At 67.1% G+C, this 57671-nt stretch carries 45 protein-coding genes (1 of these 45 running past the window's edge); 27 read left to right on the plus strand and 18 right to left on the minus strand.

The annotated features are described in order from the left end of the window. Positions 1-616: 616 nt before the first annotated feature. Positions 617-1585 (plus strand): integron integrase, encoded by a 969-nt coding sequence (locus BM125_RS16110; RefSeq protein ID WP_425429638.1) that lies wholly within the window; start codon positions 617-619, stop codon positions 1583-1585. 9 nt (positions 1586-1594) lie between these two features. Here BM125_RS16110 and BM125_RS16115 read toward each other — a convergent pair whose 3' ends face one another. After that, positions 1595-2599: a GlxA family transcriptional regulator gene (locus tag BM125_RS16115; protein WP_092409852.1), complete on the minus strand. Its 1005-nt coding sequence runs from the start codon at positions 2597-2599 to the stop codon at positions 1595-1597. Then, a complete protein-coding gene (locus BM125_RS16120) occupies positions 2596-3162 on the minus strand; it encodes an isochorismatase family protein (protein ID WP_092409854.1) in 567 nt (188 codons plus the stop codon). The genes BM125_RS16115 and BM125_RS16120 overlap by 4 nt, the downstream gene beginning before the upstream one ends. 460 nt (positions 3163-3622) lie before the next feature. Here BM125_RS16120 and BM125_RS16125 point away from each other — a divergent pair, with 460 nt between their 5' ends. The 4 genes from BM125_RS16125 (at position 3623) to BM125_RS16145 (ending at position 8414) form a co-directional block, all read left to right on the plus strand. Then, positions 3623-4819, plus strand: a complete 1197-nt coding sequence (locus tag BM125_RS16125) for a beta-ketoacyl-[acyl-carrier-protein] synthase family protein (protein WP_175498141.1) — start codon at positions 3623-3625, stop codon at positions 4817-4819. Continuing rightward, on the plus strand, positions 4816-5619 hold the full coding sequence (locus BM125_RS16130) for a beta-ketoacyl synthase chain length factor (protein ID WP_092409856.1): 804 nt from the start codon (positions 4816-4818) through the stop codon (positions 5617-5619). The genes BM125_RS16125 and BM125_RS16130 overlap by 4 nt, the downstream gene beginning before the upstream one ends. Then, positions 5616-6395, plus strand: a complete 780-nt coding sequence (locus BM125_RS16135) for a glycosyltransferase family 2 protein (protein WP_092409858.1) — start codon at positions 5616-5618, stop codon at positions 6393-6395. Before BM125_RS16130 ends, BM125_RS16135 begins: the two co-directional genes overlap by 4 nt. A gap of 426 nt (positions 6396-6821) precedes the next feature. Beyond that, a complete protein-coding gene (locus BM125_RS16145) occupies positions 6822-8414 on the plus strand; it encodes an NAD(P)/FAD-dependent oxidoreductase (protein WP_092409862.1) in 1593 nt (530 codons plus the stop codon). A 437-nt stretch (positions 8415-8851) separates the two neighbouring features. Here BM125_RS16145 and BM125_RS16150 read toward each other — a convergent pair whose 3' ends face one another. Both BM125_RS16150 and BM125_RS19965 read right to left on the minus strand, forming a co-directional pair. Beyond that, positions 8852-9334 carry a DUF1203 domain-containing protein gene (locus tag BM125_RS16150; protein ID WP_217647898.1) on the minus strand — a complete coding sequence of 161 codons (483 nt, stop codon included), beginning with the start codon at positions 9332-9334 and terminating at the stop codon, positions 8852-8854. 146 nt (positions 9335-9480) lie between these two features. Then, a complete protein-coding gene (locus tag BM125_RS19965) occupies positions 9481-10308 on the minus strand; it encodes a hypothetical protein (protein ID WP_139225076.1) in 828 nt (275 codons plus the stop codon). Between BM125_RS19965 and BM125_RS16160 the strand changes: the two genes are divergently transcribed. Further along, a complete protein-coding gene (locus BM125_RS16160; protein WP_139225077.1) occupies positions 10277-10780 on the plus strand; it encodes a hypothetical protein in 504 nt (167 codons plus the stop codon). The genes BM125_RS19965 and BM125_RS16160 overlap by 32 nt on opposite strands. A gap of 199 nt (positions 10781-10979) precedes the next feature. Here the strand turns inward: BM125_RS16160 and fabG are convergent, their stop codons facing one another. The 5 genes from fabG to msrA form a co-directional block, all read right to left on the minus strand. Continuing rightward, positions 10980-11711, minus strand: a complete 732-nt coding sequence (gene fabG / locus BM125_RS16165; RefSeq protein ID WP_092409870.1) for a 3-oxoacyl-ACP reductase FabG — start codon at positions 11709-11711, stop codon at positions 10980-10982. Positions 11712-11796: 85 nt separating this feature from the next. Next, positions 11797-13890 carry a TonB-dependent receptor family protein gene (locus BM125_RS16170; RefSeq protein WP_092409940.1) on the minus strand — a complete coding sequence of 698 codons (2094 nt, stop codon included), beginning with the start codon at positions 13888-13890 and terminating at the stop codon, positions 11797-11799. A 56-nt stretch (positions 13891-13946) separates the two neighbouring features. Next, positions 13947-15809 carry a cation:proton antiporter gene (locus tag BM125_RS16175; RefSeq protein ID WP_175498142.1) on the minus strand — a complete coding sequence of 621 codons (1863 nt, stop codon included), beginning with the start codon at positions 15807-15809 and terminating at the stop codon, positions 13947-13949. Positions 15810-16037: 228 nt separating this feature from the next. After that, complete coding sequence (gene msrB, locus BM125_RS16180; protein WP_092409874.1) at positions 16038-16472, minus strand: peptide-methionine (R)-S-oxide reductase MsrB; 435 nt, start codon at positions 16470-16472, stop codon at positions 16038-16040. Then, positions 16472-17110, minus strand: coding sequence for a peptide-methionine (S)-S-oxide reductase MsrA (msrA, locus tag BM125_RS16185; protein WP_092409876.1), 639 nt, complete (start codon positions 17108-17110; stop codon positions 16472-16474). Before msrA ends, msrB begins: the two co-directional genes overlap by 1 nt. A gap of 241 nt (positions 17111-17351) precedes the next feature. Here msrA and BM125_RS16190 point away from each other — a divergent pair, with 241 nt between their 5' ends. Then, positions 17352-18464 (plus strand): S-(hydroxymethyl)glutathione dehydrogenase/class III alcohol dehydrogenase, encoded by a 1113-nt coding sequence (locus BM125_RS16190; RefSeq protein ID WP_092409878.1) that lies wholly within the window; start codon positions 17352-17354, stop codon positions 18462-18464. 13 nt (positions 18465-18477) lie between these two features. Here the strand turns inward: BM125_RS16190 and BM125_RS16195 are convergent, their stop codons facing one another. Then, positions 18478-18807: an antibiotic biosynthesis monooxygenase family protein gene (locus BM125_RS16195; protein ID WP_092409880.1), complete on the minus strand. Its 330-nt coding sequence runs from the start codon at positions 18805-18807 to the stop codon at positions 18478-18480. A 204-nt stretch (positions 18808-19011) separates the two neighbouring features. Between BM125_RS16195 and BM125_RS16200 the strand changes: the two genes are divergently transcribed. From BM125_RS16200 to BM125_RS16235, 8 genes are all read left to right on the plus strand, one after another. Further along, on the plus strand, positions 19012-19962 hold the full coding sequence (locus BM125_RS16200) for a sodium:calcium antiporter (protein WP_092409882.1): 951 nt from the start codon (positions 19012-19014) through the stop codon (positions 19960-19962). 99 nt (positions 19963-20061) lie between these two features. Continuing rightward, complete coding sequence (locus tag BM125_RS16205; protein WP_175498143.1) at positions 20062-21096, plus strand: sensor histidine kinase; 1035 nt, start codon at positions 20062-20064, stop codon at positions 21094-21096. Positions 21097-21125: 29 nt separating this feature from the next. Further along, complete coding sequence (locus tag BM125_RS16210) at positions 21126-21998, plus strand: SDR family oxidoreductase (protein ID WP_092409886.1); 873 nt, start codon at positions 21126-21128, stop codon at positions 21996-21998. 146 nt (positions 21999-22144) lie between these two features. After that, on the plus strand, positions 22145-24310 hold the full coding sequence (locus BM125_RS16215; protein WP_092409888.1) for an Ig-like domain-containing protein: 2166 nt from the start codon (positions 22145-22147) through the stop codon (positions 24308-24310). A 23-nt stretch (positions 24311-24333) separates the two neighbouring features. Continuing rightward, positions 24334-26226 (plus strand): DUF1302 domain-containing protein, encoded by a 1893-nt coding sequence (locus BM125_RS16220; protein WP_092409890.1) that lies wholly within the window; start codon positions 24334-24336, stop codon positions 26224-26226. Positions 26227-26237: 11 nt separating this feature from the next. Continuing rightward, positions 26238-27623, plus strand: coding sequence for a DUF1329 domain-containing protein (locus BM125_RS16225; RefSeq protein WP_217647899.1), 1386 nt, complete (start codon positions 26238-26240; stop codon positions 27621-27623). 107 nt (positions 27624-27730) lie between these two features. Continuing rightward, positions 27731-28876, plus strand: a complete 1146-nt coding sequence (locus BM125_RS16230; RefSeq protein ID WP_092409894.1) for a WD40/YVTN/BNR-like repeat-containing protein — start codon at positions 27731-27733, stop codon at positions 28874-28876. Positions 28877-28886: 10 nt separating this feature from the next. Further along, positions 28887-31388: an efflux RND transporter permease subunit gene (locus BM125_RS16235; RefSeq protein WP_092409896.1), complete on the plus strand. Its 2502-nt coding sequence runs from the start codon at positions 28887-28889 to the stop codon at positions 31386-31388. A gap of 165 nt (positions 31389-31553) precedes the next feature. Here BM125_RS16235 and BM125_RS16240 read toward each other — a convergent pair whose 3' ends face one another. The 4 genes from BM125_RS16240 to BM125_RS16255 form a co-directional block, all read right to left on the minus strand. Further along, positions 31554-32252, minus strand: a complete 699-nt coding sequence (locus BM125_RS16240) for a VIT1/CCC1 transporter family protein (RefSeq protein ID WP_092409898.1) — start codon at positions 32250-32252, stop codon at positions 31554-31556. Positions 32253-32315: 63 nt separating this feature from the next. Beyond that, positions 32316-32780: an Mpo1 family 2-hydroxy fatty acid dioxygenase gene (locus tag BM125_RS16245; RefSeq protein WP_092409900.1), complete on the minus strand. Its 465-nt coding sequence runs from the start codon at positions 32778-32780 to the stop codon at positions 32316-32318. A gap of 32 nt (positions 32781-32812) precedes the next feature. After that, positions 32813-33520: a J domain-containing protein gene (locus BM125_RS16250; RefSeq protein WP_092409902.1), complete on the minus strand. Its 708-nt coding sequence runs from the start codon at positions 33518-33520 to the stop codon at positions 32813-32815. Positions 33521-33623: 103 nt separating this feature from the next. Then, a complete protein-coding gene (locus tag BM125_RS16255; RefSeq protein WP_092409904.1) occupies positions 33624-34520 on the minus strand; it encodes a phosphoribosylaminoimidazolesuccinocarboxamide synthase in 897 nt (298 codons plus the stop codon). Between the two features lie 223 nt (positions 34521-34743). Between BM125_RS16255 and djlA the strand changes: the two genes are divergently transcribed. From djlA to ubiE, 11 genes are all read left to right on the plus strand, one after another. Next, complete coding sequence (djlA, locus tag BM125_RS16260; protein WP_092409906.1) at positions 34744-35529, plus strand: co-chaperone DjlA; 786 nt, start codon at positions 34744-34746, stop codon at positions 35527-35529. An 85-nt stretch (positions 35530-35614) separates the two neighbouring features. Next, complete coding sequence (locus BM125_RS16265) at positions 35615-37045, plus strand: hypothetical protein (RefSeq protein ID WP_092409908.1); 1431 nt, start codon at positions 35615-35617, stop codon at positions 37043-37045. An 88-nt stretch (positions 37046-37133) separates the two neighbouring features. Further along, positions 37134-37697, plus strand: a complete 564-nt coding sequence (locus tag BM125_RS16270) for an ECF-type sigma factor (RefSeq protein ID WP_092409910.1) — start codon at positions 37134-37136, stop codon at positions 37695-37697. Next, positions 37694-40024, plus strand: coding sequence for a serine/threonine-protein kinase (locus BM125_RS16275; protein ID WP_092409912.1), 2331 nt, complete (start codon positions 37694-37696; stop codon positions 40022-40024). Before BM125_RS16270 ends, BM125_RS16275 begins: the two co-directional genes overlap by 4 nt. Positions 40025-40148: 124 nt before the next feature. Next, positions 40149-40592 carry a potassium channel family protein gene (locus BM125_RS16280; RefSeq protein WP_092409914.1) on the plus strand — a complete coding sequence of 148 codons (444 nt, stop codon included), beginning with the start codon at positions 40149-40151 and terminating at the stop codon, positions 40590-40592. 67 nt (positions 40593-40659) lie between these two features. Beyond that, on the plus strand, positions 40660-41244 hold the full coding sequence (locus BM125_RS16285) for a hypothetical protein (protein WP_139225078.1): 585 nt from the start codon (positions 40660-40662) through the stop codon (positions 41242-41244). Positions 41245-41344: 100 nt separating this feature from the next. Continuing rightward, positions 41345-42019 carry a ribulose-phosphate 3-epimerase gene (gene rpe / locus BM125_RS16290; protein WP_092409918.1) on the plus strand — a complete coding sequence of 225 codons (675 nt, stop codon included), beginning with the start codon at positions 41345-41347 and terminating at the stop codon, positions 42017-42019. 115 nt (positions 42020-42134) lie between these two features. Next, positions 42135-45377, plus strand: coding sequence for a S41 family peptidase (locus tag BM125_RS16295; RefSeq protein ID WP_092409920.1), 3243 nt, complete (start codon positions 42135-42137; stop codon positions 45375-45377). A 57-nt stretch (positions 45378-45434) separates the two neighbouring features. After that, a complete protein-coding gene (locus tag BM125_RS16300) occupies positions 45435-45686 on the plus strand; it encodes a YcgL domain-containing protein (RefSeq protein WP_092409922.1) in 252 nt (83 codons plus the stop codon). Between the two features lie 219 nt (positions 45687-45905). Then, positions 45906-49322 carry an ankyrin repeat domain-containing protein gene (locus tag BM125_RS16305; RefSeq protein WP_245778958.1) on the plus strand — a complete coding sequence of 1139 codons (3417 nt, stop codon included), beginning with the start codon at positions 45906-45908 and terminating at the stop codon, positions 49320-49322. 172 nt (positions 49323-49494) lie between these two features. After that, positions 49495-50244: a bifunctional demethylmenaquinone methyltransferase/2-methoxy-6-polyprenyl-1,4-benzoquinol methylase UbiE gene (gene ubiE / locus BM125_RS16310; protein WP_092409924.1), complete on the plus strand. Its 750-nt coding sequence runs from the start codon at positions 49495-49497 to the stop codon at positions 50242-50244. A 263-nt stretch (positions 50245-50507) separates the two neighbouring features. Here ubiE and BM125_RS16315 read toward each other — a convergent pair whose 3' ends face one another. After that, on the minus strand, positions 50508-51215 hold the full coding sequence (locus BM125_RS16315; RefSeq protein ID WP_175498144.1) for a LuxR family transcriptional regulator: 708 nt from the start codon (positions 51213-51215) through the stop codon (positions 50508-50510). 142 nt (positions 51216-51357) lie between these two features. On the opposite strand from BM125_RS16315, the gene BM125_RS16320 reads away from it, so the two are divergent. Continuing rightward, positions 51358-53202, plus strand: a complete 1845-nt coding sequence (locus BM125_RS16320; RefSeq protein WP_092409928.1) for a M1 family metallopeptidase — start codon at positions 51358-51360, stop codon at positions 53200-53202. Between the two features lie 111 nt (positions 53203-53313). Here BM125_RS16320 and BM125_RS16325 read toward each other — a convergent pair whose 3' ends face one another. The 3 genes from BM125_RS16325 to BM125_RS16335 form a co-directional block, all read right to left on the minus strand. Then, a complete protein-coding gene (locus BM125_RS16325) occupies positions 53314-53757 on the minus strand; it encodes a hypothetical protein (protein WP_092409930.1) in 444 nt (147 codons plus the stop codon). Between the two features lie 68 nt (positions 53758-53825). After that, positions 53826-54212 carry a YybH family protein gene (locus BM125_RS20325; protein ID WP_175498145.1) on the minus strand — a complete coding sequence of 129 codons (387 nt, stop codon included), beginning with the start codon at positions 54210-54212 and terminating at the stop codon, positions 53826-53828. Between the two features lie 290 nt (positions 54213-54502). Beyond that, a protein-coding gene (locus tag BM125_RS16335) for a S41 family peptidase (RefSeq protein WP_092409934.1) crosses the window boundary here: on the minus strand, positions 54503-57671 show its 3' portion. Its footprint extends 149 nt past the window's final position; 3169 of the gene's 3318 nt are visible here — the last part of the coding sequence; its start codon lies beyond the right edge, outside the window — the gene reads right to left on this strand; it ends in the stop codon at positions 54503-54505.

A 57671-nucleotide genomic window follows, 5' to 3' on the forward strand; every position in this document is an offset into this window, starting at 1 on the left:
TCAGAACTACGTAACGCTTGATGACCCCGGTTCTCATGCGGCCCAACACCCGAATTGAGCCGCGTGCGTTAGCACGTCGGCTCGAATGAATAGTTGGGCTGCATGCTACTCACGATGCACTGCCAAAGCTACAAAGTATTGGAAATTGGATGGCCAATATACACAACGCAGCCAAGACAATTGCCTTTATTGCAAGCTCAGCCCATGGAAATGGAAGCGATCCATCCGGATTGTTCCAACCACCGGGAACATCTTCGTCCGCTGTGACGAGGTGCCCGACGAAAGCCCAGACAGCAAACCCAATGACCGTAAAGATGTATGGGACATGCCAGACATGAGAGAGCACAATGGCCGTTGAAAGAACTAAGACGATCGGAACTACGTAACGCTTGATGACCCCGGTTCTCATGCGGCCCAACTACTATTCGACACCAAAATGGTGTCTATTCCTGGTGTCTAATCCCGGCTTTCGGGTCCGTGTTGTAGGAAATTTCCTACAAAAATCAATCGATTCTGCCGATAGTGGTGTCTAATCCTTGTGTCTAATCTTGGGGTCTTCGAATCCCCTCGACTGGACCTCATGGAATATTCACATTCTCCACCCGGTGGTGCAAGCTTGGATGCGCAATCGCCTCGTCTGCTCGACGCGGTGCGTGCCCGGATTCGGCGATTGGGTCTGTCGATCCGGACCGAGAAGACCTACGTCGACTGGATTCGGCGCTTCATCCTGGCCAATGGCAAGCGGCACCCGCGCGAAATGGGCGCGCCGGAGGTCGAATGGTTCCTTACCGAGCTGGCAATCAAGGGTCAGGTTGCCGCCGCGACCCAGAACCAGGCGCTCTCGGCGCTTCTGTTCCTGTATCGGGAGGTGCTCGGCCTGGAATTGCCATGGATGGATAACATTCGTCGGGCCAAGCGCCCGGAACGTCTGCCGGTGGTCCTCACTGTCGAAGAGGTGACTCGTGTGCTTGACCAGATGAACGGCACACCGCATCTCATGGCCAGCCTGTTGTATGGCGCTGGCCTGCGATTGATGGAATGTGTACGTCTGCGCGTGCAGGACATCGATTTTCGGCGTCGCGAAATCACCGTGCGGCATGGCAAGGGCGGCAAGGATCGTCGGACCGTGATGCCTGCGGCGACTGTCGAGCCGCTGCAGCGACAGTTGGCCGAGGCCAAGGCACTGCATGATCGTGACCTCAAGGCCGGTTTTGGTGCGGTCTGGTTGCCCGGTGCGCTGGAGCGCAAGTATCCGAACGCAGCCACGGAATGGGTTTGGCAGTACGTGTTTCCCGCGCGCACACGCAGCGTGGATCCGCGCTTGGGCATTGAGCGGCGCCATCATGTCGACGAGAAGTCGCTGCAGCGCGCGGTGCGCGTCGCGGTAAAGGCAGCCCGCATTTCCAAACCCGCCACCTGCCACACCCTGCGCCACAGTTTTGCCACGCATCTGCTCGAATCCGGGTCGGATATCCGCACGATCCAGGAATTGCTTGGCCATTCGGATGTGTCGACGACGATGATCTACACGCACGTGCTCAATCGCGGTGGTGCCGGAGTGCTGAGTCCGTTGGACCGTCGCTGAGAGAGCGCCTCAATGAATGCGGTTGGCGCGCAGCGCATGCGGGGGTTCGTCGTACAGGCGTCGCCAGGCGCGGCGCAATTGCCGGGTCGAGGCGAAGCCGCTGCGTTCGGCAATGTGTTCCATGTCCAGGCGCGTGCCGGCGACCAGCTCACGGGCGATGCCGATGCGCAGCCGGTTGAGGTAGTCGCTCAGGCTCATGCCGGCGTGCTCGTTGAACAGCCGGGAAAGATGCCGCGTGCTGGTATTCGCGATACGGGCGAGTTGGGCCAGCGTCCAGTCACGGGCCGGGTCGGCGGCGATCGCGTCCTGGGCACGATGCACGGCCGGATGCACATGGTTGCGTCCTTCGAGCCAGGCCGACAGTTGTGGATCACCGCCGGCGCGGCGCAGGTAGATGACGAGCTGGCGGGCGACGGCCTGGGCAACGGCGGCTGTGGTCTCGCGCTCGACAAGATGCAGCATCAGATCGATGCCGGCGGTGACCCCGGCACTGCTCCAGCGATTGCCGTCCTCGACGTGCAGGCGGTTCTCGACGACGCGTGCCTGCGGGGCCAGTTCGGCCAGTTCGGCGCAGCAGGCGAAATGCGTGGTGCAAGCGTGGCCGTCGAGCAGCCCGGCGCGGGCGGCGAGCAGCGCGCCCGAGCAGATCGTGATCAGGCGGTGCTGAGGGCTCACCGTGTTGCGCATCCAATCGACGATGCGCGCCTCGTCGGCGCGCATCGTCGCGGCATCGGTTGTGCTGTCGCTGAAGTCGATTGCATCGACCGCGCCGGAGACGATCAGCGTGGTTTCGGCGCTTAGCAGGTCGGGCAGCGGCTCGAGTGCGGCCAGTTGGAGGCCGATCGAACTGGTCAACTGCGGCCGGACCGCGCTGCAGCGGACCTCGAAGCGCACCGCCGACTGCTCGATGTTGGCCCGGCGCAGGACTTCCAGCGGTCCGGCCACGTCGAGCAGCAGGCAGCGCGGTGGCAGCAGCACGCGGATCGCGATCAGGCGTGGCGCGGCTGCCTTCATGCGGCGCGGCGGACGTCCGCATCGCTGAGTGCTTCATCGACCGTGACGATGCGTGCGAATCGCTCCTCGAGGACCAGCTCGGTGCGGGCCTTGTTCTCGGCACCGCTCCAGGTCCGGCCGGTGCGGTCGGTCATGCCGAAGGTCAGGGTCGCCTCGCTGACGAAGTCGACCGCGTAGCCGAGATCGGAGGCGTGTCGGGTCGTCGTCTCGCAGCACTGCTCGGTGCGGATGCCGGATACGAGCAGACGGCGGATGCCGCGCTCGGTCAGCCACACTCCAAGCGGACTGCCGACGAAGGCGCTGTGGCGATGCTTGTGGATGACCACATCGGGTGAGATCGACAGCGGGGCGAGGGTTTTGACGTGGCCGGAAGCCAGCGAGAACGGGCCGCTCGGATCGACGTGGAAGACCTGGATGACGGCGATGCCAGCCTGCTTCGCGCCATCGACGAGCTGCTGCAGGCGATGGATGAACGGGGTAGCTTCCTGCTCGCTCCAGTAGTCGCGCTGGCGGAAGGATTCCTGGGCGTCGATGACGATGAGGGCTGTATCCTGAAGGGACATGGCGGTTCTCCTGTGCGGTGGTTGGGGAGGCCATGGTGGTCTCTCCGTGCCGCGCCCGCGAGGCCGTAGGCGGACCCATGGCGGACAGATTACGCCAACCGAAGCCGGGGGAGAAAAACGACTCGGGATCAAGGTCGGTGGCCGTTGGCATTGGGCTGCGCTTCGGGCTTTCGGTCGTTGGAGGGCGCCATCCGAGGTCCTTCGACTTCACTGCGCTACGCTCAGGACGAACGGTGGGGGGTGCGCTGCGCTCGGGATGAAGGATGGAGGGCGCTGCGGTCGGGACGAACGGGTGTGGGGTTGAACGGCGGGGGTTCGGTTGGGCGGGGTTGGGGGTGACCGGGCGGGGGCGTCCAACCTGAACGGATTGCGGCGTGGCCGGATCATCCGGGCCAGAGCAATCAGCCGGGCCCGCTGCCGCCTCGCTATACTTCAACGATTCCGCAACCATCGACAGCGCGTGCCAGAACCTATCCGACCGATCGCCATCACCGCCTACACCGCAGTCTCCGCTCTGGGAACCGGCCTCGCCGAACACCTGGCTTCGCTGCGCGAACGCCGCAGCGGCCTGCGCGAAAACGATTTCACCGACGCACCCCTGGCCTGTGCCATCGGCCGCGTGAACGGGCTCGAGGCCCAGCCGTTGCCCGAGCCTTATGGCGCCTACGAGTGCCGCAACAACCGGCTGGCCTGGGCGGGCATCAATGCCGATGGCTTCCTGGACAGGGCGCGCGAGGCGATCGAGCGCTACGGCGCCGACCGCGTGGCCCTGCTGGTGGCCACCTCGACCTCGAGCATCGGGGCCACCGAGGAAGCCTACGCACGCCTCGACGAGGCCGAGATGCCGGCCGACCTGCGCCGCTCCGAAGTGCATACGCCGCATTCGCTCGGCCTGTTCCTCGAGCGCGTGCTCGGCACGCGCGGACCGTGCCTGACCACGGCCACGGCCTGCTCGTCGAGCGCCAAGATTTTCGCCAAGGCCGAACGCCTGATCCGGCTCGGACTCGTCGATGCCGCGGTGCTCGCTGGCGTCGACAGCCTCTGCGGCAGCGTGCTGTTCGGCTTCAATTCGCTCGAGCTGGTCGCGCCGCAAGCCTGCCGGCCGTTCGACGCGCGCCGCTGCGGCATTTCGATCGGCGAGGCCGCCGGCTTCGCCCTGGTCGAGCGCGACGGCCCGGCGCGCGCGCCGCGCCTGATCGGTTGGGGCGAATCGAGCGATGCGCACCACATGTCGACGCCGCATCCGGAAGGTCTCGGTGCGCGACGTGCGCTCGAGGGCGCATTGGCGCGTGCCGGCATCGTGGCCGCCGACGTCGACTACATCAACCTGCACGGCACGGCGACGCCGAAGAACGACGAGGTCGAAGGCGCCGTGGTCGCGTCGGCATTTCCTGAGCGCGTGCGCGCGAGTTCGACCAAGGGTTGGAGCGGACATACGCTCGGTGCCGCCGGCATCCTCGAGGCGGTCATTACCCTGCTCGCGATCGAGCACGGCTTCGTGCCCGGCACGCTCAATTGCGAACAACCCGATGCGCTGGCCGCGCCGCGCCTGGCTCTGGACAACGAGAAGCGCGAGATTCGCATCGCCTTGAGCAATTCGTTCGGTTTCGGCGGCAGCAACTGCACCCTGGCCTTTGCCCGCGGAGCCGAAGCATGAGCGCGCTCGAAATCTGCATCGAGGGCGTCGGCTTCTGGGCGCCGGGCTATCCGGACTGGAACGCCGCGCTGGCCGGCCTGCGCGAGAGCGCGGCGGCCGATCCGGCGACACCGGCCAAGCCGAGCCCTGCGCTGCTGCCGCCAGCCGAGCGTCGGCGCGCACCGCAGCCGGTCCTGCTCGCCTGCGAGGTGGCCGCCCAGGCCTGTGCCGCCTCGGGCCATGCTCCGGACAGCCTGGCCTCGGTATTCGCCTCGACCCACGGCGACCTGATCATCACCGACTACATGTGTTCGACCCTGGTCAGTGCACCGCGCGAGCTGTCGCCGATCCGCTTCCACAATTCCGTGCACAACGCGCCGGCCGGTTACTGGACGATCGCCGCGCACTGCCATCTCGCATCAACCTCGGTCAGCAGCTGGCATGCGAGTTTCGCCACGGCCCTGTTCGAGGCCGCCGTCGAGGCTTGCGCCGAGGACACCCCGGTGCTGCTGGTCGCCTACGACACCGAGTCGACCGGTCCGTTGCTGGCGGTATCGCCGGCGACCTCGATCTTCGGCGTGGCCCTGGTCGTTGCGCCGGCCGGCACGCGCCAGCCGACCCTGCGCCTGGTCCTGCGCGGCGAGGCGAGCGATGCCGCCCTGCCGGACGGGCTACCCGCCGACCTCGCCGCGCTGGCCGCCGGCAACCCGATGGCCGCCGGTGCCCTGCCCCTGCTGGCCGCGCTCGCCGCTGGCGGCAGGAGCCGGCTGTCGCTGGCGGCCGGGCAGCCCGGCACGCTGGACGTGGAAGTCGACGCATGACGGCCGCGCAACCGGGTCGGGTCGCGATCCTGATTCCTGCACTCAACGAGGAGCTGGCGATTCGCAATGTCGTCGAGTCGGCGCTGGCCGTGCTGCCCGACGTGATCGTCGTCGACGACGGCTCGAGCGACCGCACGCCCGAAATCCTCGCCACGCTGCCGGTCACCGTGATCCGCCACGACAGCCCGCAGGGCAAGGGCGAAAGCCTGCGCGATGGCTTTCGCGAAGCATTGCGCCGTGGCTTCGATGCGGTCGTGGCGATGGATGGCGATGGCCAGCACGATGCCGCCGACATTCCACGCATGCTCGCCGCCGCGCGCCAGTATCCGAACCACCTGGTCATCGGTGCGCGCATCCGTACGCGCGACAACCAGCCGAACGCGCGCCGCCGCGCCAACGCGGTCGCCGACTGGGGCATCTCCTGGGGCTGCGGCATCCCGGTCGCCGACACCCAGAGCGGCCAGCGCTACTACCCGCGGGCGGCCATGCAGCTGGTCGACCTGCCGGCGCAGGGCTTCGTGTTCGAAGCGGCGATCCTGATCACGGCCGTGCGCGAGGCCGGGCTCGGGGTGGTCTCGATCCCGATCGAAACGCGCTACGACCGCGAATTCCGGCTCAGCCATTTCCGTCCGGTGCGCGACGTCACCCTGATCACCCTGTACACGATCGGCCGGGTCATCCACTACGGCCGCGTCATCGAGAGCTACCGGCGTTCGCACGCCCACCCGCCGCAGATCGTCGATCCACCAGCGGGCAGCCAGCGCATCCCGGCGTGAAACGGATTCCGCTGCCGCTACGACGCGTCCCTATGCCCGGCAGGGCGCGCCTGCCGGCCAGCGGCGACGAATCCATCGAGTCGGTGGCCGAACGGGTAGCGATGGTCCTGGCCCTGTCCGGCCTGCTTGCGATCCCCGCTGCGGCTGTGCCCGGCAACGGACTCGGCGCCGCCGACGGTATGCCCATCGCCGGGCTGGGCTGGAGGGAGGCTTTCGCGCTAGGCTCGCCGATGGATGCGAGCTCGTTGATGGAACTGTCTTCAAGAAAGCCGGTCTCGACCTTGGCGGGATGGGTAGCGGCCTCTTCACGTGGTTCATGGTCATGGCTAACGTGACCACCCTGACGCCGCCGTTGTGGATCGCCCTCACACGCCGCACGACGGATTCACTCCCGAACACCCACGCCACCAGCAGCGGAAATGCGCCATGAATGCGAATGCCATGCACGATGTAGTGATCCTCGGCGGCGGCCTGGCCGGACTCAGCCTGGCCCTGCAATTGCGCCAGCGCTTCGCCGACCTCGACATCGTCGTGCTCGAGCGCAATACGCATCCGGCGCCGCTGGCCGCGCACAAGGTCGGCGAGTCGAAGGTCGAGATCGGCGCCCACTACCTGGCCGATACGCTGGGCCTGCGTGGGCATCTCGACGATGAGCACATCCGCAAGTTCGGTTTCCGCTTCTTCTGGAGCGATGGTCGCGAAGATCTCGATGGGGTGACCGAGCTCGGCGTCAGCACGGTCATGCCGACGCCGACCTGGCAGATCGACCGCGGCATCCTCGAGAACCACATGGGCCGGCTGGCGCGCGAGCGCGGCATCGATTTCCGCGATGGCTGCACGGTGCGCGGCGTCGATTTCGGCGAAGGCGACGCCGCCCACGACGTGCGCGTGTCGCACAACGGTGAGACGCAGACCCTGGCCGCACGCTGGGTGGTCGACGCCAGCGGCCGGGCCGGGCTGATCAAGCGCAAGCTCGACCTGGCCGAGGACAACGGCCACGATGCCAATGCGATCTGGTTCCGCATCGACGACCGCCTGGCCATCGACCACTGGTGCAACGACCACGACTGGAGCGGTCGCTGCGATCCGCCCGAACGCTGGCGCTCGACCAATCACCTGTGCGGACCCGGCTACTGGGTCTGGCTGATTCCGCTCAGCTCGGGTGCGCATTCGGTCGGCATCGTCTGCGATGCAGCGATGCATCCGATGGAAACGATGAACACGTTCGAGCGCACCCTCGAGTGGCTGCACGAACACCAGCCGCTGGTCGCGCGCGCCTGCGAGGCCAAGCGCGACAAGCTCATGGATTTCCGCTTCCTGCGCGGCTATTCGTATGCGAGCAAGCAGGTGTTCTCGGGCGATCGCTGGGCACTGAGCGGCGAGGCCGGCCTGTTCCTCGATCCGTTCTACTCGCCGGGCACCGACTTCATTGCGATCGGCAATACCTACATCTGCGAACTGATCGCGCTCGACCGCGCCGGCAAGCCGGTCGGCCCGTACGCGCGTCTCTACGAACAGCTGATGCTGTCGTTCTACAACAACACGCTGAGCATGTATCGCGGCCAGTACGGCATCTTCGGCGACGCCGAAGTCATGTCGATCAAAGTGATCTGGGACTACACCTACTACTGGGGCGTGCTCTGCCAGCTGGTCTTCCAGAACCGGCTCACCGATCTCGCCTTGTTCGGCGAGCTGCAGCAGGAGCTCACCGAAGCGGCACGACTCAATCTCGACATGCAGGCTTTCCTCAGGCGCTGGGCCGAACTGAGCCCGCGACCGAACCTGCCCTGCATGTTCGACCAGCAGGATCTCGGCTGGTTCGTCGGCATGAACAGCAGCCTGCACGACGCGCTCGACGATGCCGGCGTGCGCGACCGGCTGCGCAGCAATGTTGCGCTGATGCGCAATCTCGCCGCCACCATCGTCGCCCGCGCCCAGGCCACGTGCCCGAGCCTCGACGCCGGTGGCCTGCCTTCCGCGGCATCACCACAGACACCGTTGTTCGCCTCGGCCGCGTAGCGGCAACACGCCGCCCACCCCAAAGCCCGATCCGCCGCTCGGGGCTCGTCATCCACCCGTAGGAGCGCCTTCAGGCGCGATGCTCTCCGTCACGTTGCGAAAAAGCATCGCGCCTGAAGGCGCTCCTACGAAGAGCGTGGTGGGCGAGGGATGTTGGGCTCGGGAGGTCGAACGGAAGCGCGAATGACCGGCGCGGGCTTCCATGGCGTTTGACGCGTTCCCGCTTCGTTGTAGGAAGCGGCTTTAGCCGCGATGCATTCTTCGCAGCGTGACGAAGAGCATCGCGCGTGAACGCGCTCCTACGAAAACGACTGGAGCGCGAATGGGCCCAAGGGGTTTCGCTGGTGGGCGAGGCGTTGCCGCCTCGTCGTAGGAGCGGCTTTAGCCGCGATGCTCTCCGTCACCTTGCGAAAAAAGCATCGGGCCTGAACGCGCCCCTACGGAGAAATGGCGACACGATCGACGCGACAGAGGTAGCATCCGCGTCTCGCTGCGTGCAGGTGCAGGTAGGCGACATCGGCGTTGTCGAGGATGCGCGTAATGAGTTCGGCGAGGGCGTTGCCATCGACGACATCGGCATCGACCATGCGATCGGCGGCATCGTAGGCGCGCACCGAGACCAGCCGCCGCGTCAGATACGGCGGCAGCCGACCGGCCGCGAGATCCTGCGCGTGCGTGCGTCGGCTGACGAAGATCGGCCCACTGGCGCGATACGGCGAGGCCGCGGACTGATGCTCGAACGGCAGCAACAGCAGCTCGTCACCGACCTCGGCGTCGACCAGGCCGACCCGGCAGGGATAGCCCGGATGTGCCTCTGCAGTGACGCGCTGAATGGCCCTTTCGGCGAGTTGCGCGTCATCAAGCTCGAACAGGGCCGAGAAATTCTGTGCGGGCAGGCCGCTTAGCTGGAATGAATGCACGGGTGTTCTCCTGGGTATCGGGGAACACACTATCGCCGGGCCGGGCGCCGGATACTCGCCGGAAACGGACATCGAACCGGCATGCCGTCGTTGCGCCGATCGACACCATCCGCGAGCGACCCCGCGCTCGTGGATGCCGACCCTTCCTAGCTAAGATCGCCGAGCAACGCGTCCATGCTCGGTGCGGCGAGCCATTTGGCGATGTCCTCGCCGAGCGCGCGCACCGTGCGACCGAGCACCGAACACGAGCCCTTGTAACCGGCGAACATTCCGCCCATCGAATTGCGCCGACCGGTGAAGCTGCCGATCAGTTCGCCATCGCGATAGAGTTTGCCGATCACGGTCGTGCTCTTGCGATGGCCAATGAACGGATTGCCTTCGGAAACCGCATCCTTGATGTGAACATCGAGCACCAATCCGGCCGCCTGTGCCTGAACCGAGTCGGCAAAGCGCACCTCGAGTCGATGATCCTCGCGGGCGTATTCCTCGATGTAATCGGCCAGCTGTTCCTGGATCTGGCACTCTTTCTTGATCTTGCCGGCAATCACGGCGTCGTCCGCATACGGGACCGGTCTCGGGATAACGAGCGGGTCGGCCATTGCCTGCGCGCCGAGCGCCATCAAAAACGCGGTCGCGGCAAGTCTGAATCGATTGTCCATGAGTCTATTTCCCCTGGTCCGGCCTTGCTGGCTGACGCCGAACATGCCAAATCCGGGGGGCAGGATGCAAACCCGACCGATCGCGCCGGCCCTTTGCGAAATCCGAGAAGCAGGCGCAACATGAGGGTCCGAAGCGGCTGCTGCCGTATCACGCAACAAACAATGCTGGGGGTAGAACATGAAACCGGGATCATTGCTTGTGATGGTGGTGCTTGCTGGCGCATTTTCCACAACAGCGCTCGCCGCCGATACGAAGATCGATGTCGCCAGTGCAAATCCGGCGGTGGCGCCGGTCATCCGCGCCAGCACCGACACGGTGATCAATTATCCGGGCGGCACCCCACCCGGCAACGTGATCGGCTCGTTCGATGCCCAGGATTCGACTTTCAACCGGCCGGTCAGCTGCGCCACGTTGTCCGGTGTCGGAACGGCGGTGCCATTCGACACGATCACCCTGACCAACTCCGGCGCGAGCACGGCTACGGTCAACATCCGCGTGGGCCAGCAAGGCGATCCGTCGACCGCCTGCGGCGAGGTGATCGATCCGTTCATGGTCGAATACGACACCAGCTTCAATCCCGCCTCGCCGCTGACCAATTGCCTGCAGGTCAATGACGACACCGGCGGGGCCGCCGATCGGTGCCCGAGCCTGACCGGGGTCAGCATTCCCAGCGGCGCCACGCGCGTCTATGTGCTGACCAGTTTCGACAATGCTGCCGTTTTCAACTATGAAGTGACCTTTGCCGGAACGACCCCGGTCACGCTGCAGTCGTTCGGCATCGAATGACGCAGCGCGGAGTCCGCACCGACAGGGTCAAGTCGACGCGGTACCTGTGGCGCAATCAACACGACGCCTGTCTGTAAGCGGACAGGCGTCGAGGCCACCCGCCACCGCGCCGCCATGCAGCATGCCTGGCGAGTCTTGGGAATGCCATGGCGGTTGCGCGGCTAGAGCCGCTTTGCCTTGGGGCCGGCGTGGCCGGCGCTCAGCCCATGCCGCCGTTGATGCCGATGACCTGGCCATTGATGTAGCCGGCCGAGTCACCGCACAGGAAACAGACCAGGGCAGCGACTTCCTCGGGCGTGCCGATGCGCGCGGCCGGCACCATGGCCTTGACCATTGCCGCATCGAAACTGTCGCCGAGCATGCTGCCGGCGATCATGCCCGGGGCAACGACGTTGACCGTGATGCCGCGCGAGGCCATCTCGCGGGCCAGCGACTTGGAGGCGCCGTGCAGGGCCGCCTTGGCCGCCGCGTAGTTGGTCTGGCCGCGGTTGCCAAGCACCGCGGCGACCGACGACACGCTGACGATGCGGCCATGGCGCAGGCGTGCCATCGGCAGCAACAGCGGCTGGGTGACGTTGAAGAAGCCGTGCAGCGAGACATCGATGACCCGGCGCCACTGCGCTTCGCTCATGCCGGCCATCGGCGCGTCGTCGTGGATGCCGGCATTGTTGACGACGACCGCGATCGGGCCAGCGGCGAGCAGGGTCTCGATCGCCGCACGCGCCGCAGCACCGTCGGCGACGTCGAAGGCGATCGCCGAGGCGGTGCCGCCCGCAGCCTCGATTTCGTCGGCCACGCCGCGGGCGCGATCGATGTGGCTGTTGGCGTGCACGATCACGTTGAAGCCGGCGGCACCGAGCGCGCGCGCGATCGCGCGGCCGATGTCGCCACTGCCGCCGGTGACGAGGGCGCGACGCGGGGATGCATTCATCGAAGGGTTTCCTGGGCCAGGGCCGAATCAGCCGAAGCCGTCGAGGATAGCAAGCCCGCAGCCATTGCCGCGGGCCCGAGCCGCCTCAGTGCCCGCCCCACTGCCACTGCAGACCCACGGTCAGGCTGCGCCCGGCGGCCGGTTCGTAGTAGCGGCCGTTGCCGTCGTTGACGATGACCGAGCCGGCGTAGCGGCGGTCGAACAGGTTGTCGAGATCGGCGAATGCACGCAGCTTTCCGTTGGCCAGGGCGAGGCCGTAGCCGAGATCGAGGCCGAACACGTCGTAGGCGGCGGCGGACTGCGAAGCGATGTCGTTGACCGGCACGTCACCGACATGCTCGAAGCGCGCCCGCCAGCGCCAGCCGGTGTCGTCGCCATGCACGAGTTGCGCGTGCACGCTGAGGCGCGGTACGCCGGGCAGGCGGCTGCCGCTCGCGACCGGCACCGATGGTGTCGTGCACGGGGTGCCAGCGCAGGCCAGGAACGGCGAACGGAAACGCGCGTCGAGCCAGGTCGCGGCCAGTTGCAGGCGCCAGGCCCCGCTCCATTGGGCCTGAACGGATGCCTCGGCGCCCTGGCGCCGGGCACGCGCGACGTTGCGGTAAGTCGAACGACCGCCGGCATTGGTCGCGACCGCGATTTCATCGTCGGTGTCGGCGCGGAACAGGGCCACATTCGCTTCGAGCGCCGGGGCGAGGCGCAGCTTGGCGCCCAGTTCGCTGCTGTGCGAGCGCGCCGGGCGCAACTCGAAGTTGAGGCCTGCGCCGCCATCGCTGCGGTAGCCGAGTTCGGCCAGGGTTGGCGTCTCGAAGCCCTCGCCCCAGTTTGCATACAGACGCAGATCATCGTGCGGACGAACGATCAGGCCGGCCACCGGCGTGGTCGCGGTGTAGTCGCGGCGGCCGCTGTCGTCGGGATTGCCGGTGCCGACATAGCGATCCGCAACCGTAAAGGCGAGCGTGCTGCGGCGCCCGCCGACGAACAGCGACCAGGCCTCGGCCGGTGTCCACTGCAACTGGGCGTATTGGTCGACGCTGCGCACGCGATCGGTTTCATCGCGGCGCATGACACCGCGCACGCCGAGCAGGTCGCCGAAGAAATTCTCGTAGCCGCGGCGCTGCTGGTCGAAATCCTCGATGCTGGTGCCGATCGTGAGTTCGAAAGGCGCGCTGCGCCACGACCAGCGCAGGTCGGCGCCGCGGTAGTCGCCGTCGAGGTCGACCACGCCGCCGCCGCTGCCCGGGCTGGCCTGCGCGCCAACCGGAATGGCGAGGAACTGGGTGACCTCGCGGCGCCCGGCATAGGCGAGCAGGCGCCAGTCCTGGTGCGCGCTGAGGGTCTGCTCCCAGATCGCGCCGCCCTGGGTCTGTCGGACCTCCTTGCGGGTATCGAACAGCCGCGCCACCGCCGTGGCCTGGCGCGGATCCTCGGCGAATTCCTCGCGGCTGAGTCCGAGCGGATCTTCGGCTTCGGGGATCGACAGCGTGTTGGCCAGCACGGTCAGGCGAGCGCCATCGGCGGACTGCCAGGCCAGCTTGGCATTCGCGGAGATGCGCTCGGCCGCGCTGTGATCGCGATACCCGGCGGTGCGGAAACGATCCAGGTCGAGGTTGCTGTCGAGGGCGCCGAAGCGGTCGCGCCAGTTCAGGCTGGTCCGCGCAGCGGCGTCGCTGCCGCCGGCCAGGCCAAGACGCCACTCGGGCGGATCCGCGCCATCCGCCGTGAACAGCTGGATCACGCCGGCCGAGGCATTGCCGTAGAGCGCCGAGAACGGCCCGCGCAGGACCTCGATGCGCTCGGCCGAATCGAGATTGAAATGGGAAACCTGGCCGGCGCCATCTGGCATCGTCGCAGGAATGCCGTCGGTGTAGAGGCGCACACCGCGCACGCCGAAGGTCGCCCGCGAGCCGAATCCGCGGATCGAGATCTGCTCGTCCTGGGCGCGATTCTGGCGGTTGCGCACAAGCACTCCGGGGACCCCACCGAGGACTTCCGAGAGGTCGACAGCGAGGCGATCGGAGCCGGCGGGATCGATACGTACGGCATCGATCGCGGCCGGCACTTCGAAGGCCGGCTCGCTGGCTCGCGTCGCCGTGACCACGACCGCCGGCAGCGGCGCTCCGGCATCGCCCGCGGGTTCCGCGCGCACAGCGGCCGGACGCAGCGCGGCCAGCAGCATGGAGAGAGCCAGCAGGGTCACTTCCCGCTGGTGCCGGGTCTTGCCCGCAAGCGCACTCACGATGCCGGCGCGGCACTGCCGCTTGCTTCAGCCGGCTCGGCAACCGGCGTCCCGGCCTTGCTCGGCGCACCCGTCCCATCCGGCTTCAGATGCAGGGCCATGATTTCCCAGCCGCTCCGGGCCGGCGGCTCGGCATTCGAGGTGAACGGAATCAGGCGCCGCTTCGGATCGATCGCGAACAGCGGGATGGCGAGGCCTTCGCTGCGCTCGATCAGGTCGGCCAGGGTGTAGTTGTCCTTGAGCTTGCTGGTCTTGATCGTGGCGCCGCTCTCGAGGGCCTGCTCGAGGGCGAGATCGTCGATACGGTCGTCGAACAGCCACGGCATCTTGAGGCTTCCGCTCAGGGTCATCTTGGCCTTGTCGTGGTCCTCGCTGGTGCGCAGGGCGTAGACGCCGTCGGTACCGAGTTCGGAACGGTAGTGCAGGCAGGCGAGGGTGTTCTGCCCGGGCCGATCGCTCATCGCCAGCAGGCGGGCGACACCGCTGAAATCGAGATGGTGATCGGCGTGATCGGACACGATGCGGCCGAAATAGGTCTTCAGCCCGCCCATGCGCGCGCGCTTGAGCGCATCCCAGTTGCTGTCGGCCAGGGTCACGTCGAAACCCGACTTCTTCAGGGCCTGGCCGATCGCCACCGGCGCTGGACCCGAGCCGACGATGATCACGCCCATCGGCTGCTCCTCGGCCAGCTTCCAGCGCAGGGCAAGACGCCGCGCGGTGAAGCTCTGGATCAGCACGCTGGCGATGATGATGCTGAAGATGGCCGGCACCAGCAGCTGGCCGCCCGGCACGCCTTCGGCTTCGAGGCGCAGGGCGAACAACGAGGCGACCGCGGCCGCGACGATGCCGCGCGGACCGATCCAGGCGATCAGGCCGCGCTCGCGCATCGTGAGTTTCGATGCGGTCGCGCTGGCGAACACGGCCATCGGCCGGGCCAGCAGGAACACCGCCGCAAGGAACAATGGGAAGCCCCAGCCGAGGCTCTGGAAACTGCCGAGGTCGAGCCGTGCCGCAAGGATGATGAAGAGCAGCGAGACCAGCAGCACGGTCAGGCTCTCCTTGAAGTTGAGCACGTCCTCCATGTCGAGGTCGCGCATGTTCGCCAGAATCACGCCCATCACGGTGACGGCGAGCAGTCCGGCTTCATGGGCCAGCATGTTGCTGGCCGTGAACGCGCTGAACAGGATCGCCAGGGTGACCACATTGCGCAGGTACCACGGCACCAGATGGCGCTTGAGCAGGCCGCCGAGCAGCAGCGCGGCCAGGGCACCGAGCGCGCTGCCGGAAAGGATCAGTTCGCCGAGCACCCACCAGGTGTGGTTGTTGTAGCCCTTGAGCACGAACTCGAGTGCGATCACGGCGAGGATCGCGCCGATCGGATCGATGATGATGCCTTCCCAGCGCAGTACCTTGTCGATGGCCGGGGTCGGCCGGATTGCACGCAGCATCGGTACGACCACGGTCGGTCCGGTCACGCAGGCGATGCTGCCGATCAGCAGGGCAATGCCGAACGGCGCCCTGAGGAAGTAGAGCGCAGCCGCGGTCAGCACGAAGATGTTGATCGCGGCACCGAGCGTGACCAGGTTGAGGATCGGTCCGCGCAGGCCATGGATTTCGCGGAAGCGCAGGGTCAGCGCGCCTTCGAACAGGATGATCGCCACCGACAGCGAGGTCAGCGGGAACAACAGCTCGCCGAACAGCGCGTCCGGATCGAGCACATGCAGGACCGGCCCGATCACGATGCCGACGCCGAGCAGTAGCACGATCGCCGGCAGGCGCACGCGCCAGGCAATCCACTGCGCCAGCACGCCGAGCACGACGATGCCGGTCAGGGCCAGTGGAAGCGGAATGGCGGGCATGATCGGGGCGAGGGCGAGGCAGCAGGGAGCAGGCTCGCGATGATACGCAGTTGACGTGGCACGCGCCCCTGGCATGTCCATCCCACCGCTGCGGGTCAACGATCGCGCTTCGGCAGCCCGCACGAGAATGTCCGAGCGCATCGTCGCCCGACGGTTCGCGGGGATCGCGGCGAGCGGACTGCCTGGCCCTGGCCAGACCGCTCGCCGGTGCGATCAGGTAGCCGCGCCTCAGCCGGCAGCGCTTTCGGCGACGAAATCCATCGATGCGGAATTGAGGCAGAAGCGCAGCCCGGTCGGCTTCGGTCCGTCCGGGAATACGTGGCCGAGGTGGCCATCGCAGCGCGCGCAGCGGATCTCGACGCGGACCATGCCGTGGCTGATGTCGCGCAACTCGCGCACATGCCCGGGATCGTACGGCGCGAAGAAGCTCGGCCAGCCGCTGCCCGATTCGAACTTGTTGTCGGAACGGAACAGCGGAAGCGCGCAGAGCTTGCAGACGTAGGTGCCATCCTCGTGGTTGTCGAGCAGGCCGCCGCAGAACGGATGTTCGGTGCCGTGGTCGAGCAGGATGCGGCGCTCCTCCGCGCTGAGTTTCTGTGCGAGGCGCTCGCGCTCGGCCGGCGCCAGCGGGGTGATGTCGTAACCCGATGCCGAGGTCGTCATCAGCGGCCCCGCTTGAGCTTGTCGCCGAACTTCTGCCGCAACTTGGCGACCTTCGGCGCCGCCACCGCGGCGATGTAGCCCTGCTCGGGATGCAGCTCGGCGTAGTTGTGGTGGTAGGCCTCGGCCTCGTGGAAGGCTTCCAGCGGCACCACCTCGGTGACGATCGGCGCGTTGAACACGCCGGCCGCGTCGAGCTGGCGGATATAGGCTTCGGCCACTTCCTTCTGCGCGGCGTCGGCGTAGAAGATCACCGAGCGGTACTGGCGACCGCGGTCCTCGCCCTGGCGATCCTTCTGGGTCGGGTCGTGGGCGACCGCAAAATATACCTTGAGCAATTGACCGAAGCTCGTGCGCTTCGGATCGAAGCGGATCGAGACGACCTCGGCGTGATTGGTGGTGCCGCTGCAGACGGTCTTGTAGTCGGCATTGTGCGCGCCGTCGCCGCTGTAGCCGGGCGCCACCGCGCTGACTCCGTCAATTTCCTTGTAGACGGCCTCCACGCACCAGAAGCAGCCGCCGCCGAGTACGGCCTGCTGTTCGCCGCCCGCGCTGGCCGGGTCGATGTCGCGCTCGGGGTTCGGGAAGTCGCCACGCGCGATGGCGAGGTTGGCGCCGGGGATCTCGCAGACGAGACTCATGGGGATTCCTGGTGAGGGGGCTGCCCACTCAATGCGATCTTGCCAGCGAAATTCAAGCGTGCGGGCAGCCGGTTGATGGGCCAGAAGACCGCCCTGGCGGGGAAGGGATTTCGCCGGGTCCGGTTGCGGTGCTGGCGCCGGGCACACGGGCAACTGGGAATGTCGCGTTGCGCTCGATACAGTAGGGCTTTGAACAAGCGCTGCAGCCGCCGCCGGGCTGCGATCGAGGAGTCCCCCGAGCATGAAGACACGAGCCGCCGTCGCCTGGGAAGCAGGCAAGCCCCTGGCTATCGAACAGGTGGACCTGGAGGGACCGCAATCGGGCGAGGTGCTGGTGCGCCTGGTCGCGACCGGGGTCTGCCATACCGACGCGTTCACGCTGTCGGGTGCCGACCCCGAGGGCCTGTTCCCGGTCATCCTCGGCCACGAGGGTGGCGGCATCGTCGAGGAAATCGGCCCCGGCGTCACCTCGCTGAAACCGGGCGACCACGTGATTCCGCTGTACACGCCCGAATGCGGCGCCTGCAAGTTCTGCCTGTCCGGCAAGACCAACCTGTGCCAGGCGATCCGCGCGACCCAGGGCAAGGGCCTGATGCCGGACGGCACGAGCCGTTTCTCGATCAACGGCAAGCCGATCCTGCACTACATGGGTTGCAGCACGTTCTCCGAATACACCGTGCTGCCCGAGATCGCGCTGGCGAAGATCAACGCGAAGGCGCCGCTGGAAAAGGTCTGCCTGCTCGGCTGCGGCATCACCACCGGCATCGGTGCGGTGCTCAACACGGCCAAGGTCGAAGCCGGCGCCAGTGTCGCCGTGTTCGGCCTCGGCGGCATCGGCATGTCGGTGATCCAGGGCGCGGTCATGGCCGGGGCCGGGCGCATCATCGCGATCGACACCAATCCGGCCAAGGCCGAGATGGCCAGGGCCCTCGGCGCCACCGATTTCATCAATCCGAAGGACTTCGCCGATACGCCGATCCAGCAGGTCATCGTCGACCTGACCGACGGCGGCGTCGATTACTCGTTCGAGTGCATCGGCAACGTCAAGGTCATGCGTTCGGCCCTCGAGTGCTGCCACAAGGGCTGGGGCGAATCGATCATCATCGGCGTCGCCGGTGCCGGCGAGGAGATCTCGACGCGGCCGTTCCAGCTCGTCACCGGCCGGGTCTGGCGCGGTTCGGCGTTTGGCGGCGTGAAGGGACGCAGCCAGCTGCCCGGCTACGTCGACCGCTACCTGGCTGGCGAGCTGAAGATCGACGAGTTCGTCACCGAGGAGCTGCCGCTCGAGCAGATCAACCGCGCCTTCGACCTGATGCACGAAGGCAAGGTGATCCGCTCGGTGATCCGCTACTGAGCCGCGCGCGCCCTCAGAAGGCGTCGTCGGATCCGGTCGAGAGGCTTGCGACCACGTCGTAGTGGTGGACCAGCGGTTCCATTTCGAGCAGGAACTGGTCGTCCTCGGGGTAGTACACCGAGCGGTCCGGATTCTCGCCGGCGAAGGCGCGCACCGCGTCCATCGAATCCCACAGCGAGACCAGCATGATCTCGCAATGCTCGCCCTGGATGCGCCGCAGCACCTTGACCCCGCGATTGCCGCTGGTCTTCTCGTAGTCGCGCAGACCGGTCTCGCGCAGGTAGTCGAGATAGGCGTCGGCCCTTTCGGCCAGGGTGATGCCACGCCAGATGCGCGCGATCATGGGAGATCTCCGCCACACGGGTGGCTGATGATCGCATATCGGCGGCGCCTTTTCGGTGCGTATCCGAAGCGCCGCAGCGGACCCGGTTCGGGGCCGGCCAGAATCGCGCGATCGCCTGCCGAACCACCATGGTGGCGGGCGGCGCGCGACCGGGCCGGGCATCCGGGCTAGACTTCCGACCCGGTCGAAACGGGAGGGCATGGCATGTGGGCCGATCTGGGAAGCATTCTGCTGGGAACCCTGTTGCTGATGCTTGGCACCGACTTGCTGAGTCATGGTGTGTCGGGGCTGCTGGCCCGTAACCGCGACGAGGCCTATCCGGCCGCGCTCGGCGGCACCGTGGCAGCGGCCGTGCTGGCGCCGCTGGCGATCCTCGTCGCGGCGCTGGCCGGCGCACAACCCGACCTGGCACTCGGTAGCCTGGTCGGCGCGGCGCTCGCGCAGTTGGCCCTGCTGGTCGGCCTGGCCGCGCTGGTGGCGCCGCTGATGGTGCGACCGAAGGCGCTGAACTGGATCAATCCGGCCCTGCCGGTGGCGATCGTGCTGGCCTGGGTCCTCGGTCTCGATCACGTCTACTCGCGCGTCGACGGCGGTGTCCTGGTGATCGCGTTTGTCGCCGTCCTGGTCCTGCTGCTTCGTTTCGCCGTACGCGAGCGCGCCGCCGTGCGCTCGCTGTTCGAGCCGACGCCGACCCGGTTTGGCCTGCCGATGCTGCTGTTGCGCCTGTTCGTCGGCGTAGTCCTGGCCGGGCTCGGGGCCTGGCGTCTGGTCGTTGGCAGCGTGGACATGGCGCAGACCCTCGTGCTCAATCCGCTGATCGCCGGACTGCTCGTGCTCGGTCCGGCCAGCGCCCTCGGCGGCCTGCCGACGGCCCTTTTCGCGGCGCGTCGCGGGCGTGGCGACTTCGCCCTCGGCCAGGGCCTGTTCGGGGCCCTGGCCTGTGTCCTGCTGCTGCTCGGCCTGCTCGCGCTCTGGCAGCCGCTGGCTGTCCCGGCCTCGCTGGTTCGCATCGAATGGCCCGTCGTCTGTGCCCTGGCGGTCGCCATCTACCCGATGATGCGCAGCGACGGCGCGCTGTCCGCACGCGAAGGCGGCGTACTGCTCGGCAGCTACGCCCTGTTCGTGCTGGCCGAGATCTGGCTGACCCGGATCTGAGGCGGCGAACGTCCCGATGCCGGGCCCTGAATGCCGCAAGGCTGCATGCCTGGTGCGCGGGATGGCTATACTGCGCCGCGCAACGAGGAGGACCGGCGGATGCTTTGGACGAGTTGGGTGCTGGCGCTGATCGCGTTCGCCGCGGTTGCCTATCTGTTCATGCGCCTGCACGACGAGCGCGCGAGCACGCAGCGTCTGCGCAACGAGCGCATGCATCTCGCCGACGAGATCGAGCAGCTGCAGGCGACCCGGGCGCGGCTCCTCGAGGCCCAGCCAATGCAGATCGCCGGCCGCATGGCGGCCGTCGTCGCCGGCGAAATCGACTTGCCGCTCGGTGCGACGCGCGATCAGGTCCAGGGCCTCGGCAAGCAGCTCGATGCCTACCGGCAACTGGTCAAGAACTATGACGCCGCCGTGCAGTATTGCCTGCAGCCGGTGGAAATGATCTTCGGCGCCGACAAGGCCGGACTCGATCAGTTGGTGAAACACGTCGAGGAGGCCCGCCGCCAGCTTTTCAGCGCGCGCCGCGAACTCGAAAAGAGCCCCCTGCTCAGCGATTCCAAGTCGGCCCTGGCCGCGGCGGCTCGCGAGCTCGAGCGTTCGACCTTGCTGGTCGGCGGTCTGCGCAGGCTGACCCGCGCCGACAGCACAGGGACCGAATCGGTCGATATCAACGCCAGCCTCGACGCGGCGCTCGCCCTGGTGACGCCGAGCTGGGGCGAGCGCATCACGATCGTGCGCGAGTACACCGACCTGCCCGCGGTGACCTGCCTGTCGGCCCAGATCTGCAGTGCTTTTCTGCACATTCTTGACAATGCGGCAAAAGCCATCGAAGGGCGCGGTACCGTTTCCGTGCAGACCCGGGCCGGCGGCGCGCGCAACGTCGAAATACGCATCGCCGATACCGGTGCAGGCATCGAGGAGCACGTCCTTCCGGAAATCTTCGAGCCGTTCTTCTCGACGCGAAAGGATGCACTCGGACTCGGCTTGAGCAATGCCCAGGCCATCGTCAAGGCACATGGCGGGTCACTCAACGTGCGCACGACGCCGGGCAGTGGAACCACGGTCATCGTCAGTCTGCCGATCGTCGCCTCGACCTCACTCAGCGTTCCTGCGGTCGCCGTCGGTCCCTGATTCGCGGCAGTCCAGGCGACCGCGAAACGATGCCGACCACTCTCGTCCTCGGCGGCAGCGGCCAGATCGGCCGCTTCCTCGTGCCGCGTCTGCTGCGCAGCGGGCAAACCGTCATCGTGCTGAGCCGGCAGGCGCGTGCCGGCGCCGACCCCAACCTGCAATGGCGGCAAGGCGACCTGTTCGGCGCGATGCCGGAGATGCCGCAGCTCGCTACGATCTACAGTCTCGGCCCGCTGGATGGTTTCAGCGCCTGGCTGGAGCGGACCCGACTGGCCGGCCGGCCGCGCATCGTCGCCATAGGTTCGATGAGCGCGATCAGCAAGCAGGATTCGGCCGATGCGGCCGAACGCACGTTGGCCGCGACGTTGCAGCGGGCCGAGCAGCGCCTGATCGCGAGCGCCGAGCACAACGGCCTGGCCTGGACCCTGCTGCGGCCGACCCTGATCTACGGCGCCGGCATCGACCGCAGCCTGAGCCTGATCGCCCGGCACGCCAGTCGCTGGCACCTGTTCCCGCGCCTGCTCGGCGCCACCGGCCTGCGCCAGCCCGTGCATGCCGAGGACCTGGCCGACGCCTGTCTCGCCAGTGCGATCGCGACGTTCACGAATCGCGTGTTCGACCTCGGGGGCGGCGAGCGCCTGAGCGTTTCGGCGATGCTCGCGCGCGTGCATGCCTCGCTGCCGCGATTCGCCCTGACTGTTCCGCTGCCCCTTGCCGCGGCAGGCGTCGCCCTGGCCTGTGCCCGCCTGCATCCACGCTGGCGTGGCATCCACTACGGCGCCCTGGCTCGCCTGCGCGAAGACCTGATTGCCGAGGACGGCGCCGCACGCGAGCAAATTGGCTGGTCGCCACGGCGCTTTGAGCCGAACCCCGCCACCTGGCAAATCCAGCCGCTGCCCTGAGTACTGATCAGTACACCATTCCCTGCCGTATGGTGCGTTGCAACATATTGTTGTGGCACGTGATTTTCTGTTAAGAGGACGTTGCCAACGACCGTTTGAACGGCCTAAGATGAGGTCGCAGAATTACCATCCAGAAGGGGATTCAAATGCAGGCCCGATTGTTTGCGGCAGCGCTACTGCCGTCCCTGTTCCTCGCCGCTTGCGGCGGTGGGAGCAATAGTCCCCGAGCGGTCGACACGCCGGTCGCCACCAACAACGACGGGTCCCCGGTGACCGGCGTCATCACCGCGCGGTTCGACCCGAGCAACGGCGTGGTGCCGAACCCGACCAATCTGCTGCTGTCGGGCACGACCGACCTGACGATCAATATCCCGGTTGCCGATCCGACCGATTTCAGCAATCCGCGCGTCGCCATCAATGCGCTCGACGGCTTCAGCACCGCTTCGCCGATGTCGACCGGATTCTCGGTGCCGATCAAGCCGAGCTCGGTCGTCGCCGGCAGCAGCGTGCGCGTCTTCCAGGTGACCCTGACCGGTCCCGGCGGCGGCGTCACCGGCATCACCAACGAGCTGCAGCCGAACGTCGAATACGTCACCGCCTTGCCGAGTTCGGATACCAGCGGGCGCACCGTGGCGATCGTGCCGACCAAGCCGCTCAAGCAGCTGACCTCGTACATGGTCGTGATGACCAATGGCATCACCGACAACCGCGGCAACGACGCGACCCCCGACCAGACCTACTTCCTGGCCAAGCGCACCTCGCCCCTGTGCGTTGGCGGCGCGTCCACCGATCCGCTGCTCCCCAGCGCCACCGCCTGCGCCCTCGAGCCGCTGCGCCAGCTGACCAACTCGCAGGAATTTGCCGCCAGCCAGGCCGGCATCGACCCGAGCAAGATCGTGCTGTCCTGGGTCATGACCACGCAGAGCATCACGCCGGTGCTCGGCGCGGTGCAGGCGCGTACCGCGCAGACGCCAGCCGCGGCTACGCAGATCGCACCGACCGGACTCAACCTGTCCCAGCTCAACCCGGCGCTGCCGCCGATCGCCGACGTCTACATCGGCACGATCGACCTTCCCTACTACCTCAACGCACCGACCCAGACCGCACCGACCGCACCGCTCGGCGGATTCTGGCGTGCGGCCCCGGGCGCCTACGTGCCACCGTTCAACCAGTTCGGACTCGATCCGACTTCGACATTCGTGACCTTCGCCAATCCGTTGCCGGTCGCGAATACGACGCAGAAGGTGCCACTGGTGCTGACCGTCCCGAACGCCGCTTCGGGCAAGACCAAGCCGGCCGCGGGCTGGCCGATCGTGATCTTCCAGCACGGCATCACGCGCAACCGCAGCGATGCCTTCGCCATCGCCGGCACGCTCGCCTCGCAGGGCTTCGCCGTGATCGCCATCGATGCGCCGCTGCACGGCATCACCGATCCGGCCAGTCCGCTCAATGTCGCCAACACGCCGTTCGCGGCCCTCGGCGCCCGCGAGCGTACGTTCAACCTCGATCTCTCGAACAACACGACCGGTGCGCCGGGCCCCGACGGCGTGGTCGACAGTTCGGGCAGCTACTTCATCAACCTGCCGAGCCTGCTGACCTCGCGTGACAACATCCGCCAGGCGGTCGCCGACCTGCTGGTGCTGGCCCGTGCCGTTCCATCGGCGCACTACAGCAACAGCGCCACCGATTTCGACGGCTCGCGCATCGGCTTCGTCGGCCAGTCGCTCGGCGGCATCATCGGCACCGTGTTCATGGGCGTGCAACCGAACGTCCAGGTGGCCCTGCTCAACGTACCGGGCGGCGGCATCCCGCGCCTGCTCGAAGCGTCGCCGGCGTTTGGCCCGCGCATCATCGCCGGACTCGGCGCCAGCGGCCTGTCGCCGGGCACGCCCGACTACGACGCGTTCTTCGGCGCCGCCCAGACCGTCACCGACTCCGCCGACCCGATCAATTGGGCCCTGCCGGCCAACAACAGCCTGCTCGCCTCCAAGCGCCTGCTCCTGCAGGAAGTCGTCGGTGGCGGCGATGTGTTGCCCGACCAGGTCATTCCGAATGCCGTGGCCGGCGCACCGCTGTCCGGCACCGAGCCGCTGATCCGTACCCTGGGTCTGAGCGCGATCACCCAGTCCACGCAGTCGGCAGCCGGGATCCGTGGCGTCGTCCGCTTCACCCAGGGCAACCACGGATCGCTGCTCGACCCGACCCAGTATCCGGCCGCCACGGCCGAAATGCAGGGTGAAATGGCCAGCCTGCTGGTCAGCCAGGGCACGGCGGTCCAAGTCAGCAATCCCTCCGTCATTCGCACGCAATAACCGACCTGGTACTGGAGTCCCACATGAAGACTTGCAAAACAACCCGGGCCAGTTCGCGCATGCGCAGTCCGGCCCTGTCCGCCCTCTCGGTCGCCCTCGCGATGGCCTTCGCCGGCCAGGCGCAGGCACTCGAATTCGGCGACCAGGACGGCTTCAACGCCGTCATCAACACGACCATCGGCTACGGCATCGGCTGGCGCACCCAGGATGCTTCCGATGACCTGATCGGCAAGGCCCAGTTCGACCCGACCTCGTTCGCGCTGGGCCTCGGCAGCGCGGCCCAGCGCGCCGAGCCCGGCCGCTACTCGGTCAATGGCGACGACGGCGATCTCGCCTACAAGAAATGGGATCCGATTTCGAACGCGATCAATGCGACCGTCGAAGTCAACATGCGCTACGGATCCGACTGGGGTGCCTTCGTGCGCGCCACCGGCTTCTACGATTTCGAGAACAACGATCGCGACAACCTGTCCGACGCGGCGAAGAGCCGGGTCGGCACGCAGTCGCGCATCCTCGATGCCTTCGTCTTCCATGACTTCACCATCGGCGGACGCCAGGCCACGGTGCGATTCGGTCGACAGGTCGTCAGCTGGGGCGAGAGCACCTTCATCCAGGGCGGCATCAACTCGATCAATCCGGTCGACGTGTCCAAGCTGCGCGTGGCCGGCTCCGAGCTCAAGCAGGCCTTCCTGCCGGTCAACATGCTGTGGGGTTCGTACAACCTCACCGACAACTTCTCGGCTGAGGCCTTCTACCTGCTCGACTTCCAGAAGACCGATCCCGATCCGGTCGGCACCTACTTCTCGACCAACGACTTCGCCGTGATTGGTGGCCGTTACGTGATGCTGAACTTCGGCACGGTGCCGCAGCCGGTCATCAACACCGACCTGTTCGATGAGGTCTGCCTGCAGGGCAACTTCGCGGCCAGCGATACCGGCCTGCCGGCGAACCTCGTGGCGGCCGGTTGCAGCGCGGCGTTCCCGCGCACGAAGACGCGCAACGCCAAGGACAATGGACAGGGCGGATTTGCCCTGCGCTATCTGGCCGAGAACCTCAACAACACCGAATTCGCGTTCTACGCGATGAACTACCACAGCCGGGTGCCGCTGATCAGTGGCATCGCGGTGACCAACTCTTCGGTGACCTCGGGTTCGTACTTCACCGAGTATCCGGAGAACATCCACCTGTTCGGGGTCAGCTTCAATACCCAGCTCGAAGCCAGCGGCATCGCCCTGCAGGGCGAATTCAGCTATCGCCCGAACCAGCCGTTCCAGATCGACGACGTGGAACTGCTGTTCGCCGGCCTGTCGCCGCTCAACGTGCTGATCCCGCAGCCCTACCTGCGCTTCGGCAGCCAGCTCGGCCAGTACGGGCCTGGCGACGAGATCCCGGGTTACGAGCGGCACAAGATCGCCCAGCTGCAGTTCACCGCGACCAAGGTGTTCGGTCCGGGCAACTGGGTCGGCGCGAACCAGGTGGCCATGGTCGCCGAAGTGGGCTTCACCAATGTCGACCTGCCGGACAACCTGCGCTTCAACGGCGACGGCACCGACACCGGTGGCGGCGGCGACGTCAATACCGGCGTCGGCCGCAACCCGATCACCCAGGTCGGCGGCTTTCCGACCCGCTTCTCATGGGGCTATCGCATTGCTGCCCGCGCCGACTACAACAACGTCTGGGGCACGCCGATCAACCTGTCGCCGCGCATCGCGTTCAACCACGATGTCAATGGAACGACACCGGGACCGGGCGGCAGCTTCGTCGAAGGCCGCAAGTCGGTCACGATCGGTACCGAAGCGAACTACCTGAGCAACTGGGTGTTCGACATCTCCTACACGAACTTCTTCGGTGGCGGTTCGTTCAATCTCATCCATGATCGGGACTTCGTCCAGGTCGCGGCCCGCTATTCGTTCTGAGGGTACGATCCATGACACTTATGAAGAAAGCAGGACTGGCCGCCATCATCGCCACCGCGATGATGGCCCAGGTCGCGGTCGCCAAGGTCAGCGCGGCCGAGGCGGCCAAGCTCGGCGTGACCGGAACGCCATTGACGCCGCTCGGCGCCGAACGCGCGGGCAACGCCGACGGCACGATTCCGGAATGGACCGGCGGCATCACGCAGCCGCCTTCCAGCTACAAGGTCGGCATGCACCATCCGGACCCGTTCCCCGGCGACAAGCCGCTGTTCACGATCACGTCCAAGAACTACAAGGACTACGGCGACAAGCTGTCGGCCGGCCAGAAGGCCATGTTCGAGAAGTATCCGGACTGGCGCATGGTCGTCTATCCGACCCGGCGTTCAGCCTCGAATCCGGCCCGTACCTACGAAATGACCATGAAGAACGCGCTTACCGGCGAACTGGTCGGCGAGGGCGATGGCGTGGCCAAGGTCGCCGAGGGCATTCCGTTCCCGATCCTCGACAGCGATCCGGCCAAGGCCGGCGCGCAGGCGATCTGGAACCACAAGCTCAAGTACAAGGGCGTTTCGGCCCGACGCTGGTCCGATCAGGCGCCGGTCACCGCGAGCGGACGCTACGTGATGGTGCGCATCAAGGAAGAGCTGCTCGGACTCTACTACCGGCAAGGCGCGACCCTGGCTGAAATCAACAACATCCTGATCTACTTCTACCAGGAAGTCGTTTCGCCGCCCCGCCTGGCCGGCCAGGTCCTGCTCGTGCACGAGACGCTCAATTCCGAAATCGGCCAACGCCAGGCCTGGGTCTACAACCCCGGCCAGCGCCGCGTGCGCCGCGCGCCGAACATCGCCTACGACAATCCGGGCACGGCCGCCGACAACCTGCGTACCACCGACATGACCGACATGTTCAACGGCGCCCTCGACCGCTTCAACTGGAAGCTCGTCGGCAAGCGCGAGATGTACGTGCCGTACAACTCGTACAAGGCGCACAGCGACAAGAGCAAGGTCGAGGACATGCTCAAGCCGGGCTATGTCGATCCCGATTACCTGCGCTACGAGTTGCACCGGGTCTATGTCGTCGAAGCCACCCTCAAGCCCGGCCAGCGCCACATCAATCCGCGGCGCACCTTCTACCTCGACGAAGACAGCTGGCAGATCCTGACCACCGACCACTACGACAGCCAGCAGAACCTGTGGCGCTACTCCGAGGCGCCGAGCGTGAACTACTACGAAGTGCCGGTGTTCTGGTCGACCCTGGAAGACCACCACGACCTGAAGTCCGGCCGCTACATCGCGGTGGGCCTGGACAACCAGGAAGAAATGTACGACTTCTCGTTCCAGACCACGCCGGACATGTTCTCGCCGCAGTCCCTTCGTCAGCGCGGCATCCAGTAACGTCGGCCTCGATGCATTCGCCGCCGCCGTTCCCCGCTCGGGGAACGGCGGACTCCACGAAGTGACGGCGGCCTGACCGGGTCGCCCGCGAAGCTCAGGTACCCCGCATGCCGCGCCTCACCACACCGTCCGTTTCAATCGTTCTCGCGCTGGTCTTCGGCGCGAGCCTGGCGAGTGCCGAGGACAAGGCCTCGCTGGCGCCCCTGGCGGCCGATCCGCTGGCCCGGCCGACCGAAGTGATGCCGCTGGCCGATGGCACCCTCGTTCTCGATATCGCCCGCGCCGGAAATCGCATCGTCGCCGTGGGCGAACGCGGTCACATCCTCTATTCCGATGATGGCACGGCCTGGACCCAGGCCGCCGACGTGCCGCTGCGCAGCACCCTCACCGCGGTTGCCGCGATCGACGGCAACATCTGGGCGGTCGGCCATGACGGCGTGATCCTGCACAGTGCCAACTCGGGCGAGAGCTGGGAAATCCAGCGCCGCGATCCGCGTGGCCAGCCCGCCGAGGGCGTCGATCCCGACGACATCCGCCAGGGTGCGCCGTTGCTCGACGTGCTCTTCACCGACCTCAACCACGGTATCGCCATCGGCGCCTACAGCCTGCTTCTGGAAACGAGCGACGGCGGCAAGCACTGGAGCGGGGGTCGCATCCCCACCTCGGCGAGCGATGCTGCAGCCGATGCCGAGGTCGCGGCCGAGAGCGTAGACGAGCAGGCGGCCCATGCCAGCAACGACATGCAGAGCTCGGTGTTCAGCGCCGACGAGCTGAAGATCGGCCAGGAGAGCGACCCTCACCTGAATGCGATTGCCCGCACCGAGAGTGGCGGCTATGTCATCGTCGGCGAGCGTGGCGCCATTTTCCGTTCGCAGGATGGCGGCAAGCTCTGGGAACGCTCGCAACTGCCGTATGACGGTTCGATGTTCGGCATCGTCGGCTATGAGGGCCAGCACGTGCTGGCGTTCGGACTGCGTGGCCACGTCTTCGAGTCGAACGATCTCGGCGTCACCTGGAGTGAGCGGCCCACCGGCAGCGAACTGAGCCTGATGGGAGGGGTTCCGCTGGCCAATGGCGGCGCCATCATCGTCGGCGCCAACGGCATCGTGCTGCATCGAGCGCGCGATTCCGAGCCACTGACCACCTCGACCAATACCGCGGCCGGCGTCATCGCCGGCGTGTTGCCGCTCGACTCGGACGGCACACTGCTGATAGCCAGCGAAAACGGCCTCAGTCGCTTCCAGCCCAAGTAACGGGGACGCAATGAGCGCAGCCAGCTCCAGCAAGAAGCCACCCAACGCGTTCCATCGTGCCGCTGAACGCCTGGTCTTCGGCAGTCGCCCGGTGGTCCTGATCCTGTTCGCGATCGCGACCGTCGTGCTGACCTACTTCGCCGCCCAGCTGCGCGTCGACGCCGGCTTCAAGAAGCAGATCCCGCTCAAGCACGAGTACATGCAGACCTTCATCGACTACGAGCAGGAGTTCGGCGGTGCCAACCGCGTCCTGATCGCGGTGATGGACAAGAACGGCGACATGTTCAACCAGCCGTTCTTCCAGACCATGGAGCAGATCACGCTCGATGCCAAGGCGATCGACAGCGTCGACGAGGCCCGCGTGCGCTCGATCTTCACACCGAACGTGCGCTTCGTCGAAGTGGTCGAGGACGGCTTCGCCGGCGGCAACGTGATCCCGCAGGACTTCACGCCGAACGTCGAAGGCTTCGAGGCCACGCCCGAGCAGTTCGCCACGATCAAGGCGAACATGGAGAAGGCCAGCATCGTCGGCCGGCTCGTGGCCAAGGATTTTTCCGGAGCCATGGTCTGGGTGGATCTGGTCCCCGAGAATCCCGAGAAGGGCGTCAAGGTCGACTACAACAAGATCGCCGAACAGCTCGATGCGATCCGCGCCAAGTACGAGAACGAGCACACCACGGTCGCCATCATCGGCTTCGCCAAGATGGTCGGCGACATCACCGCCGGCGCGCGCTCGGTGATCTGGTTCTTCGGCCTGACCATCGCCTTCACCTGGCTATTGCTGTTCATCTACTCGTCCTCGGTCAAGCTCGCCTCGCTGACCGTGTTCTGCGCACTGATCTCGGTGATCTGGATGCTCGGTGCCCTGCGCCTGCTCGGCTTCGGCATCGATCCGATGAACATGCTGACGCCATTCCTGATCTTCGCCATCGCGGTCAGCCACGGCGAACAGATGATCAATCGATACCGCGGCGAAATCTTCTTCGGCGGCCTCGAGGAAGGCACGCCGGAAGAGCTGGCCAAGCGCACCGGCATCGATCCCGAGACCGCCGCGCGCAACGCGTTCCGCGCCCTGCTGGTGCCCGGCTCGGTGGCCCTCGTGGCCGGCTGCATCGGCTTCGCCGCGATCCTCGTGATCCCGATCCGGATCATCTTCGAACTCGCCATCACGGCCACGGTCGGCGTCGCCCTGACCGTGCTGACCGACCTGGTCCTGTTGCCGGTGCTGCTGTCCTACACGCGACTGCGCAACCTGCCGCGCAAGCGCGCCTACCGCCTGCGCCAGCTGACCCAGTTCGACAAGATCTGGACCTTCCTCGCCCGCTTCAGCCGGCCGGTGCCCGCGGCCATCATCCTCGTCGCCGGCATCGCGATCTGGTTCGTCGCCGAACGCTATGGCGAGCACGTGATGATCGGCGATGCGCAGAAGGGCGTCGCCGAATTGCGGCCCGACGCGCGCTACAACCAGGATGCCGTGCTGATCAGTGAAAAGTTCGCGCTCGGCGTGGACATCCTCAACGTGATCGCCGAGGGCCCACCCTCGGCGTGCACGAACAGCTACCCGGTGATGGAGCTGATCGACCGCTTCGCCTGGCATCTGCGCAACGTCGAAGGCGTGGCCCAGGTCATGACCCTGCCGATGGCGGCCAAGGTCGTCAACGCCGGCTGGAACGAAGGCAACGTCCGCTGGCGCGTGCTGCCGCGTGACTCGGACACCTTGCGTCTGGCCACCCAGGGCTTCGAGACCGACACCGGCCTGCTCAATGCCGATTGCAGCGCGATGCCGATCATGGCTTTCCTGACCGACCATCGCGCCACCACGATCGATCGAGTGGTCGGTGCAATCAAGGAATTCCGCACCGAGAACAAGTCCTGGGCCGGCGGCAATGTGAACCTGCGCGAAAAGCTCGCCGAACAGGCCGCCGGCGGCGACGTGCCCGAAGATGGACTCAACGAGGTCAACCTGCGCCTGGCCACCGGCAACGTCGGGGTCATGGCGGCGATCAACGACGAAGTGCGCGCGGTCAAGCGGCAGATCCTCTACATGCTCTACGCGGCCGTGTTCGTCATGTGCCTGATCAGTTTCCGCAGCCCACGCGCGGCCTTGTGCATCGTGCTGCCGCTGGTCCTGGTCACCGAGCTAGGGCATGCCCTGATGGTCTATCTCGACATCGGCATGAAGATCAATACGCTGACCGTGGTTGCCCTCGGTGTCGGCATCGGCGTCGATTACGGCATCTACATTTTCGCCCGCATGCGCGAATCGCTGCTCGCCGGCAAGCCCCTGACCGAAGCCTATTTCGCCTCGCTCAAGACCACCGGTATCGCGATCTTCTACACCGCCCTGACCCTTGCTGTCGGCGTCGGCACCTGGGTCTTCTCGGACCTCAAGTTCCAGGCCGACATGGGCGTCATGCTGACCTTCATGTTCGTGGTAAACATGATCGCGGCGATCGTGTTCCTGCCGGCCCTGTGCCGCTGGCTGTTGCGCCCGATGGAACGCGCGGCCTGAACGCATGCGGCCCGCCCTGGGCGACCGGCCCGGGGCGTGGAGTGCCGCGCAAGGGTCGCAACAAAGTGCAACCGTCACGAAGCCCTCACTCGGAGGATCGCGTCGCGTCGACGCGGACAGATTGACCCGTCCTTCATGTCGGCGCGACGAGGATCTACGCGCCGCCTAGGCGACCGGGGTGCCGAACCAGCTGCCGACCCAGGCGGTCGCGAGCATGGCCAGGGCGCTCCAGATCACCACGCGCGCCGCCCCGATCAGGACCGGCGCGCCACCCGCCCGCGCCGCCGCCGCGCCGAGCAGGGCCAGAGACAGCAGCGCAGCGAGCATGACCCCGACCACGCGATGACCCTCGGGGATCAGCATCACGCTGACCAGCGGCAGGGCCGCGCCGACGGCGAAAGCGGCTGCCGAGGAGCCGGCCGCGAGCAGCGGGCGCGCGCGCGTTTCGTGGGTGATGCCGAGTTCGTCGCGCGCATGCGCGCCCAGCGCATCGTGGCGTGTCAACTGGGCCGCGACCTCACCGGCCAGCGCCGGATCGAGCCCGCGCTTGACGTAGATCGCGGCCAGCTCGCGCAGCTCGTGCTGCGGACTCGTCTCGAGCTCGCGCCGCTCGACATCGAGGTCGGCACGCTCGATGTCGGCCTGCGAGCTGACCGAAATGTACTCGCCGGCCGCCATCGAAAAAGCACCACCGACCAGGCCCGCCACGCCGGCCAGGAGGATGCTCGGCAGTCCCGCATGCGCGGCGGCCACACCGACGATCAGGCTGGCCGTCGAAACGATGCCGTCATTGGCGCCGAGCACCGCGGCGCGCAGCCAGCCCATGCGATCGGTGCGATGCGATTCGGTGTGATGCTTGAGCATGTGCGGAATCCGGAAACGAAATCAGGGAGACAGGTACGCCGCGCGCGGCCGTTGCGGCGCAGATCAGTAGCTGATGTTGAGGCGGCGCATGAGCTTGCCGGCGAGCCAGGCCGGACCGATCAGCAGGTAGGCCAGGTCGGTGAAGAAGGAGGGCCGCGCGCCTTCGATCAGATGGCCGACGAACTGGCCGATCCAGGCCAGCACGAAAGCCCCTGCGGCGACCCACAACAACGTCTGCGGCCCGATCGACCGATACAGCGCTTCGGTGATCAGGCCGAATACGATGAACACCAGAAGCATGGCCAGGCCGATCGGCCTGGACATCTTCCAGTAGAACGCGAAGGCGCCGATCATGGCCATGGCGCACCAGAACCCCGGGCGCCCGATCGAGGGCGCCACCGGAATCACCCAGAGAGCGGCGATCGCCGACCACAGGATGACCGGAACGCAAACCCAGTGGATCAGGCGATTGACCGGATTGCGGTGATCCTTGCTGTAGTTTCCAAACCATTCGTTGACGCTGCGCATGCCAGGATCTCCGACGGACACGAATGCCGAGTCTAGTCGAGCCGGTCGGCTGCTGTCGCCGACTGCAGGGCCGGTACAGCGGTGCCTGGCCACGGTTCACGATGGGGCGAAATGCGCAACGTATGCAGCGGTGAGCTGTACCACTCGGCGACGTGGCCGCCTTCGAAGCGGATCCAGGACGGGCCGTACAGCCAGCGATCGCCCTCGCGCGCCATCGGTGCGCCGATCACCTCGATCACGACCTGTTCGGGCATGCCGAGGCGAAGACCCTCCGACTGCCCTGGAACCTCGAAGGCCGGCGTGGCCGGTTCGCGCCGCGCCGCAACGACGCTCTCCACGTCCGTTGTGTCTTCGTCGAATGGCCAGAACGCGAGCAGGGCGGTGAGGCCAAACCCGGCGACGACGATGGCCGGGCCCAGCCGGCGTCGCCTGCGTCGCGGCGGCGCCGCGGCGAACACCGGTGGCGTTCGCGCAGCGCTCTGCTCGGACGCGGCAGAGGGCAAGGCACCGGGCAGGCGACCATGCTGGCGATGGAATTGCAGGCCGGCTTCATAAAGTCGGGTCAGGTTCTGCAGATGTTCGGTGGCCAGATGCTGGGAGATCGGATCCTTGGCGCTCAGACGATCCGGATGGACCCGGGCCACGCGTCGACGATAGGCCAGCTTGAGGTCATCGATGCCGGCCCCCGGTTCCAGCTGGAACTCGCGATACAAACGCAGGAAATCGACACCCTGAACCATTGCATGAACCTGCTGCGGACCAACCCGGCTGCACCCATGCGAACAAACCGGAACGGTATCCAGTATAGCCCCGGCGCCGACCGCATCGATCGGCGCCGATGCCTCAGTCGAGGCGGATATCGGCCAGCCGGAACAGGGCTTCCGCATATTTGGCCGCGGTCGCTTCAATCACCGCGGCCGGTATCGACGGTCCGGGCGGCTGCTTGTTCCAGCCCAGCGATTCGAGATAGTCGCGAACATACTGCTTGTCGAAACTCGGAGGGCTGGTGCCGATCCGGTACTGATCGGCCGGCCAGAACCGGGACGAATCCGGCGTCAGCATTTCATCCATGACATACAACCTGCCGTCCGCATCGGTACCGAACTCGAGCTTGGTGTCAGCGATCAGGATGCCGCGGCTTGACGCGAATTCAGCGGCGAACCGATACACGGCAAGCGTCGCGTCGCGGACCTGTCCGGCCAGCTCGGCGCCGACCTGGTTGGCGACCACCGCAAAGCTGACGTTCTCGTCGTGGCCGCCCACCGCGGCCTTGGTCGAGGGCGTGAAGATCGGCTCGGGCAGGCGCTCGGCCTGGCGCAGTCCACGCGGCAGGGCGACGCCACAGAGCGATCCGCTGGCCTGGTAGTCCTTCCAGCCCGAGCCGATCAGGAAGCCGCGCGCAATGGCCTCGAACGGCACCGGCTTCAGACGCTTGCTGATCACGCTGCGGCGCGCATAGAGCGCAGCATCGACGCCCGCCGGCAAGACCGCTTCGACGGCGCGGCCGGTCAGGTGGTTTGGCACGACATGCGCGGTGCGGGCAAACCAGAAATTCGACATCTGGGTGAGGATCTCGCCCTTGCCCGGAATCGGGTCGGGCAGGACCACATCGAATGCGCTGAGGCGATCGCTGGCGACGATCAGCAATTCGTCGTCGGACAATGCATAGACATCGCGGACCTTGCCGCGGTGGACCAGGTTCAGACCGGGCAGGTCCGACTTGAGCAGGGTAGTGGGCACGTGCCGGTATCCAGAGCGCAACGCAGCGCCCAGTTTAACCTCAGACGAACGCCCGGGCCGTGTAAAATCCGCGGTTCGCCTTTCGCGGAAACCTGCTCGATGACGACCCGGAAACCGACGACCCCACCCCGAGCACCGGCCCGGCCCCGGCCGCACGGAGACCACCCCGCAGGTGGCGTGGGCACGTTGGCCGCTTGCAGCCAGGCCAGGGGCGCCTGAACCGGTGAGCATCATCGGCAAGCTGGTCGGCGGCATTCTCGGCCTGCTCATCTTCCGCAACTTCATCGGCGCGATGATCGGCGCCTTCGTCGGCCACATGTTCGACCTGAGCATCTCGCAGGCGCGCATGTCGGCGCGGGCATCGTCGTTCGTCGAGCCGCTGTTCGCGTTTGCCGGCGCCCTGGCCAAATCCGATGGGCGCGTATCCGAACTCGAGATCCGCGCCGCCGAGGCGCTGATGAACCGGCTGCGTCTCGATCCGGACATGCGGCGCATGGCCATCGAGCGCTTCAATGAAGGCAAGGCGCCGGAATTCGAAGTCCATCTCGCCGTGGCCGAGTTGAAGGCCTGGACGCGCGGACGTCGCGACCTGGCCTTCCTCCTGCTCGACATGCTGCTCGACCTCGTCCATGCCGAGGGCACCCTAGCGGCGAACAAGCTGGCCATGGTGCGCAAGCTGTGCTGGGCGCTCGGGGTCAGCGATGCGGAGCTCGCGGCGGTCTCGGCGATGAAGGGCTATGGTCCGGCCTACGGCGGCCCGCAAGGTCCGCGGCCGGGCCAGCAACCGTCGCGCAACACCGTGCCGACCGCCGACCCCTATGTCGTCCTCGGCATCACCCGCGAGGCCGAAGCCAAGGACATCAAGCGCGCCTACCGCAAGCTCATGAGCCAGCATCACCCGGACAAGCTCGGCAAGGTGCCCGAGGAGCTCAAGCACCGCGCCGAATCGCGGGCCCGCGAGATCAACGCCGCCTACGAGCGCATCAAGAGCGAACGCGGCTTCACCTGACCCCCCGCGGGCTTGCACGCGCTGAGACAGGCGAACGCCGTTTTGCGCCCTTTCTCCGGAGAACCCGTCCTCCGGAGCACGTCCCATGCACAGCCGCCTCTTGTCCGAACGCATCCTCGCCATCGCGCTGACCCTTGGCGCCGGCTCTGCCTGGGCCCAGTCCGAGCGCTGGCAGCCGCTCGAAAGGATCGACGTGCAGCCTGGCGGCACGGCCACCGCAACCCGTTTCGCGCTCGCCGAAGCCTCGATCAGTGATGATGGGCGCTGGGTCGTTTTCTCCTCGACCGCGGCCGATCTCGTCTCCGCCGACAGCAATGCGCAATCGGACGTGTTCGTGCGCGATCGTCGCAACGCCGGCACACGCCGGTTGAGCCTGCGCGCCGACGGATCGCAAGCACTGTTGCCGAGTTATCGCGCCCAAGCCACGGCTGATGGCCGCTTCGTCACCTTCGTTTCCAGTGATGGCCAGCTGGTCGGCAACGACCAGAACTCGGCCGCCGACCAGTTCCTGCTCGACCGCGATTCAGACGGCAATGGCATCCTCGACGAAGCGGGGGGCACGAGCATGCAACTGGTCAGCCTCAACACCGCCGGAGCGACCTTCTTCAATGGCGCCAAGAGCGTCATCGCCGCGCTCGACACGAACGGCAATGCCGTCACCTTCGTCACCCTGCAGCCGCTGGCCGGCAACGACAACAACGGCCAGCCCGATGTCTACGTCCGCGACCGCCTTGCCGCCACGACCCGGCTCCTCAGCCAGTCGACTGACGGCACGGTCGGCAACGACGAAAGCCCCGACTTCTTTGCGCCACCGGTCGACATCAGCGACAGCGGAAGATGGGTCGCCTTCAGTTCCAACGCGACCAACCTCGACCCGGCGAGCCCGGGGGCCGGACTGGGGATCTTCCTGCGCGACCGCGACAGCGACGGCAACGGCACGCCGGATGAAACCGGCGGCTCGACGACCCGCCGCATCCGCGTCGCCGCGCCCGGTGGCATGGAGCTGCCGATTGGCGCATTCGCCCAGTTCGACCTCAGCGGCGACGGTCGCTGGATGGCGATCGCCGCCTCCAACGCGGCCGGTCCCAACCCGGCGGGCTCGGACATCTACCGGCATGACCTCGGCCTCGACCTCGATCTGCCGGTCGTCTTCGTTGCGGCGGACTGGCGCAAGGGCAATTCGACGTGCTGCGGCAACCAGGGTCCGAAGATCTCGCGCCAGGGCGGTGTCCTGGCCTTTACCTCGACCCAGAACTACAGCTTCGCGGGGGTCGGCACCGGGCGCAGCGATGTCTTCGTCGAAGCCGGCACCGGCACGCTGACCCGGATTACCGACTACCCGGTCCCGGCCAGCCAGGACGATGGGCTCTCCTACGGCGTCGTCGCACTTTCTGCCAACGGCGCCTACATGGTCGTCGCCGTTGCTGCCGCGGGCACGAGTGCATCGGCCGCCGAAGGCTATTTCGTCTATCAGCGCGATCGCGTATTCGATGCCGGATTCGAACCGGCGCCATGACCGCCCGCAAGCCGCCGGCGCCGACCCACGACTTCGGCCGTCGACCTCTCGCGAGCCCGCTACAATCCCTCCCTGCAGGGGGTAGGGGATGGACGACAGCGGCGCGATCACCGGGTTGCTCAGGCGCATGTCGGCGGGCGACGCGCAGGCACAAGCGGACCTTGTGCCGCTGGTCTATGCCCAGCTGCACGCACTCGCCGCCCGCTATCTGCGCGGCGAACGCGCCGCGCACACGCTGTCGCCGACGGCGCTGGTCAACGAGGCCTGGCTGCGCCTGGCCAACGAAGCCGGCGTCTCGCCGGCCGACCGGCGTGACTACTTTGCCCTTGCGGCACGCCGGATGCGCCAGGTGCTGGTCGACCATGCGCGGCGGCGCGCAGCCGCCAAGCGCGATGGCGGCCAGCGCGAAAGCGCCATCACGCTCTCGTCGCTGGCCACTCCGCGGGACGGTGGTGAGGTCGACACGCTGGCGCTCGACCAGGCCCTGCAGCGCCTCGAGGCGCTCGATGCACGCAAGGTGCGGGTGGTCGAGCTGCGCTATTTCGCCGGCCTGACCATGGACGAGGTGGCCGACGCGCTCGACATTTCGCGGGCGACGGCGCAGCGCGACTGGGAGGTCGCGCGCAGCTTCCTGTTCCAGGCCTTGCAGTGAACCCGGCCGATCCGATCGTGGCCGACACCGCGATCGCCTCGGCCGCGCTTTCGCTGTTCGAAGCTGCGCTCGAACTGGTTGCCGGCGAACGTGAGCCGTTCATCCAACGCGCGACCGCCGATGACCCGGAACTGCGCAATGCCACGCTCGCCCTGCTCGAAGCGCATGCCGCCAGCGAAGGCTTCCTCGATCCAGGGCCGCCGCTCGGGCGCGAGCTGGGCGGCTACCGACTGCTCAAGTCGATCGGCAGCGGCGGCATGGGCCAGGTCTGGCTGGCCGAGCGCATCGACGGTGTTTTCCGGCAATGCGTGGCGATCAAGGTGCTGGCCAGCACGCTCGGCGATCCCGATGCGCTGCGCCGCGCCGAAGCGGAGCGCCAGTTCCTTGCCTCGATCGATCACCCGAACATCGCCCACGTGCTCGACGGCGGCAGCACCGCAGAGGGCCAGCCCTATGTCGTCATGGAATACGTCGATGGCGCACCGATCGACCGCTGGTGCCGGCAACAAGCCCTCGATCCGAGGGCACGCGTGCGCCTGTTCCTGCAGGTGCTCGGAGCCGTCGAGGCGGCCCATCGTTCGCTGATCATCCATCGCGACATCAAGCCGGCCAACGTGCTGGTGACCAACCAGGGGCTCGTCAAGCTGCTCGATTTCGGCATTGCCAAGTCGCTCGACCCCAGCGATGCCGGGGCGACCCGAACCGGCTGGATGCCGATGACGCCGCAGTACGCGAGTCCGGAGCAGCTCGCCGGGCGACCGCTGACGACCGCCAGCGACATGTATTCGCTCGGTCTGCTCCTGCACGAATTGCTGACTGGCGTTGCCGCCCACCGGGTCGAGCCGCGCAGCCTTTCCGAGCTTGCGCGGTTCGTGTCCAGCCATGCGCCGTCGCGACCGAGCGAACGCATCGATACGGAAGCGCTCGGTATCGGCTCGTCACTGGCACGTCACTGGCGCGCGCGGATTTCCGGCGATCTCGATCGGATTGTACTCAAGGCCCTGGCGCCCGAAGTGCCGCGTCGCTACGGCTCCGCCCTGGCTTTCGCCGATGACCTTGAACGTTGGCTCGAGACGCGCCCGGTCTCCGCGCGTCCGGGTGGCGGCGGCTATCGCCTGGGCAAGTTCCTGCAGCGCAACCGGCTGGCTGTGGGCGCGGGCACGGCCGTCGTCTGCGCGCTCGCCATCGGCTTGTCGGTGGCCGCCGTCCAGCAACGGCGCGCCGCCGAGGAGGGCCAGCGCGCGCGCCAGGCGAATCGCTTTCTGACTGACATGATTGCCCGCGCCGATCCGTATGCCAGCGGCAAGCCGCCGACCTTGCTCGAGGCGCTTGACCGTGCCGTTCCCGACATTCCCCGGCAATTCGCCGGCCAGCCGCTGCTCGAGGCCGATGTCCGCCATGCGATCGGGCGCGCCTACCTGATGCTCGAGCGCAACGATGCGGCGCGGGAGCAGCTCGAACTCGCCGCCACCCTGCGTGCAGCGGAGGGAGGGACCGACTATGCGCGTGTGCTCGACTCGCTCGCCATTCTCGCCTGGCAAGGTGGCCGTTATGCTGAAGCCGAGCGTCAGTTCAGGACCGCGCTGGACCAGTGCGAGGCCGACGAGAATGGCCGGGCCCAGCGCTCGGAAGTTCTCAACGATCTGTCCTCGCTGCTGTCGAGCGTGGGTCGCAACGCAGAGGCACTCGATGCGGCCGTACACGCCCGCGACATCAAGGCCACGCTGGCCACGGTTTCGCCGCGCGAACGGGCCGTCGTGCAAGCCAACATCGGTGCGGCGCTCGACGGCCTGGGTCGCTATGACGAGTCGATCGCCGCCTATCGCGAGGCCCTGGAGATCTTTGAGTCGCTGCCGGCGCCGCCCCTGCTGGACATGGCCGTCAGTCTCAACAACCTCGCCTACGTCCAGCGCGAAACAGGTCACATCGAGCAGGCCGTGCAGAGCCAGGAGCGTGCGATTGCGCTGACCGTGCAAGCGGTCGGACCCGATTTCCCGCGCCTGGCCGTGCGTTATTCGAACCTGGCCCTGCAGTACGCCGAGCTCGGCCGGCATGCGGATGCCACCCGGGCAGCAGCCGAGGCGCTGCGCCTTTCGCCGCTCGCGTTCCGCGCGAATGATCAGGCCATGGGCAACCTGTATGTGGCGGTCGCCCGCGTCAGCCTGGCCGCCGGCGACGCGACGAAGGCCAATGAATTCGCGCGCAAGGCGTTGCGCGTGTATGACGCGGCCGAATCGGTCGAGGCCGGACGGCGCGAAAAGGCGATCGCCATCCTCGATGTGCCGGCCGCCACGACTCAGTCGAACCGGCGGCGCAATGACCGCTGAACCTTGAGCCGCGGCCCGGGTCCAAGCACGGCGACGGCATTCGGTGCCGCTCCCGCCGGCCCCGATCCCTGCCCGGTCGAGCCGGGCCTTGCCGGCACCCCTGGCTGCGGATTCACCGTACCCCATGCTCATCATTTCGCTGACCTGCATCGCCCTGATCGCGCTGGCAACCGTGCTCCACTACGAGGTGCTGTCCGGTTTGAGTCACTGGCTGCCAGGCCTTTCGATGCGAGGCCGCGCCAAAGTGCTGGTCGTGGTGCTCATGGTGTTTCTCGCGCACGCCATGGAGATCGCGCTGTACGGCTCGGGCTTCCATGTACTGGCGAACCATCTCGGGCTCGGCGGCTTTACCGGCGGGGCCCACGCGAGCCTGAGCAACTGCCTGTACTTCTCTGCGGAAACCTACAGCTCGCTCGGCTTTGGCGACCTCACGCCGAGTGGACCGATGCGGCTTCTGGCCGGCGTCGAGGCCCTGAACGGCCTGCTCCTGATCGGCTGGTCGGCGTCCTACATCTACATTTCGATGGAGCGTTTCTGGTCGCGCGATCCGGCCAGGCCGGTGCCCTGAATTCAATCGGCCGAAGTACCTGCGCTATGGTGGGATCCCGCAGTCGGCAACAGGAGGTCCATTCGAGATGACGGCAACTGCAACCCGATCGGCAACAACGCTCCGGCGCGCCCCGCTCGCCGCCCTGCTGGCATTCGCGGGTCTCGCTAGCGGCATGTTCTGGGTAGCGCCCGATGCAGCAGCGGACGGTTCGCGCCAGACGCGGGCCGCGCAGGATCGCGGCGAGGCCAGCATGCGCATCGACAATGCGAGCTGGCAGGCCGGCAGCGCCAATGCGCGCTTGCGCGGAACGTCGCTGAATGTCTCCGCGATGCATTCCAATCGCGTCGAAGAGACCGTGATCACCGAGCGGCTTTCGCTGCGGATCCCGGACTACCGGGGTCCGGGTCAGTATGCAGCGGCGATCGGGTCGAGTTTTGTCCGCGCCGGCATCCGCATTCCGAAGAACGCCGATGACAGCACGGAAGCGGACAGCGAAGTCCTCACCGATGCGCTCAAGGGCGCCCGCATGATCCGCCTGGACAATGCCGAGGTCGAGATCGACAGCGTCGACGACGGCTTCGTCGGGGGCCGCTTCCGGCTCGAAGCCGCCTCGGCTGGCGCGCAGCCTGCGATCTCCGAAGGTGTGTTCCGCGCCCGCCTGCGCGAGTAAAGCGCTGGCCGGCGGAGTCGCGCCGGCAGGGTCGCCGAGGCTTGCCCTCGGCGCGCGTATGAACGAGGATCGTCCGATCCCCGCTGCTGCGCCGTCGTCCATGTCCCGATCCTCCTGCGTCATCGCCCCGTCGATCCTGTCCGCGGATTTCGCCCGCCTTGGCGCCGAGGTCGATGCGGTGATCGCGGCTGGCGCCGAATGGGTGCACTTCGATGTCATGGACAACCACTACGTGCCGAACCTGACCATCGGTCCGCTGGTCTGCGCGGCGCTGCGCAAGCACGGGGTGACGGCGCCGATCGACGTGCACCTGATGGTCAAGCCGGTCGACCGCATCATTCCGGATTTCGCCGACGCCGGGGCCAGCCTGATCAGCTTCCACCCGGAAGCCTCCGAGCACATCGACCGCAGCATCCAGCTGATCCACGCCAGCGGCTGCAAGGCCGGGCTCGTGTTCAATCCGGCCACGCCACTGGGCTATCTCGACCATGTCCTCGACCAGCTCGACCTGGTCCTGATCATGTCGGTCAATCCGGGCTTCGGCGGGCAGTCGTTCCTGCCCTCGGCGCTCGACAAGCTGCGCCGCGTGCGCGAATTGATCGATCGCAGCGGCCGTGACATCCGCCTCGAGATCGACGGCGGGGTCAAGGTCGACAACATTGCCGAGATCGCGCGCGCCGGTGCCGATACCTTCGTCGCCGGCTCGGCGATATTCGGCAAGCCCGACTACGCCGCTGTCATCGCGGCGATGAAGGCTGCCGTCGCCCAGGCCTGAACAGGCCCCTGCTGTCACGCTGCAGCGGGCCGCGCGGGCCGCATGCCTTTCGACCCTCGGGTTTCCGCGCGACGAACGCTACAATCGCCGATTCAACGCCGTTGCGGAGTTCCCGATGCATCGATTCGTTCCCGCCGTTGCGCTTGCCTTCGGCCTCGCTTCCGTGGCCCAGGCGCTGCCTGCCGGCAACGCACGCCTGCTGCGCTTTCCCGACATCTGCGGCGACGCGATCACGTTCGTCCAGGCCGGCGACATCTACATCGTCGCGGCGAGCGGCGGCACCGCCCTGCGCCTGACCTCGCACGCCGGCCAGGAGCTGTACCCGAAGTTCTCGCCGGATTGCCGCGCGATCGCGTTCTCGGCCGAATACGACGGCACCCGCCAGGTCTACGTGATTCCGGCCGGCGGCGGCGAGCCGCGCCAGCTGACCTGGTACAACGACATCGGCGCGCAACCGGTCCGCGGCGGCACCGACTACCGTGTCCTCGACTGGACCCCGGATGGCCGCAACGTCCTCGTGCGGGCGAACCGCGTCGCAGCCGACGACCGCGGCGGCCGGCCCTACCTGGTGCCGGTCGACGGTGGCATGGAAACCCCGTTGGCGGTTCCCGAGACCGGCGGCGGCATGCTCTCGCCCGATGGCAGGACCTATGTCTACACGCCGATCGATCGCGAATTCCGCAGCTGGAAGCGCTATCGCGGCGGTCGCGCCCAGGACGTCTGGACCTATGACCTGGTCGCCAATACATCGAGGCGCCTGACCGACGACCCGGCCACCGACAACCAGCCGACCTGGGTCGGTGACACGATCTACTTCACCTCCGACCGCAACTACACGTTGAACCTGTTCGCGCTGTCGCCGAATGGCGGCGAGCCGCGCCAGGTCACCCATTTCACTGATTTCGACGTGCTCTGGCCGAGCGCCGGCAAGGACGCCATCGTGTTCGAGAACGGCGCTGCGATCTGGCGCTTCGATCCGAAGACGGAGCAGGCGACCGAGGTGCCGATCCGCGTCACCGGCGACTTTCCGCAGACCCTGCCGGGCTGGAAGAACGTGGTCGCCCAGGTCGAATCCTTCGACCTCGGCGGCGACGGTGATACCGCGGTATTTGCCGCGCGCGGCGAGCTGTTCCGGCTGCGCCTCGAGGACAAGGACCTGCGCAACCTCTCGCACACGGCGGACGCCCGCGAGATCGGCGTGTCACTCTCGCCGGATTCGAAAACCGCGGTCTATCTGTCCGATGCCAGCGGCGAATACGAGCTGTACCTGCAGTCGATGGACGGTGGCGAGCCGAAGCGCCTGACCCGCGATGGCGACATCTGGCGGTTCGCACCGGTCTGGTCGCCGGATGGCCGCCATCTGGCCTATGCCGACAAGAAGCAGCGCCTGCGCATCGTCGATGCCGGATCCGGCAAGACGCAGGACGTCGACAGCAGCCGGCACGACGACATCACCGAATACGTCTGGTCGCCGGACGGACAATGGCTGGCCTACACCTTGGAAAACGACGCCGGACTGACCCAGGTCTGGCTCTACTCGCTGCAGGACGGAACGCGCACCGCCGCCACCGAGGCGACTTCGAGCGCGTTCAGCCCGGCCTTCGATCCGCAGGGGCGCTGGCTGTACTTCCTCTCCAACCGCGACTTCCAGCTGCAGTTCAGCGCCTACGAACAGAACTACCTGTATGCCAACGCGACCCGCATCTATGCGGTCAGCCTGGCCGCGGACGGACCGTTCTTCGATGCCGAGACCGGGCACGCGCCGAAGCCTGTCGAAGATCCCGCGGCGAAGCCCGCGCCGCGGCGCGTCGACGCCGACGGCATGATCGGGCGCGAACAGGTGCTCAAGGCCGGCGCCGGCAACTACCGCAAGCTGCAGGCCCGCTCGGCTGCGGTGTTCTATGCGGCCATGCCCGGCGGGCGCGACGACGGCGACTTCGAACTGCGCATGCTCGCGCTCGATGCCGACAGCGAGACGACGATCGCGCGCGGCCTGGCCGACTATCGCCTCAGTGCGGATGGCAAGCAGGTGCTGGTCCAGCTCGAAGGCAAGTTCGCCCGGCTCGAGGCCAAGGCCGACCAGGATCCGGCCAAGAACATGCTCGACCTTTCGCGCATGAAGGTTCTGGTCGATCCGCCGCGCGAGTGGCACCAGGAATTCGTCGATGCCTGGCGCATCCTGCGCGACTGGTTCTACGACCCGGGCATGCACGGCGGCATCGAACGCTGGAATGCGGTGCGCGCCCGCTACGAACCGCTGGTCGCCCATGTCGCCACGCGCCAGGACCTCGACTACCTGTTTCAGGAACTGGTCGGCGAGGTTCAGTCCGGGCACGTCTACGTGCAGCAGGGCGACCAGCCCAAGGTCGAGCCGACCCCGGGCGGACTGCTTGGCGCCGATATCGCCGCCGACGCATCCGGCTACTTCCGCATCGAACGCGTGTTCAAGGGTTCAAGCTGGGATCCGCGGCTACGCTCGCCGCTGGACCAGCCCGGCGTCGCCGCCGATGCGGGCGACTACCTGCTGGCCGTCGACGGTGTCGATGCGCGCAGCGTGAAGAATTTCTACCAGCTGATGCAGGACAAGGGTGGGCAGGTCATCAGCCTGCGCATCAACAGCAAGCCGCAATGGGAAGGCAGCCGGGAAGTCAGGATCAAGGCCCTGGTCTCGGAACTCAACCTGCGTTACGCCGACTGGGTGGCTTCACGACGGGCCATGGTCGATCGCCTCTCCGGCGGTCGCATCGGCTATATCCATGTCCCGAACACCGCGGTCGACGGCAATCGCGAACTGTTCCGCGGCCTGCTCGCCTACTCGGACAAGGACGCGCTGATCATCGACGATCGCTACAACGGTGGCGGCTTCATCCCGGACCGCATGGCCGAATGGCTGGCGCGCAAGCCGCTCAACTACTGGAAGCGTCGCGGCCTCGATCCGCAGGCGACGCCGATGCTCTCGCACGATGGACCGAAGGCGATGCTGATCAACGGCCTGTCGAGTTCGGGTGGCGACGCGCTGCCGTACTACTTCCGCAAGCTCGGCCTCGGCAAGCTGATCGGCACGCGCACCTGGGGTGGCCTGATCGGCATTTCGGGCAACCCGTCGCTGGCGGATGGCGGCATTCTGCTGGCCGCCACCTTCCGTTTCCTCGATACCGACGGCCACTGGGCGGTCGAGAACGAGGGTGTGCATCCCGATATCGAGGTCATCGACCGCCCCGAGCTGATCGCCCGCGGCCAGGATCCCGGTGTCGAGAAGGCCGTCGAGGAACTGCTTGCCGAACTCGCCGCGCATCCGCCGAAGAAGATCGTCGCGCCGCCCGCACCTGTGGACTTTGGTGCGCCGGCAAAGCACTGAGAATCCGGCGGGCTGCGCTATCCTGCAGCCCGCTGTTGATTCGGGGAGAGGGTGCTGATGCAGTGTTTCGTCTACAAGAGCCTGCGCAAGGCCGATACCTACGTGTACCTGCGCGAAGCCGATCGCTTCGACGTGCTGCCCGCGGCCATTGCCGAGGCGCTCGGCAATCTCGGCTTCGTCATCGAGATCGAACTGTCGCCGCAGCGCAAGCTTGCGCGCGAGAACGTCGACGTGGTCATCGGCAACCTCGATCGGCAGGGCTATCACCTGCAATGGCCGCCACCCGCCGAATCCGGCCAGGCGAGCTGAAGCGCGCATGCGCGAAGGGCATCGCTATACTGCAAGTGTCGCGGCGCGCGACACCCGTTTCGGGTGCGTCGCTGGCACAACCGCAGGCGAAGCGATGTCAGCAAAGGCCCCACATCCGCATCCAGGGCGCGCCCGGCACAGGCAACCCGGCACCCGCCTGGGCGGCACCCGTGGCGATGCCCAAGCCCGAGCCGGGGCGCACCGCCCCGCTTGCGATCGATGAACACCGGCGTCGACATGCCGAAATCGCCGGCACCCCCGCGTTCACTGCTCGGCGGCCTCGGGCGCTTCGTACCCGCGCTTTTCTTCCATGCCGCGGCGGCCTGGATCGCCGCTCCGTCGATGCTGATCGTGCTGCTGATCGGCGATGCCTGGATGCTCACCGCGATCTGCGCCGGTATCGGCTTCGGCATGGACGGCGGCTTCCTGCGCAGCATCGCGCGCCGGGGCCTGACCGGTCTCGTCCTGCTCAGTCTTTATGCGGTCTTCGTCGCCCTGATGCTGGCCGCCCCGGCCTGGTGGCTGGTTCGCGAGCCGTCACTGACTGGCGCGCTGGCGCTGTCGGCGGCCATGCTGCTTTCGCTGCTTTCGCTGTGGCGCCTGTGGCCCGCGTTCGTCCTGCCCTTTGTCTGGGACGATGCCTATCCCGAACAGGGAACGCGTTCCTGGCTGACCATCGCGCTGCGTCGTTCGCTCGGATTCGCCCGCCAGCTGACCGCCGAACACGATGTCTTCTTCAGCCACGGATTGCCATCGGCACTGGCCCTGCTGGTCGTTTGCGTCTGCGCATTGGCGCTGGCCGCGCTGGGCGCCGGATTGCCGTTCGAAATTCGTGTCTCGGCGATCGTCCTGTACGCGCTGGTGGTCGTGCCGCTGGCCTGGCTGATGCTGGCGACGCGTTGCGTGAATATCCTGTTTCTCGACGTCCGGGCCAAGCGCGCCACGCGCCAGCGCGAGGAGGAGCGCGACGAAACCGACAGCGAAGCAGTCGCCCTGCCCGACGACATCGGCGTGTTCGACGCCAGCGCCACGCTGCTTGCCGCGGCCCGCACCGGCCAGGTCGACCTCGCCCTGGCCGCGCTCGAACGCGGCGCCAACCCGGACATGGCGCCACTGGCGGGCGATCGCGACCAGCGCAGCGTCCTCATCCACGCGGTCATCCTGCCCGACCTGCGCCTGCTGCGTGCCCTGATCGCCAAGGGGGTCGACGTCAACCGCACGCACGGCGGCATGCCGCCGCTGATCGCGGCCACGCGCGACAGCTTCCAGGGCCGGCCCGACGCGATCATGACCCTGCTCGCCAACGGCGCCGACCCGGCCGTCACCGACGTCGATTCGAACACCGTCCTGCACCATGCCGCCCTGTGCGGAGAGCCGATCGTCGCCGCGCTGCTGGTCGACGCCGGGGTCGAGATCAACGCGGTCAATCGCGAAGGGCGCACGGCGCTCGGCATTGCCTGCGCCAACGGCAACTGGGCGCTGGCCAACTTCCTGCTCGATCGCGGCGCCAAGACCGAGGTCGAAAACTCGCAGCCGGCCCTGCTGCTCGCGGCGACCGTGGCCGAGGATGATCCGAGCGGGGTAAAGCTGCTGCTCAAGCGCAAGGTCAAGGTCGATTGCCGCGGCCTGCTTGATCGCTCGCCGCTGATGGCTGCCGCCCTGGCCGGACACGCAAGGATTGCCGAAGTCCTGCTCGCGGCCGGCGCCCAGGCCGATCTGCTCGACCGCAACGGCACCACCGCGCTGATGGAAGCGGCGCGTTCCGGTTCGGTGGCGATCATCCATGCCCTGGCCAGGCAAAAGATCGATCCGGACCGCGTCGACTCGCTGGGTCGAACGGCCCTGATCATTGCCTGCTCGGCGCGCGCGGCCAGCGAGGAGGTGGTGCGCGCGCTGCTTGCCCTCGGTGCCGATCGCGGAGTGGCCGGCGGCGACGGACGCCGCGCGGTCGAGCATGCCGCGGCCGCCGGTCGTTGGCCGATCGTCGCCTTGCTCGATCCGGGTTTCGCACTGCCGAGCAGCCTCGCCAGCGAACCGGTGGCGGCCAGCGAGGAAGGTGCGTCGCATCTGCTCGACGCGCTGCGTTTCGGACACTGGAGCGTCGCCGAAGAGATGCGCGACGCGGCGCTTCAGCAATCCCCGGTGCAGCGCGCCCATCTCTATCTCGGCCTGCTCGAACCCGAACACGGCCAGGCACGAACCTGGGTCCTCAACCTTGGCCTGCCGGCCGACGTGCGACTCGACGATGGCCGCTTGCTCGGTGAAGCGCTGCTGTCCGTCTTGCCCGGTTCCTGTCATGCCCTGAACGATCTCGTCCGTCGCGGTCATGCGGTGGGCGGAGCGGCCCTCGTGGCGCGCGTGCTGTTCGCCGTGCCGGGCATGGGCGAGCACGCCGGGATGGTCGCCCTGGCCCATGAGCTCATCGAGCGTGGCGGCGACTGCTTCGGCCGCCTGGTCGGTGAGGTCGGCGCCCTCCACCTCGCCAGTGCTCTCGGCGAAGCGCATCTGGTCGAGAGACTGCTGGTCTGCGGTGGCGACGCGAACGCACGCGATGCGCGCGGGCGGCGACCGCTGCACTATGCCCTGAAGGCCGGTAGCGCCGCCGCGGTTGCCGTGGCGCGCGTGCTGATCCGGCACGGTGCCGATCCCGAGGCGGCGTCGGCGAGTGGCGAAACGGCCCTTGGCCTGGCCCTGTCCCGGGCCGACCGGGATCTCGTGTATTGGCTGAACTGGCCGCGCTGGCGCCTGCCGCGACGCGCCCTGCGCGGATCGGATCTTCCCGCGGCCGCGGCGACCGGCGACATCGATGCGGTCGACAAACTGCTCGGTCTCGGATTCGCCGTCGGCAGCGTCGATGCCCAGGGCGCCACGGCACTGATTCGCGCGGCCGGATCGGGCTATGCGGCGCTGGTCGTGCGCCTGCTCGATGTTGGTGCCGATCCGGCCCAGGCCTCCTATTCGGGGGCAACCTGCCTGTCGGCGGCAGTCGCCGCGCGCCGCGAAGCGGTCATGCGCACCCTGCTCCAGCACGGGGTCGACGCCGACCAGCGCCTGCCCGGCGGCGGTACGCCGCTGATGATTGCCGCGGCCCTGGGATTGCCGCGCCTGGCCGAACCCCTGCTCGAGCGCGGCGCGGATCCGAACGCCGGCGATGATCGCGGCAACACCGCCCTGCAGGCGGCGGCCCAGTTCGCCTTCGACAGCCGCGACACGCAAACCGCCGGCGACCTGCTCCGGTTGCTGCTCGATCATGGTGCCAGCAAGGATGCCCGCAACCAGGCCGGACAGGACGCGCTGCTGCTGCTGCTCGGTGCCCGGGCTGAACCGGGCGCGGCCTGCGATGCCCAGCACATTGGCCAGCTCGCCAGCCTGCTGATCGGCAAGGGTGCGGCCGTCGACACCCAGGACCAGCGCGGGGTCAGTCCCCTGCATGCCTGCGCCATGCACGGCCTGCTCGGCGTAGCCCGCCTGCTCAAGAGCCACGGCGCACCGATCGACCAGCGCGACGGCCTCGGCCGCAGCGCCGGCGAGATCGCGGCCCTGCTCGGCTACGTCGACGTCGCCGCCGAACTCGGCGTCGTGCGCAGCCCGGTCCCCGGCGTGCGCCAGACCTTGCGCAAGCGGGTGATTGATTAGGGCCGGGATTGGGGATTCGGGATTCGAGATTCGAGGGGTCAGCAGGACCCTGCTGACTTGCCGCATCATCGATTCTGCCGCGCAGGGGACAGCAACCCGAGTACGTCAGAGCAACCTTGGCTCTTGCGAATCCCGAATCCCCAATCCCGGCTTTCAGCTACCATCCCCCACCATGAACAAGCCCAACACGACCCATTTCGGCTTCCGCGAAGTCGGCGAGAACGACAAGGCGCGGCTGGTCGGCGAGGTGTTCAGCTCGGTCGCGCGCAAGTACGACATCATGAACGACCTCATGTCGTTCGGCGTGCACCGGCTCTGGAAGCGTCATTTCGTCGCCACCAGCGGTGTGCGTCCCGGCGACTGCGTGCTCGATCTGGCCGGAGGAACGGGCGACATCGCGGCGTTGCTCCTGCCGCGCGTGGGCGAGCGCGGCCATGTCGTGGTCGGCGACATCAATGGCGACATGTTGCGGGTCGGCCGCGACCGCCTGACCGACCGCGGTCTCTTGCGCGGGCTCGGTTACGCCCGGCTCGACGCCGAGGCGCTGCCGTTTCCCGATCGCAGCTTTGATTGCGTGACCATGGCCTTCGGCCTGCGCAACGTGACGCGCAAGGAAAACGCGCTGGCCGAAATCCATCGCGTGCTCAAGATCGGCGGCCGCGCCCTCGTGCTCGAGTTCTCAAGCGTGCGCGAGCCGCTGCTCAAGCCGCTCTATGATTTCCACTCGTTCTCGGTATTGCCGCGGATCGGCAAGCTGATCGCCGGCGACGACGCCAGCTACCGCTACCTGGCCGAGTCGATCCGCAAGCATCCGGACCAGGCCACCCTCAAGCGCATGATGGAAACGGCCGGGCTCACCCGCGTCGATGTGCGCAACCTGTCGGCGGGAATCGTCGCCATTCACCGCGGCTACCGGGTTTGAATGTCGGGCGAGAGCCCTTCCTCGGCCGAGAGCAGCCAGGGCCGGAAAGCACAAAGCCTTCCGCTGGGAAGGCTTTGGGCAAAAAAAGAAGCCGAACGAGGAGCGGAACGCGTCCTGCGCACCGTTCTCCCCTCGTTCGACTAGGGGGACTGGGGTGGCGGCTGTGCCGACCACGTGCGTACAGGATGCCTGCCGAAAACGCGCAGCGATAGCTGTAAGTTCTTACAGCTTGACGAGGTGGACTTTTTGTGCTTCTGGCTTGTTCAGAGCGCGATCAGCTGCAGGCTCATGGCCTTGGCGATGGCCTGGCGACGACCCATGACGCCGAGTTTGCGGGCCGCGTTCTGCAGATGGAAAACCACCGTGCGCTCGCCGATGCTGAGCTGCTGGCCGATCTCCCAGCTGGTCCGGCCTTCGGCGGCCCAGCGCAGGCAATCGAGCTCGCGCGCGGTCAGGTGCACCTGCTCCTGCGAGCCGGTGCTGACCAGGCGCTGCCCGGCTTCATGCAGGAACGACGCGAACAGATGCAGTTCTCCGAGGTGGCGCAGGTTCTCGCGCGCACTCGAGGTGTTGCCGGTGGCCACCGATATCATGCCGGCCTGTCCGGCCGGGCCGTGGATCGGCAGGCCGATGCCGAGGCGCAGGCCGTAATCGGCCGCCTCGCGGAAGAATTCGGTCGGATAGCCAACGCGGCGCGCGTGCGGATCGGCGGCCCACAGGCACGGCGTCGTATGGTGGCGACAATGTTCGACGACCGGATCGACCTCGAAATAGCCCTCGCGCCGGTAGTGCGCCATCCAGTCGGCGGGATACGCATTCAGCAAGACTGGCAGCCGATGCGCGTTCGAACCACTGGTGTAGATCCAGTTCTCGAAGCCGAGACGCTGCAGCAGCTGGCCGGATCGCAGGCGCAACTCATCGGCCGTCCGGCAATCAAGCAAGGCTTGCAGGCTGTCGAGTTGTTCGTGCATCGAAACGCCCCCTGGGCCCGAATATACGCATTTCGCCCGCACAATGCCTCCGACCTGCGGCGGTCGGTTCCGTTCGCCGGGGTACGGAAGGCCGGCACCGCGCGCTTCTTTGGCATACTTGAGCGCTTGCCTCGGAGGAATCATGAAATCCAGTCTATTCATCAGCGCGTTGCTGTTCGGTACCAGCCTGACGATCGCCCACGCGGAACCCGATCCGCACAGCTATGCCGAGCCGGACAAGGTCAGCGTGACCGCACTCGCGCTCGAGCTCGGCGTCGATTTCGACAAGCAGGAACTGAACGGGGCCGCCACGCTGAGCCTCGACTGGCACGATCCCGCGGCACGCAGTCTGGTCCTCGACACGCGCGACCTGGCCATCGAGTCGATCGAGGCGATCGGTGCCGACGGTGCGTCGCGGCCGGCGGCCTATACCCTCGACGCGCGCGATCCGATCTTCGGCTCGGCCCTGCGCATCACCGTCGAGAGCACCGTGCCGAGGGTGCGCATCCGCTACCACAGCCTGCCCCAGGCCTCAGGCCTGCAATGGATGAGCCCGGCCCAGACCGCCAGCGGCAAGCAGCCGTTCATGTTCTCGCAGTCGCAGGCGATCCATGCGCGCAGCTGGGTTCCGCTGCAGGACACGCCGTCGGTGCGTTTCACCTACACCGCGCACGTGACCGCGCCGAAGGCGCTGCGCGTGGTCATGAGCGCCGACAACGATGCCAGGCATGCGCTCGACGGCGACTACCGCTTCGTCATGAAGCAGGCCATACCGTCCTATCTGCTCGCGATCGCGGTCGGTGAACTCGACGTGCGCGAAACCGGCCCGCGCACCGCGGTCTATGCCGAGCCGAGCCTGGTCGCCAAGGCCGCGCGCGAGTTTGAAGACACCGAAAAGATGATCGAGGCGGCCGAGTCGTTATATGGCCCGTACCGCTGGGACCGCTACGACATCCTCGTGCTGCCGGCCAGTTTTCCGTTCGGCGGCATGGAGAATCCGCGCCTGACCTTCGCCACGCCGACCGTGATCGCCGGCGACAAGAGCCTGGTCGGCCTGATCGCCCACGAGCTCGCGCACTCCTGGTCGGGCAACCTGGTGACCAATGCCAACGCCCAGCACATGTGGCTCAACGAAGGCTTCACCACCTATGTCGAAAACCGCATCGTCGAGGCGGTCTACGGCAAGGACGTCGCCACCATGCAGCTGGTCGTCGACGACCAGGAGCTGCGCAGCGAAATGCAGGGCATGAAGCCGCGCGAGCAGCTGCTGGTCACCGACCTCGCCGGCATCGATCCCGACGAAGGCCTGTCCGGCGTGCCCTACGACAAGGGCCGCTGGTTCCTGCGCTTCCTCGAGTCACGCTACGGGCGAGACGTCTTCGACCCGTTCCTGCGTTCCTACTTCGACCATTTCGCCTTCCAGAGCATCACCACGCGCGAGTTCCTCGAGTACTACAGCGCGCATCTCGAAGCGCCGCACTGCGGCAAGGTGAGCTCGGCCGAAATCGACGAATGGCTGCACCAGCCCGGCATTCCGGCCGACGCGCCGGCCGCCCGATCGGAGCGCTTCGATGCGGTCGACAAGGCGGCCGCTGCGTTCCTTGCCGGCACCCTGGCGGCCAAGGACATTCCGGCGAAGCAATGGGTCACCTACGAGTGGCTGCGCTTCATCAACACTCTGCCGGAAAAGCCCACGCCGGCGCAGATGAAGGCGCTCGACAAGGCCTGGCACCTGACCGGTACCGGCAATGGAGAGATCGCCTTCCGCTGGTACGTGGCGACCGTGCGTGCCGGCTACACGGAGGCGCGTCCGGCGATCGCCGCGTTCATCGAACGCATCGGCCGGCGCAAGCTGATCATTCCGATCTACGAAGAACTGGCCCGGAGCGAGGATGGCAAGCGCTTCGCCATCGGCGTCTATGAAAAGGCCAAGGGCGGCTACCATCCGCTGACCCGCGGTTCGGTCGAGAAGGTGCTGGGCCTGTAGGCACATCCGATCCGGAACGGGGTCGGCGTGCCGCGCCGGCCGGTCCCGGGATCGCCTCGGCTGTGGGCCGAAACACCCGTGGCGCCCCTGCGCAGCCGGTCATCGCTGCGCTCAGGGCGCCTCTGGCGCGGCAAAAAGGCGGACGACACTGTCGCGGCCGAGGACCATGAACGTGCACACGCCGAGAACCGTGCCGTAGGGAATGCCGAGGCAGGAAACACCGGCGACCACCAGGCAGAACGTGCGCGCGCGGCGCCGCCGGATGCGCGCAGCGGCCATGAACTTGGCGATCGCGAGACTCGCGCCGATGACGAAGAAGACCAGTCCGAAGATGCCGAAGACGGCGCCGAGGGATTGCGGCGGGAGGCTGCCGGCGTGCGATCCGCTCCGGGCTGCTGCGGCGAGCAACGTGCTCATGAGCAGTCCCATCACGGCATAGACGAGGCCCAGCAGCGAGAACAGCGCAGTCATCACGCCCGAAAACAGGTAGCCGAGCGCGAGCAGCTTGAGATGCTCGTCGTCGACGATCGCCTGGCGGGAATCGAGTCGGTTCATGGCGCCTCGTCCGGTCAACGTGGTGATGGGTGCAGAGGGTAGAGCGCCTGAAGTCGGCGCAGCGTGCCTCAGCGTTCGAGTACGAGCGGTCCGAAACTGTTGTCGATGACGAGTCGCCAGCGCCCGTCGATTCCACGGCGGAACACCGATGTCGCAACGTGGTGCTGTTCGCCGGCGGGCCCGCCCGGCCCCGGCGTCGTCAATGTCCAGTGCGACAGGTACAGGGCGAGATCACCTTGCGCCGTCACGTGCATGCGATCCTGCTTCGCCGTGCTGCCGGAGGTCATGAACAGTTCGAAGAACGCCCGAAGATTGTCCTTGCCGCTGATGCTGCGATCGGGCGCAACCATGACCACGGCAGCGTCCTCGTAATGGTCGAGAACCGATTCGATATCGCCGCGGTTGAAGGCGGCGTCGAGCTCGGCGACGCATTGCTCCACAGGGTGTATGGCCATCGCTGCTCCCGGACTGCGTGAAGTTGCCTGGCCGGACCGTCGTGCCGACGGTCCAGGCTCGCACATGCTAGCCCGGATCTTCAGGAATTTCCCCGACCCTCGCCCTGGCCCTGGATCGTGCAGGCCCTCGGTTCCATCGGCGAGCTCACTTTCGCCTCCCTGCGTTGCATGAAATCGCTTGAATCCAGCCTCCTGCGCGATCGCCGCAGGCATCCGCGCACGGTCAGGGCCAGGGCCGGTCGGGCACGGCGGCAAGAGTGCCGAATCCGCCGGCCGGATTCCGCGAGCGCCTATTGCATGTCCCAGCCCGGCGTGCCGCGCGCCGGCAGCGGCTCGGGTGCCACCGACCTGACCGGCTCGCGGGCCAGCTTGTCCTCGAGCCAGCCAAGTGCGGCGTCGAGTTGCGCATCCTCGCCGTTGTAGGTGGCCAGTGGCGCGTTGACCACGGCGATATCCGGCGACACGCCATGGCCCTCGATCAGCCAGCGGCCGTTGGCCACGCTGAACTGCGGAAACTCGGCGATCCGGGCGATGCCGCCGTCGACCAGCGCGTTGCGCCCGGACAGCCAGATGCCGGCGCCGGCCGTACGTTGTCCGATCAGCGGTGCAAGGCCAAGCGCCTTGATGCCGGCGGCGAAGGTTTCTCCGTCGGAATACGTGCGCTCGTCGATCAGCACGACCAGATGGCCCCGGAAGCTCTGCTGCATGTTGAAACCCGGCGGACTCTCCGGAGAGGTCCAGAATGCCCAGGTGCGGCGCAGCAGCTTCTCGATGATCCAGCTGTCGATGTTGCCGCCGTTGTTGCGACGCACGTCGATGACCAGGCCGTCACGCCAGGCGTTGGTGTAGAACTCGCGGGCGAAATCGGCGACGTCGTTGCCACCCATCGCACGCAGGTGCAGGTAGCCGATACGGCCCTTGCCACGCTCGAGCACGCGTTCGCGACGGGCCTGTTCCCAGTCACCATAGCGCAGACCGGCTTCGCCGCGGCTGTCGATCGCCACCGCCACCGTCTGCCGGCGCTGGCCGTCGCGGACCAGGTCGAGCAGGACCTGCTTGCCGGCCTGGTTGGCGAGGGCGTCGGCGAGCTCGGCGGCGTTGCCCACCGGCTTGCCATTGACCGCGGTCAGCAGGTCGCCCTCGCGTGCATCGACGCCCGGCTTCGCCAGCGGTGCGCGCGCGTTCGGCAGTTCCGGGTCGGTGCGGTAGATGTGGGCGATGCGCAGGCCGCCGTCGACGCCGACGAAGTCGGCACCGAGAGCCGCCGGTGTCGCGACCTCGTCGTCCTTGCGCATTTCGCCACCGCGCACCTGCGAGTGCAGGATGCCGAGTTCGGCGGTCATCTGGCCGATCAGGTCGTCGAGTTCATGACGGTCGGCCACCCGCGCGAGCAACGGCTCGTAGCGGGCGCGGACCTTGTCCCAGTCGACGCCGCGCATGGCCGGGTCGAACGAGAATTCCCGGTGCATTCGCCAGGCATCGACGAACATCTGCCGCCACTCGGCGGGCGGATCGATGGCGAGGCGCCAGTCGGCTGCGCGCAGCTTCAGCTTGTCCAGCTTGTCCGGCGCCTTGGCCGCCGCATCGACGATGAAGATGTCGCCGGCACCCTTGTCCTTCCATTTCATGAAGGCGATCTTGCTGGCGTCGGCGGACAGCTGGTAGCTGCGCACGTCCCTGGCGAAGGTCTCCGCCTCGTCGCCGTCGTTGCCGATGGCCAGGCTCATCAGGTTGGGATGGGCCTCGGCACCGGCGTCCTGGTCGAGAAAATAAAGGCGCTTGTCGTCGACGCCGAGGACGCTGTAGTTGCCGGCTGCGACCGGCACTTCGTACAGGCGCTGCTCGAGTCCGTCCCAGGCGATCGCCGGGAGCGCTGGCTTGCTGTCCGGCGTGGCGCCCTTGCCCTTGCCCTTGCCGACCGCCGCATCGTCCTTGTCCTTGCCGGCTTTCTTGTCGGGCGGTGCCAGTTCGTCGGCCGGCTGGAACGGAAAGCGCTTCCCCGCCTGCAGGGCCAGCGCATAGATCCGGGTGCGACGGTCGAACGTCGGCCCCATGTTGCGGTCGCCCCACGGGCTGCGCGGGGTGGCGACGAAATCGCGGTTGGACAGGAAGTAGAGCCACTTGCCATCGCGCGAGAATGCCGCCGAGCTGCTTTCGTAGCGGTCGCTGGTCACCACGGCCTTGCGCGAACCATCGCTGGCCAGCAGCACGACCTGGGCGCGGCCTTCGCGGCTGTCCGGTCGGGCGACGGCGAGCGTGCGGCTGTCCGCCGACCAGCGTACCGAGGCATAGGTATCGTCTCCGCCGAAGTGGCCCTGGTCGAGCTGGCGCAGCTTGCGCGTCGCCAGATCCAGCACGAACAGGCGCGCCTTCTTGTCGTCGAAGGCCAATGATTTGCCATCCGGCGACGGGTAGAGGTGCCAGCGTCGCGCGTCGGAATCACGGGTCAGGGCTTCGCCGGGGCCCGAACCGTCGGCCGGGAAGCGCCAGATCTCCTCGTGGCCACCGATGTCACTGATCGCGAACACGGACTTGCCATCCACGCCCGGCACCGCCGAACGCGCGCGTGCAGCGGCCGGCACGGCAAGATCGATGCGCCGACGCGCGTCGGTCGCGGCGAGGGTCACCGCACCGCGCGCGGTCAGCGCGACCCGGCTGCCGTCAGCGGCGAGGGCGAAATCCTCGAGGTAGTCGAGTGGCTTCTCGAGCCAGCGCGTGCGCCTCTGTTCGAAGTCGCTGACCAGGTCGATCGGCACCACCCGGTCTTCGCCGCTGGCGATGTCGATGCTGCGGATGTCGGCGCCGTACTGGTAGACGATCCGGCCGGCGTCGAGTTGCGGGGCGATCACGTCGAACTCGGTGTGCGAAGTCAACGCGCGGCGATCGCCGCCGTTGGCATCCATGCTCCAGAGGTTGTCGCTGCCGCCTTCGTCGCTGAGATGATAGAGCCGTCCGTTCCACCACATCGGACTGCGTAGGGAGGCCTTGACCTGTGGCGCCAGTCGCGTCGCTTCGGCACTGCCGTCCAGCGGTGCGCGCCAGAGCTGGGCCATCGCGCCGCCATGGTATCCGCGCACGTGATCGCCGGTGATCTGCAGGCCGAAGCGGGTGAAGTAGACGGTACCGCTGGCGGCGTCGATGGTGGCCTGGTTGGCGTCGGCGAACGGCAGGGCATGTTGCGCCAGGGTGGCCGGCTCGACCGAGCGCAGGACCACGCTGCTGCCCGGACCGGTCACCGCGGTGCTCGAATAGAGGACTTCGCCGGTCGGCGTCCAGCCGACCACATGCACGCTGGCCCCATCGAAACTGAGCCGCTTCGGGGCGCCGCCGGCCAGCGCCATCACGTAGACCTCGGGGCTGGCATCGTAGCTGGCGACGAACGCGACCTGGCGACCGTCCGGCGACAATGCCGCATCCGACTCCAGCGCCGCGTTCGTGGTCAGCCGCTGCGCCGTTCCG

Source organism: Dokdonella immobilis (assembly GCF_900115085.1).
Taxonomy (GTDB): Bacteria; Pseudomonadota; Gammaproteobacteria; order Xanthomonadales; family Rhodanobacteraceae; genus Dokdonella; species Dokdonella immobilis.

What these genes read in the sequence shown, in the direction of transcription:
- BM125_RS16115 (WP_092409852.1), bottom strand. Translation starts at nt 2,599, where the DNA reads ATGAAGGCAGCCGCGCCACGCCTGATCGCGATCCGCGTGCTGCTGCCA.
- BM125_RS16120 (WP_092409854.1), bottom strand. Translation starts at nt 3,162, where the DNA reads ATGTCCCTTCAGGATACAGCCCTCATCGTCATCGACGCCCAGGAATCC.
- BM125_RS16130 (WP_092409856.1), top strand. Translation starts at nt 4,816, where the DNA reads ATGAGCGCGCTCGAAATCTGCATCGAGGGCGTCGGCTTCTGGGCGCCG.
- BM125_RS16135 (WP_092409858.1), top strand. Translation starts at nt 5,616, where the DNA reads ATGACGGCCGCGCAACCGGGTCGGGTCGCGATCCTGATTCCTGCACTC.
- BM125_RS16145 (WP_092409862.1), top strand. Translation starts at nt 6,822, where the DNA reads ATGAATGCGAATGCCATGCACGATGTAGTGATCCTCGGCGGCGGCCTG.
- fabG (WP_092409870.1), bottom strand. Translation starts at nt 11,711, where the DNA reads ATGAATGCATCCCCGCGTCGCGCCCTCGTCACCGGCGGCAGTGGCGAC.
- BM125_RS16170 (WP_092409940.1), bottom strand. Translation starts at nt 13,890, where the DNA reads ATGCTGCTGGCCGCGCTGCGTCCGGCCGCTGTGCGCGCGGAACCCGCG.
- BM125_RS16175 (WP_175498142.1), bottom strand. Translation starts at nt 15,809, where the DNA reads ATGCCCGCCATTCCGCTTCCACTGGCCCTGACCGGCATCGTCGTGCTC.
- msrB (WP_092409874.1), bottom strand. Translation starts at nt 16,472, where the DNA reads ATGACGACCTCGGCATCGGGTTACGACATCACCCCGCTGGCGCCGGCC.
- msrA (WP_092409876.1), bottom strand. Translation starts at nt 17,110, where the DNA reads ATGAGTCTCGTCTGCGAGATCCCCGGCGCCAACCTCGCCATCGCGCGT.
- BM125_RS16190 (WP_092409878.1), top strand. Translation starts at nt 17,352, where the DNA reads ATGAAGACACGAGCCGCCGTCGCCTGGGAAGCAGGCAAGCCCCTGGCT.
- BM125_RS16195 (WP_092409880.1), bottom strand. Translation starts at nt 18,807, where the DNA reads ATGATCGCGCGCATCTGGCGTGGCATCACCCTGGCCGAAAGGGCCGAC.
- BM125_RS16200 (WP_092409882.1), top strand. Translation starts at nt 19,012, where the DNA reads ATGTGGGCCGATCTGGGAAGCATTCTGCTGGGAACCCTGTTGCTGATG.
- BM125_RS16205 (WP_175498143.1), top strand. Translation starts at nt 20,062, where the DNA reads ATGCTTTGGACGAGTTGGGTGCTGGCGCTGATCGCGTTCGCCGCGGTT.
- BM125_RS16210 (WP_092409886.1), top strand. Translation starts at nt 21,126, where the DNA reads ATGCCGACCACTCTCGTCCTCGGCGGCAGCGGCCAGATCGGCCGCTTC.
- BM125_RS16215 (WP_092409888.1), top strand. Translation starts at nt 22,145, where the DNA reads ATGCAGGCCCGATTGTTTGCGGCAGCGCTACTGCCGTCCCTGTTCCTC.
- BM125_RS16220 (WP_092409890.1), top strand. Translation starts at nt 24,334, where the DNA reads ATGAAGACTTGCAAAACAACCCGGGCCAGTTCGCGCATGCGCAGTCCG.
- BM125_RS16225 (WP_217647899.1), top strand. Translation starts at nt 26,238, where the DNA reads ATGACACTTATGAAGAAAGCAGGACTGGCCGCCATCATCGCCACCGCG.
- BM125_RS16230 (WP_092409894.1), top strand. Translation starts at nt 27,731, where the DNA reads ATGCCGCGCCTCACCACACCGTCCGTTTCAATCGTTCTCGCGCTGGTC.
- BM125_RS16235 (WP_092409896.1), top strand. Translation starts at nt 28,887, where the DNA reads ATGAGCGCAGCCAGCTCCAGCAAGAAGCCACCCAACGCGTTCCATCGT.
- BM125_RS16240 (WP_092409898.1), bottom strand. Translation starts at nt 32,252, where the DNA reads ATGCTCAAGCATCACACCGAATCGCATCGCACCGATCGCATGGGCTGG.
- BM125_RS16245 (WP_092409900.1), bottom strand. Translation starts at nt 32,780, where the DNA reads ATGCGCAGCGTCAACGAATGGTTTGGAAACTACAGCAAGGATCACCGC.
- BM125_RS16250 (WP_092409902.1), bottom strand. Translation starts at nt 33,520, where the DNA reads ATGGTTCAGGGTGTCGATTTCCTGCGTTTGTATCGCGAGTTCCAGCTG.
- BM125_RS16265 (WP_092409908.1), top strand. Translation starts at nt 35,615, where the DNA reads ATGCACAGCCGCCTCTTGTCCGAACGCATCCTCGCCATCGCGCTGACC.
- BM125_RS16270 (WP_092409910.1), top strand. Translation starts at nt 37,134, where the DNA reads ATGGACGACAGCGGCGCGATCACCGGGTTGCTCAGGCGCATGTCGGCG.
- BM125_RS16280 (WP_092409914.1), top strand. Translation starts at nt 40,149, where the DNA reads ATGCTCATCATTTCGCTGACCTGCATCGCCCTGATCGCGCTGGCAACC.
- BM125_RS16285 (WP_139225078.1), top strand. Translation starts at nt 40,660, where the DNA reads ATGACGGCAACTGCAACCCGATCGGCAACAACGCTCCGGCGCGCCCCG.
- rpe (WP_092409918.1), top strand. Translation starts at nt 41,345, where the DNA reads ATGTCCCGATCCTCCTGCGTCATCGCCCCGTCGATCCTGTCCGCGGAT.
- BM125_RS16295 (WP_092409920.1), top strand. Translation starts at nt 42,135, where the DNA reads ATGCATCGATTCGTTCCCGCCGTTGCGCTTGCCTTCGGCCTCGCTTCC.
- BM125_RS16300 (WP_092409922.1), top strand. Translation starts at nt 45,435, where the DNA reads ATGCAGTGTTTCGTCTACAAGAGCCTGCGCAAGGCCGATACCTACGTG.
- BM125_RS16305 (WP_245778958.1), top strand. Translation starts at nt 45,906, where the DNA reads ATGAACACCGGCGTCGACATGCCGAAATCGCCGGCACCCCCGCGTTCA.
- ubiE (WP_092409924.1), top strand. Translation starts at nt 49,495, where the DNA reads ATGAACAAGCCCAACACGACCCATTTCGGCTTCCGCGAAGTCGGCGAG.
- BM125_RS16315 (WP_175498144.1), bottom strand. Translation starts at nt 51,215, where the DNA reads ATGCACGAACAACTCGACAGCCTGCAAGCCTTGCTTGATTGCCGGACG.
- BM125_RS16320 (WP_092409928.1), top strand. Translation starts at nt 51,358, where the DNA reads ATGAAATCCAGTCTATTCATCAGCGCGTTGCTGTTCGGTACCAGCCTG.
- BM125_RS16325 (WP_092409930.1), bottom strand. Translation starts at nt 53,757, where the DNA reads ATGAACCGACTCGATTCCCGCCAGGCGATCGTCGACGACGAGCATCTC.
- BM125_RS20325 (WP_175498145.1), bottom strand. Translation starts at nt 54,212, where the DNA reads ATGGCCATACACCCTGTGGAGCAATGCGTCGCCGAGCTCGACGCCGCC.